Raw genomic sequence first — 57,671 nt, forward strand, 5'->3', positions numbered from 1 at the left:
ACGATGAATCCAAAGAGCACTGTGAAATAGCGCCAGGATGACTTCCAGATAAATTAAGTGGTTGTGAATGGCTGTTAGACATTGTCATCCTCCTCGTAAATCGCCTCCTTACGATTACCTCGAGACGTGATGTGATACAAGGCACCTGCAAATTCCAGTCTTAAAGGTCTAGCCATTTTTCTTGATCATGAAAATTAAAAAAGAGCGTTGGTTGGTAACCGTTCACAACACTTGCCAAACCACCCAAAAAATCAGAAAATTCGTGTATGAGCAAACTCCCACTGGATTTCACCCAACCGCCACCTTTGCCTGAGACATTAGAAGAGTCTCACCAGGTGATTTTGACGTTGTGGGAAGCGATTAGGCAACTCCAAATCTGGAAAGAGGAACTGGAGGAACAATTAAATAATGGTTCCGACAATTCCTCAGCACCGCCCTCACAAGACAGCCCTAAAAACGCGCGGAACGCCACCGCAAAACCCCGACGGGGCGTAAAAAGGGGCGCAGACGGGCCACAAAAAGCACGAACGGACGTTATTGCCCGAAGACCAGGTCGACCACATCAAGCGCTACTATCCGCATGCAGTCTGTGGTTGTGGTGGAACAGTCCAGATAGATCGTTACCAACGCCATCAAGTTTTTGATTTACCTGAAGTGCGCTATGAAGTCACCGAACATCAGTGCTACGCAGGTTGTTGTCAACGCTGTGGACAGCACCATAAAGCCCATCTGCCCGACGCCGTTCCTGCCGGCCAAATGGGGCCGGGTCTGATTGCCTGGATCAACCTGATAAATGGCCGTTACCACCTGACCTTAAGACAGATTGAAAGTCTGCTCCAGGAACAATGGGGCCTGACCTTCAGTTTAGGAGCTATCAGCCAAAGCCAGAAAAAGCTCAATGACTGGCTGGCCCCGTCTATCTATCAACAAATCGGTGAAGCGGTTCGTGCCGCGAATCTCGGCTATGCCGATGAAACCCGACACTACCGGAATCGCAGCACCTACTGGCTCTGGTCCTTATCCACCGACCAGGCCGCCTACTTTCTGACCCACTATTCGCGCGGTAAAGGCGCGGCCAACGCTTTACTCGGCAACTTCAATGGCGTCTTAGTCACCGACCGCCATGGTGCTTACAACGACTATGCAGCCAATAAACACCAATATTGCTGGGCGCATATCATCCGTAACTTGGAAAAAATAGCCCAACGCCGGGGACAAGCAGGCAAAGACGGTCAAAAATTGCTGAGGCTGGCTCGATTAGGGGTACGATGCGCCAAACGCTGGCAACAAAGCGACTATCAAAGCCAGCATTATCGACAGCGACTGGAAAAGCTCCGTCAACGCCTCAAAACCCAACTGGAACAGAGCGCACTCATCCATGGAAAAACCAAAACCGGCAACAGCTGCCGCAAACTGCTAAAGGATTTTCCAAGGCTCTGGACCTTTCTGGACCATCCCGGTGTGCCGCTGACCAACAATGCCGCGGAGAGGTCGTTGCGCCCTTATGTTATCTGGCGGAAAATCAGTTTTTTCAGTCAATCACACCGCGGCGATCAGTTTCGGCCGATGATCTTGTCCGTGATCGAGACCTGTAGACGGTTAGGGCTTAATCTGTATCAAACCCTCAGAACGATTTGCACTCAGGGTCTGACAGATGGCCAAGTCTCTTACCGCTTACCTATCCCTGAGCAGCAAGCGGTTATAAGGGTGTGAACGGTTACGCACCGTATAATAAGCTTTGAAATCAGCCCGAACATTGGCCAGAATTAGGTTTACTTCATCCAGCGAAAATGGATCGATATGTGACTTTGGTTTTTTTAGCGGTTTAATTCCTCGGTAAGGTGACGTAAAATCAAACCTGTCAGCCGCTTCATTAAGAACCATCCGGAGAATCTTCATATACTTGTTGATGTATTCTGCAGATAACTGTTTGCCATTTTTGCGCGTCACTTTGGCGAGGGAAGCGCGAAATTTCAAAATATCTGCTTTAGTGATGTGGCTGACCTCCATTTCCCCGAACCATTCCATAATCCGGTCATTCAGCATCCGCTTCACCGTCACTTGATGCGAATGTCGCCAACCCACCTGCATTTCATCAAACCATTCGGCGGCAAAGTCCTTAAACTTGGGTTTGGCATCGCCGCTTAGAATTCGCTTGCGGGTTTCCAGTTGATCAAACTTAGCAACCATCGAACTATTAGGAAAATAGGTACGATAGTTGAAGATTCCTAACGTGATTTCCGCATCAATTTTATCCATCACCTTCTGTAAACGGTTACGATTGATTTTGGTATCTTCCAATGTGGTTTGTTCGCGGCAACGGATGTTTTGATATTTGAAGTCAAAGAACAATTTACCGGTTTCTCGACGTACTCGGATACTACCCATGGCAGAAACCTCCTTTGCTTAATGGAATAGCAAAATCGGACTCGGATTGAGTCATATCTGTTTCGATATGTTCCCAGATAAAAAGGATTTTGCGCCCACCAAATGGACGAATATAGTGGCGACCTTCCAGCAATACACTGTCCTTCAATACATTGCGGATCGTACGTGGGTCATACTTGATTTTTTCTGATAATTCGGCAGTGGTTAAATAAGTTAAAGACATAATCTTTCTCCAAATTATAATGTTCTGTAGTAAAATTAATATTTAAATAGAAGAGTATTTTGCTCTCCTGTAGAGCATTATAGGGTCAAAAAAATCTTTTGCAAGTTATTTTGGTCTGCAGTAGATTATTTTTTGGAGTTTAAGATGATTAAATGCCATCTATCTCGTATTATGGGCGAGAGAAAGTTAAAAATTAGTGATGTAGCAAAAGACACAAATATCAATAGAGGAACTATTACGCGCCTTTATCATGAAACCTATACAAGGATAGAAAAAGACGTAGTGGATACATTATGTGAATACTTTAATTGCGAAGTCGGCGATCTATTCGAGTATTTGCCCGATGAACATGTTACAAATGAGTCTGAATAGTTTAGCCTTGAAATATGCAAAAGAGGATTAGTCGTGCAAGCTATCCTCTAATAACGTGTTTTTGTGAGGTAAAACTGAAGAAGCTGTGGGGGGGCGATAATTATCCGCACACATAGCGAAAGCGGAGTGGTACGGATAATATGACATTATCAGTCAAAGGTGGTGGTTTGCAGTTCGGTACAATCCATGATGCCGATTCTGATTTTTACCTTGTTAATAACAGGCTTCGGATTATTTTCTATTTTCTTGGGTTGATCATTGGTTTTTTCAACACTTGGTGTCAAAAGTTCAGGTTTTGTTAGCGATAAGTCTTGTAAGTTTTCAGTTTGACCGGGCGTACCGAAAATTGCCAGTCTCACCTGTATCAAGTTTTGGACGAACTTATCTAGAATTTTATCGAAATCTGATTTAGTCGAAGCTTGAATCACGCTGCAGATTCCGAAAGTACTGGCAAAGAACATTTTAGCTCTAATCAGACCGACTAGCTTTTAAATTAGCCGAAAACAGAAATGAGGGTAAAGGTCAAAATCCTTAATTGAGATCAATGGGTTTTAATGGGCATGGCACAGATAGGGCACACACAGGGCACAGAGCAAAAATGGCCATTTGGGGGTAGAGGTCAAAATGGCGCGCCCGAGAGGATTCGAACCTCTGGCCTCGGCCTCCGGAGGGCCGCGCTCTATCCAGCTGAGCTACGGGCGCAGTGTGAATTGCGATCAAATTATACAGTCTTTTGAGTCATTCAATGATGACTGTTACCCTAAAGCCCAAAAACCGGATGACTGTAACCTCCGGAGGGCCGCGCTCTATCCAGCTGAGCTACGGGCGCGTGGTGAGCGGGTAATTATACCCAATTTTTTTGAGACTGTCTTGAAATCATTGCAGCTGAAGTGGGTTATAATAATGCAATGTCAACACCCATTCCACTTGGTCTTTATATCCATATTCCTTGGTGTATCCAAAAATGCCCTTATTGTGATTTTAACTCGCATGCGGTAAAAGATGATTTCCCCGAGGCAGTTTATGTGGATGCGCTGTTGATGGATTTAAACCAAGACCTTGAACTGTTGGTAAAACCCAAGCCTGTCCAATCAATTTTTATCGGCGGCGGCACACCCAGCTTGTTTGCGCCAGAATCGTTGCATCGTTTGCTTGAGGGTGTTCGGCAGAAGATTCCATTTAGTGGTGATGTCGAGATTACTCTGGAGGCGAATCCCGGCACGTTTGAAAGCGGCAAGTTTGCTGATTTTAAGGCGCTGGGCATTAATCGTTTGTCGATAGGTATTCAGAGTTTCCAAGATAAGCATTTAAAGCGATTGGGCCGCGTGCATAACGCCCGTGAAGCAATGGCGGCGATTGAGATGGCGCAGCAGGCGGGTTTTGACAATATTAATCTGGATTTGATGTTTGGCCTGCCAGAGCAAACAGAAGCTGAAGCTCTAGCGGACATTGAAACGGCCTTATCATTCAAAACGACTCACCTCTCCTATTATCAGTTAACCCTGGAACCGAATACGCTGTTTTATCGCTATCCACCACCTTTACCCGAACATGATGCGCTGTACCTGATTCAGAAAAGTTGCCAACAACGACTCATGGCAGCCGGTTTTCAGCACTATGAAATTTCAGCTTACAGCCAGCCAGGTAAAGAGTGTCAGCATAATCTGAATTATTGGCGTTTTGGTGATTATTTAGGGATAGGTGCCGGTGCGCACGGTAAAATCAGCCGTCAGTTACCCGGTGATATTATTCGTACGCTAAAAGCGAAAAATCCCCGGCAATATCTGTCTCAAGACTCGCTGCGTTCAATACAAAACATTGTAGATGAAGAATTACCTTTAGAATTTATGATGAATCAGTTGCGGTTGAAACAGGGTTTTGAATGGGTTGATTTTCAACAACGCACAGGTTTACCGGCCAGCCGGTTGGAGCCGGCCTTATCGCACTGTGTTGAACAAGGTCTGTTGGCGATTGAACAACAACGGGTTTTTTGTACCGCAAAAGGCTGGGATTTTCTGGATGCGATTCTGGAACGGTTTGTATAACAGCTTCTCAGGAACTTTTATTTGATTTTTTCATCACATAGCGCAGTTTTACCTTAACAAACAGGGAACAGACATGACAGATTCTGTGCAAACACCGGCGCAGTTAGATTTTCAGCAACTTAATCAATTCATTGATGCGCATATTATCGGTCAGGAAACATTGATTGAACGGATGTTGATCGCTTTGTTGGCCGATGGCCATATGTTGGTCGAGGGTGCGCCAGGGCTAGCTAAGACCCGAGCTATCAATGTACTGAGTAAAGGCATTGAAGCCGATTTTCACCGGGTTCAATTTACCCCGGATCTGCTACCGGCGGATTTAACCGGTACCGAAATTTTCCGACCACAACAAGGCATATTTGAATTTCAAAAAGGGCCTTTGTTTCATAATCTGATTTTGGCCGATGAAATCAACCGTTCGCCAGCCAAAGTGCAGGCGGCGTTGCTGGAAGCGATGGCTGAAAGGCAAATCACGGTTGGCAGTACGACTTATCCATTAGCGCCATTATTTATGGTGATGGCGACACAAAACCCGTTAGAGCAGGAGGGTACCTACCCCATAAGCGCCAACTTAAGCCATTAAATCATTGATTACGTGTTGAAAAATAAAGGTGTGGCCACCACATAGAGTCTTTTGCCGACAAAAGTGAAAACCCTATGAAAAAGCAGCCACCTCACATAGATACTCGTTTTGAACAATTTGTGCAAGAACTTCCAGAAGATTATCAACAACAAGCCTATGAATTTAAAGCCTTCACGCGTGCGCGCAAGATCCGTTCGCCCTTACAACTGTTACAGTTGGTGATGCTCTACTGTGGTCTGGATTTCTCCTTGCGGAGTTGCGCCGGCGAGGTGGCTCACTTACAGGGCTCACTTAAGTGATACGGCGGTAAAAAAGACTGGCGGCCTGCGTTCCTTGGGTAAAATCCTTGCTATCGGGCGTATTTGGGTTGCATCAGGTGGTTGACAGTGGTTCATTAAGCTTCGTTATTATTGATGGCTCGACCGTGCAGGAACCCGGTGCGACAGAAACCACGTATCGGCTACATATCGCGATAGATTTGATTTCACTGACATTGCGCCAGGTTGAAGTCAGTACGGACAAGATTGGCGAAAGCCTTGACCATTATGTGCTGGAATCGGGCGATGTCGTGTTGATTGATCGTGGCTACAATCAACCGAAGTCGTTGGTGCCTTTTATTGACCGAGGTGGCGATATTGTGCTGCGCTATAACGCACACAGCATGAATTTATACGAGCTTGACGAGCACGGCAAAATGATAAAAATTGACTGGGAAACGAAATTACAACGTCTCGGGAAACAAGCGGGGGCTATTCCGGTTTATTTGTGCCATGATACTAAACGAATCGCCTGCACGGTACATGCGGTTCCGTTACCTGCCGAAAAAGCGGCGCAAGCCCGGCGTAAAGCGAAACTCAGAGCGCAGAACAAAGGACGTACAGCCCAGGAAAAAACGCTCTATCTCAGTGAATGGGTCTTAATTTTAACGTCCGTGCCGGTCGAGTTGCTCAGCACCGAAACGGCTGCCGCGCTCTATCGTGTACGCTGGCAGGTGGAATTGGTGATCAAACGGCTGAAAAGCCTGTTGGCGATCAATCAATTACGTGCCCGTAAAGACAGTCAATTGGCCGAATTGTATTTACAGGGCAAACTTCTGTATGCGGTGGTTACGGAAAAGATCGCGCAGCGGTGTTTTACCAAGGCCTTGACGAAAATGGATGGGCCGCGTGCATTGACACCCTGGCGTTTGTATAAAACGATTGCTGAGGACATTAAATCAGGATTGAACGCCTGTTTTCCGAAGCAAGAACGCTTTCCCGAGCGTGATTATTTGAAATGATTCGCGTTAGCGAACGCCTTATGGGGTACGAAGCGCAAACGTTCGTTGCAGAGTCTACCTGAACCGATTTTGGGAATGATTCGACAATGCAGAGAGCTGGGCGTAAGTCGTGTTTAATCAAGTGGTTGGGGGCTTAAGTTGGCGCTTATGGGGTACCTACCCCTTGCCTGAAGCGCAACTGGATCGTTTTTTATTGTTCGTTAAGATCGATTACCCCGAAGCCGAGCATGAACAGGCTATCTTGCAACTGGCTAGACGTGAAGCGAAAGGCGAAAAAAGCACGCAAAAAACGCCGTTTACGCCAATCAGCCAACAGACCATTTTTAGTGCTCGACAAGAAGTGTTGGATATTTATATGGCCGAGCCTCTAGAGCAGTATTTATTGCAACTGGTGTTGGCGACGCGCAATCCTTCAACTTATGGAGAAGATTTGGCGAATTGGCTGCAATATGGTGCCAGTCCGCGGGCCAGCATTGCATTGGATCGATGTGCCCGTGCCCGCGCTTGGTTGCATCAGCGCGACTTTGTCAGCCCTGAAGATATTCAGGAAATCGCGTTTGATGTATTACGGCATCGCTTGATTTTGAGCTATGAAGCAGAAGCCGATGACATCAGCAGCGACCGCTTTATTCAAGAATTAATTAACCGCGTACCGGTGCCGTGAAGCCGATTATTCCGCGGCTTCCACAGCAACGTATCCAGATCGACCTGCCCGGTTTAATCCGGCTTGGAGCCTATGCTCGGATGATAAAGGCCGATCGTTTTCGGGTGCGTGCCAGCCAGGGGACAGGTTATCTCTCGGCGTTCAAGGGGCGGGGCATGGAATATGATGAAAGCCGCTTGTATCAGCCTGGCGATGATATTCGCAGCATAGATTGGAAAGTCACAGCCCGAACGGATAAACCCTATACCAAGGTTTACCGGGAAGAGCGGGAATGTCCGGTATTTATTTCCGTCGATAATCGGCAAACCATGCAATTTGCCACCCGCGGTGTATTCAAAGTGGTGCAGGCCAAACAACTGGCGGCATTATTGGCCTGGGCTGCGTTGCAACGCAGTGATCGGGTCGGCGGGCAGATTTTTAGTGATAATACTTGTCGGGAAATAAAACCCGCGCATGGGCGCTCGGCGGTACTTAAATATCTTAAATTATTGAGTGATGGAAGTGCATCGGCGGTTACCGATTTGACGACGGTGTTGATGCGTTTGCAGCATCATGCTCGGCCTGGTAGCCGGATTTATTTAATCAGTGATTTTCGTGGCATTCAAAGTGCCGAAAAAGCCTTACTCAAATTGGCGCGACATTGTGATGTCGCGCTGATTCAGGTGTTTGATCCGTTGGAGAAAGCGTTGCCGCCATCAGGTCGGTATTATTTTACCGATGGTGAGCGAGAGTTGTTGGTTGACGCCAGAGACCGGCAGCGCTTGTTGTGCTATCAACAGAATTTTCAAGCCCGTAAGACCTACCTTGAGCACATCAGCCGCAAATACAATATGCGCTTTGTGTCGTGCAGTACTCAGGATGACCCAGTCAGGATATTGAGCTGATGGCGAATGCGTTACCGTTACAGGATATTGTGTTACCCCCGGCTATTAGTTGGTGGCCGCCGGCTATTGGCTGGTGGCTATTGGTGTTGTTAGTGCCTTTGCTGCTTTACGGGTTATGGCGCTTGATTAAACAACTCAGGCGCAAAACGGCGGTTAAAGTGGCACGGAAGTTATTGCGACAGATTCAGCAGAACAAAGCCTTGACGCCTCGGCAAAAACTGGCGGCGCTATCCGCCTTATTGCGGCGGGTGGCCATCAGTACCCGGCAGGGGTCTGCGGTTGCGGGATTGACCGGTGAGCGCTGGCTGCATTATCTGGATCAGTCGCTGCCGGGGCAGTCGTTCAGCCAAGGTCCGGGGCGCTATCTGGCAGAGGCGCAATATCGTCCGGATGAGCCGGATGACTTGGATATGGCGGCTTTGTTTCAGCTTTGTGATCAGTGGATAAAACGACAACGATGATACATTTTGCATGGCCCTGGTTTTTATTGGCGTTGCCACTGCCGCTGCTGGTTCGTTATGGATTGAGCGAGGTTAGCAGCGAATCCGGGGCGGCTTTAAAAGTGCCTTTTCTGCAAGATTTTAATGTTTTGCAGGCCGATGCGCGGATACAGGTTAGGGCAGGACTGTTTTGGCTGGCATTTTTAGCCTGGTGTTTGTTGGTTGCCGCCGCAACCCGGCCGCAATGGCTGGGGGAACCGATAGAGCAGGCCGTCAGTGGTCGAGATTTGATGCTGGCGGTGGATGTTTCCGGCAGTATGGATGTGCAGGATTTTGTGATTGATGATTATCGTGTTGATCGCTTGACAGCCGTCAAAAAGGTCGCTAGCGAATTTATTGCGCGGCGGGTCGGTGACCGCATCGGTTTGATTTTGTTTGGTACGACACCCTATTTGCAGGCGCCTTTAACGTTCGACCGACAAACGGTTATTCGCTTGTTGAATGAGGCCTTTATTGGTATTACCGATGATGATCCGGCAACCTCGATTGGTGATGCGATCGGTCTGGCCGTTAAAAAACTTAAAAATCACCCGGCCGACAGTCGGGTATTGATTTTACTGACCGACGGTGCCAATACTGCCGGTGCGGTTGACCCCTTGCAAGCGGCGGAGTTAGCCGCACAATTTAAGCTTAAAATCTACACCATCGGGATTGGCGCGGATGAAATGATCGTGCGTGATTTTTTTGGTGCACGGCGGGTGAATCCCTCTCGTGATCTGGATGAAAAAACCCTGAAAGCCATCGCGGCAAAAACCGGCGGACGTTATTTCAGGGCGCGAGACAGTCAGGAAATGGCGCAGATTTATCATATCCTCGACCAATTGGAACCGGTGGAAACCGATCAGGTGTATTTTAGGCCGCGCAGTGAATTGTTTTATTGGCCTTTGTCGCTGGCCTTACTGTTTGCCACGATTGTCGTGGTGGCGAGGGCGCGTACATGATTAACAGTGATTTTCATTTTCTCCGGCCGGAGTGGCTGCTGGCCTTGCTTCCATTAGCGGTTTTGGCGCTGTGGTTATTGCGTCAGCATAAACGACAGGGTAATTGGCTGAATGTGTGTGATGCCGAATTATTACCCTATCTGTTGCAAACACGCGCTGGTGGTCGGGCGAAGGCGCGCGTGTTCTGGCCGTTGAGCTTGGCTTTTGTGTTAGCGGTAATTGCCCTCGCTGGGCCGACCTGGCAGCGGTTACCTGCACCGGCATTTCGTAACGATACCGGTTTGGTGATTGCACTGAATTTGTCGGTTAGCATGGATGCCGACGATATCAAACCGAGCCGCTTGCTACGCAGCCGCTACAAAATCACCGATTTACTGCGTCAGCGCAAAGATGGGCAAAGTGCCTTGCTCGTATACACCCGACAGGCGTTTGTGGTGACACCATTAACCGATGATGTGGAAACTATTTTAAATCTAGTTAGCGGTGTCAATACCGATATTATGCCGATACAGGGGCGTAATACACTGGCGGCCATTCGGCAGAGTGTCGATTTGTTAAAGCAGGCTGGCATTCAACAGGGCGATATTTTATTGGTCACCGATGCGGTTGAAGCGATAGATCCTGCGGCGTTGGAAAAGACACGTGGTCCTTATCGTATATCGGTATTGGCGGTGGGTACTGAAACGGGCGCACCGATTAAACAAACAGGCGGTGGTTTTCTGAAGGATAAAAACGGCAACATCATCGTTGCGCGTCTACAGGTGAAGCCGATGAAAAAGCTGGCCAGTCTGAGTGGCGGTATATTTCAAAGTATGACTGCCGATGATCGTGATATTCAAACCTTGACGCATTTTTTCGATCGTGCTGCGAAAGCTCAGGGGGCTAAAGATGCTCAGTTAAAACTCAATGTATGGCGCGACTTTGGACCGTATCTGTTGTGGCTGGTTGTACCGCTAGCAGCTTTAGGTTTTCGCAAAGGTCTGTTGTGTTTAGCCTTGTTGGTGTTATTGCCGCTGCCGCAAAGCAGTTGGGCGACAGAACACTCGGAAGTGTGGCAAAAATTATGGAAAACCGATGATCAGCGTGGGCAACAGGCGTTTAAGCAGCAACAATTTGAGAGGGCCGCTGAATTGTTTAAACAGCCAGATTGGCGAGCAGCGGCATTGTACAAGGCTGGGAAATATGAACAGGCCGCAAAGATTTGGCAGCAACAAAACAGTGCCGAGGCGGATTATAATCGAGGCAATGCGCTGGCGCAGGCTGGAAAATTGAAGGCGGCGATTGAAGCCTATCAGCAGGCGTTGGCCAAAAAGCCAGGTTTTGAGGCTGCGAAGAAAAATAAAGAACTGATTGAAAAATTGTTGAAACAACAGCAACAGAAGCAACAACAGTCGTCGGATTCAAAAAAATCAGAGTCGCAAAAAAATCAGCAAAATCAGAATCAACAGGACTCGTCTGATACGTCACAGAATGCTGAACAAAACTCAGTGCAGGATCAATCTAAATCGGATAACGGCGAACAACTGAAAGATCAGCGGGGCGATAGTTCTAAACAAACGGAAAGTTCGCCTAAAGATAAAAAAGAATCGGTACGAGATGAAGAAAAGCAGGCTAAGGCTAAACAACCGGCGGATGAATCTAAAGCTGACGCCGAACAAAAAGCGGTGACAACATCGGAAGCGAAAAAACCCAATGAAGATCAGCAGGCCGTTGAGCAGTGGCTCAATCGCATTCCGGATGAGCCATCGGGCCTGTTAAGGCGGAAGTTTCGCTATCAATATCAACAGCGGCGGCAATAAATGTACAGAGTTATTATTTTAATGATCAGTTTTTTGATGCCGGTCGGTGCTGTTTTTTCAGCGACGATTACGGCGACGGTCGATCGCAATCCGGTGGCCTTGAATGAATCGTTTCAGCTTGTTTTTAGTGCGAATGAATCACCGGACGGCGAGCCTGATTTTTCGCCATTACGACAGGATTTTACCATTATCAATCAAGCACAAAATAATCAGATACAACGGATAAATGGTAAAACCAGCCGCTTGATACAATGGACGCTGGTATTGATGGCAAAGCGTATAGGGCGGCTCGAGATTCCGCCAATTGCATTTGGTGATGATAGTTCCAATCCACTTACGATTGACGTCATGTCACCACAAAATGTCAGCGAAGATCGTGATTTGTTTTTAACGGTGGATGTGAATACGCGTGCGCCTTATGTGCAGAGTCAATTGCTTTACACGCTGCGCTTTTATCGCAAAGTGGCTATCAGTCAGGCCAGTCTGGACGAGCCGGAACTGGATGATGCGGTGATCGAGCGCTTGGGTGAAGATAAAAACTTTGATACTGCCATCAAGGGTGTGCGGTATCGGGTCACCGAACGGCGTTATGCGATATTTCCACAAAAAAGTGGTCGGCAAGTGATAAAGCCTGTGATTTTAATAGCTGAAGTCATTAGCGGACGGCAGCGTCGTTTCGGTTTTTTTGGTTCGCAGCTCACCGTACCTAAGCGCATACTATCTGAGTCTGTCGAATTAAATGTCAAAGCTATTCCGAATGATTATCATGGTCATTGGTTGCCGGCCGAGCAAGTTGTGTTACAGGAACAATGGTCAGAAGGCAGCTTGACTGTCAATGTTGGTGAGCCTTTGACGCGCACCTTAACGCTGCTAGCTAAAGGCGCGACGGATAGCCAATTACCCACATTGTGGCCCGATATTGAGATTGAGGGCTTGAAAAGTTATCCCGATCAGCCGGTATTACGTGAACAAAAAAAAGCAGATGGTCTGATTGCCTTCCGGGAAGAAAAGATTGCCTTGATTCCATCGAAACCCGGGGAATATCGATTACCTGAAATTAAAATCCATTGGTTTAACAGTAAAACTGAGCAGGAAGAAGTCTTGAGTCTGCCAGCGGTGACGATACAGGCGTTGGCAGTTAAAATGGCACCGGCATCGTCGCCAGCTGCACAAGACAGCACAGGCACGTTGCCAACAGCACCGCAAAAAACAGCAGCTAACGTGTGTCCTGAGCTATCTGCTCAGTCATCTGGAAATGCTAGCCTGTGGCGCGGATTGGCGGTATTTTTCGGCAGTGCCTGGCTGTTGACACTGGGGGGTGTGTTCTGGCACAGAAAAAAACATACGGAAAAGCCTGAACAAAAAACAGCTGATACGCAGGATTTTTCTGTGTTGAACAAGACTTTAAAACAGGTATGTTATGACAATGATGCTCAGGCGGCGAAGAAGATTCTATTGGAATGGGGGAAGCAGGCCTTTGGTGTCAGCAGTTTAAGTGCGATCAAGGCACATTGCGAAGCACGGCTGCGCGATCAGATCGATGTGTTGATGGCTAGTCTGTACGCGCCGGAAACAAAGCCTTGGGACGGTAAAAAGCTGTATCAGGCATTTGCTGAAAACAATGCTCGACAAAAAACGCGAAAAACGCAGAATGAAGGTGAATTGAAAGATTTATATCAATAAGGTTATTGATTATTGGCCAATTGACCTTCGGTTTTGGATAAGATGCTGGGAACGAGTTTTTCAGAAAAACCAGCGATAAAGCTCCAGATTATCAAGGTAAAGTAACTTTTAGAATTGAGGTCAATTTCTTCAGGTTTAGTGAAGTCAGGGAAAACGCTGCCGGTTATGACGCGGGCGCGGAAAAAATAATAACAAATCAAGGCGGCACCGACTCCGGTAATAATTCGAGTTACAATAAAATGTAATTTATGCAGGTTTTCCAGTTCTTTAAGTGTGATGGTTTCGATTCTGCTTTTTAAAGAAATCAGCATGCTGAAGCATGCTCCCATATAGCCGGTCATCAGAGCGGTAATCGCAAAATGGAGTTGGATTTTGGCAGATTTGGTTTCGGCAAGATCTGGCGTATCGGCGGTAATGGAGTTTAACCAAGTAAATTCGGGGCAATAATTTGTGCAATATTGATAAATACCATCGGGATGTAAAATGCCAATGGCGAGTAAAAATACACTGAGGATGATCGATAAGCCAAATAGTAAGCCGATTTTAAAGCGTGCTTTATTAGCAAAAATACTGCGCAGTTGTCGGTCTTCGTAAAACTTCTGCAAACTAATTAATAATTTTGTCAATAAGGCTTGTTTGTGGCTTAAAGCATCTGATTCTGTATCGACTGAATTTTGTGATGATTCTAAAGGTTGAGCGTGACGCTCAAATTGGTTTTTAAAAAAGCTATATTCATATTCAGGCAAGTAAAGTTCGGCATAATGGAGTCGGTATTGTAATTCCAGATTCAAATCGTCTGGGTCGAGTAAAGGCACTATGAGTAACTCGATGGCCTTAACCTTATCCCAGTCACCCGTATGGTTTAGTTCGTCCAGCTGTTTTTGAATGCAGGGAATCAGTGGATGGTCTTTATGTTTAAATTTTACGCGTTCAAAGTAGGCCGATAAGCGAGTGGCATTTTGGCGTGTAATTTGGTCAAAAAATGAACGCCCAAACCATTGATTAACCCATTTTTTGGCACACAGTAGCCAATCTTCAAAGCGCATTAGTTTTACCTTTTTCTAGTGGGCAAGATGATTCTCTTGTGATTAAAGGAAGGAGCTTTTTCCAGTTGTCTTAATTTACTATGCCCGTTAAGACAATTGGAAAAGGCTCCTGGCCTTTATGTTTGTTGTGGCGTTGATAGCGCGTTTTGTCTTTAAAAATATGCGCTTTGTTAAATTTTCGGGCGTATTTTGCCACCGGGTTCTGTTGGCCGAAGCTCGGCAACGGATTCGATTTGTTTCGTTTTTTCATGATTTTTTCCTCATAAACCATTAAGATATACAGTTCTCTGACTGTGAAACCGGGCAGATAATTCCTTATATGAGTTGCTTTTCCTTGAGATAAAGTATCTTATTCCCATTTGAAGTGTATTGACCAGTGAATTTCCAAAAAAAATTTGACGTAATTGTAATCGGGGGCGGGCATGCCGGCACAGAGGCGGCTCTGGCGGCGGCGCGTAGTGGTGCAAAAACACTGTTGCTGACACAAAATCTCGATACATTGGGGCAAATGAGTTGTAACCCAGCCATTGGTGGTATTGGGAAAGGGCATTTGGTAAAAGAGGTTGATGCGCTGGGCGGCACTATGGCGAAAGCCATCGATAAGGCTGGTATTCAGTTTCGTATTCTGAATGCCAGTAAAGGCCCAGCCGTACGTGCTACCCGTGCTCAGGCTGATCGTGTGTTGTATAAACAAGCGATTCGGGGCATGTTGGAAAATCAGCCGAATCTGGCTTTGTTTCAGCAGACCGTAGCTGATTTGATTGTGCAGGGCGAGCGTGTCATCGGCGTTAAAACGCAAATGGGGCTGTCGTTTAGTGCACAGGCTGTGGTGCTGACGACCGGTACTTTTTTAGGTGGGCGGATTCATATTGGTCTAGAGCAATACAGCGGTGGACGGGCTGGCGATCCGGCCTCTGTGGCATTGGCCGAACGTTTGCGGGAATTGCCTTTGCGCGTCGATCGGCTGAAAACTGGAACACCGCCGCGGATTGATGGCCGTACTATTGATTACAGCAAACTACAAGTGCAGCAAGGTGATACACCATTGCCAGTTTTTTCCTTTATGGGGCGTGTAGAGGATCATCCCGAGCAGATTCCGTGTCATATTACCCGCACTAATCCTGAAACCCATGACATTATTCGCGGCGGTTTGGATCAGTCGCCGATGTACACCGGTGTGATTGAAGGGATAGGGCCGCGTTATTGTCCTTCGATTGAAGATAAGGTGATGCGTTTTGCCGATCGGGATTCACATCAAATCTTTGTCGAGCCGGAGGGCTTGAATACTCATGAGGTATATCCAAACGGTATTTCTACGAGTTTGCCGTTTGATGTGCAATATCGGTTTGTGCGCTCGATGACAGGTTTTGAGCAGGCTGAAATTATCCGGCCGGGTTATGCGATTGAGTATGATTTTTTTGATCCGCGCGATTTAAAATCATCATTGGAAACCAAATATTTAGCGGGTCTATTTTTTGCAGGTCAAATCAATGGCACAACAGGCTATGAAGAGGCAGCCGCGCAGGGTTTAATTGCTGGCCTGAATGCGGCGCGCTTGGTACAAGAAAAAGAAAGCTGGTGTCCGGCTCGGGATGAAGCTTATATTGGCGTGATGATTGATGATTTGATTACCCGAGGAACGCGTGAGCCCTACCGTATGTTTACCAGCCGGGCTGAGTATCGCTTGTTGTTGCGTGAAGATAATGCCGATTTACGCTTGACCGAAAAAGGCCGGGCATTGGGTTTAGTGGATGATGAGCGTTGGCGTTTTTTTGAGCAAAAGCGGGAGCAAATCGCTGTTCTGCAACAGGGGTTATCCAAAAAATGGATTCGCGCTGGCACCGAGCAGGCGCAACAGGCCGAGCAGTTTTGGGGTAAGAAGTTGAATAAGGAAGCCAGTCTGATGGAGTTGCTGCGGCGCCCGGAAGTGGATATCGAGCAATTACTGCAGTTTCTTGATGATGCGCCGGAATTGTTGCCGCAAGTCGCCGAACAAGTGGCTATTCAAGCCAAATATGCCGGCTATATCGATCGCCAGCAAACCGATATCAATCGAGCGCGGCGTTATGATCATCTGCGGTTGCCTGAAACACTGGATTTTACTCAGGTTTCCGGTTTATCTAATGAGGTGAGCGAAAAATTAAAGCAGCAGCGGCCTGAAACACTCGGGCAGGCGTCGAGAATTCCTGGCATAACGCCCGCCGCGATTTCATTATTATTGGTTCATCTGAAGAAGAAAAGCGCCTGATGATGCGGTGTCGAAAGCTATTGGAAGATGGATTGCAGGCGATGAATGTCGATTATTCGGCGTCCCAGGTGGATGCGTTGCTGGATTTTCTGGCGCTGTTGATAAAATGGAATCGGGCTTATAATCTGACTGCAATACGCGACCCGGAAGATATGGTACGTTTGCATTTACTCGATAGTCTGACTGTATTACCTTATCTTAAAGGGAACGCGGTAGCTGATGTGGGTACTGGTGCGGGATTGCCAGGTATTCCATTGGCTATTTTTGCACCGCAGTGTGCGTTTATGCTGCTGGATTCGAATGCCAAGAAAACCCGATTTATTCAGCAGGTTATTTTGGAATTGAAACTACCTAATGTCATCGTCAAGCATGTGCGGGTTGAGCAATTTTCGCCTACGGAAAAATTTTCTACTGTGATTATGCGGGCATTTGCGGATACACCCAAAATTATCGCCTTAACCCGACATTTACTAGCGAAAGGCGGGGTTTTGCTGGCGATGAAAGGGCACGCTCCTGAGCAGGAGTTACAGCATCTTGCTCAGTCGTGGCGATTAATCCCGTTAAAGGTGCCAGGGGTTGAAGCGGAAAGATGTTTAGTTTGCATAGAGGGGCAAAATAATGGGTAAGGTCGTTGCGGTAACCAATCAAAAAGGTGGCGTGGGTAAAACCACCACGAGTGTCAACCTGGCGGCCTCGCTTGCGGCGGCTAAGCGAAAAGTTTTACTCATCGATCTGGATCCGCAGGGCAATGCGGCTATGGGTTGCGGTGTGGTTAAGGATGATCTTGAATATTCCAGTTGTGATTTGTTATTGGAAGATATTCCAGCACAGGAAATGGTGATCAGTAATTCTGAAATAGGCTTTGATATTATTCCCGGGAATGAAGATTTAACTGTCGCCGAAGTAGAGTTGATGGGAGTGCCCAATAAAGAGCGCCGTTTGGCGGATGCTTTGCTAGGGATTAAAAAAACGTATGATTATATTCTGATTGATTGTCCGCCATCGCTCAACATGCTGACCTTGAATGCGATGGTTGCAGCCGATAGTGTTCTGATTCCAATGCAATGTGAATATTATGCGCTGGAAGGGTTGAGTGCATTGATGGCAACTTTGAAAAATATTCGTGAAACAGTGAACCCCAGGCTACAACTAGAAGGAATTTTACGGACAATGTTCGATAATCGTAGTCGCTTGACTAAGGATGTGTCGGATCAATTGCAAGAATTTTTTGGCGACAAGGTTTTTCGAACCTGTATTCCGCGTAATATTCGGTTGGCGGAAGCGCCGAGTCATGGCGTGCCTGTCTTAATGTATGATAAATCGTCACGCGGGGCAGTTGCCTATATTGCCTTAGCGGGAGAAATGATTCGGAAAGAGCAGACATAATGGCAGTAAAAAAAAGAGGCTTAGGGCGTGGCTTGAATGCTCTGCTCGGCGATGTTGAACCAGTTATTTCAGCAGATAAAAAGTCGCAGACGGGGCAGCTTTTGCCCATTGAATTTTTACAACGGGGGAAGTATCAGCCGCGCCAGGATATGGATCCTGATAAATTACGCGAATTAGCCGACTCCATCATCGCGCAAGGCATCATCCAACCCATTGTGGTCAGGCAGCTGGCTGATGAAAAATATGAAATTATCGCGGGAGAGCGGCGCTGGCGTGCTGCGCAACTGGCGCAATTAAAAGAAGTTCCGGTATTGATTCGGGAGCTGGATGATCAGGCCGTGATGGCAATTACCTTGATCGAGAACATCCAACGTGAAGATTTGAACCCATTGGAAGAGTCTGAGGCTCTGCGGCGTTTGCTGGATGAATTTGGCTTGACGCATCAACAGGTGGCGACAGCCATTGGTAAATCCCGAACGACGATTTCCAATCTTCTACGGCTTCTGGATTTGGATTCGGAGGTAAAAAATCTGTTGGCAAAAGGGCAGATTGAAATGGGGCACGCGCGCGCTATGCTCAGTCTGGAGCCAGCATTACAGCGCGATATGGCTGCGAAAGTCGTCAGCCAGGGCCTGACTGTCAGACAGGTAGAGAAGCTGGTTAAGGCATTGCAGTCGAACGAAACAGCCGAGAAGCCGGCGGCACCAAAGAAAGACCCTGATATTGTTCGGTTGGAACAAGAATTAATGGAAAAAACCGGCACCAAGGTGATTATCAAACATGCGCCCCGAGGTCATGGCGAATTGGTCTTTAAATACACCACGCTTGAGGAGCTCGATGGTATTATTGAAAAGATTCAATAGATTGAGCGCGTTAGATCGAGGTGTGGTCAGGTCTGCCGTATTGTTCCTCAGGACAGGCTAAGTTATTGTTTTCTTGCTTTAATGAGAGGGGCTGGATATAATTTGAAAGCTTGATGTGTGAGGGGATGTAAGATGGCAGTCGAAAACCATTTTTCAACTGTCTCAAGGATTTTGGCGATGCAGGTCCTGATGGCTATTGTAGTAGCATCGGGATTTTTTGTGTCAGGTGGATTTGAAGGTGCCAAGTCTCCGCTTTTGGGGTCATTGGTTGCCTTGATACCGAATGGTTATTTTGCCTGGAAGATTTATTTGAGCAGGAATAAAGGTGCGAAAAAGATAGTGCGTGCCTTTTATAGCGGGGAAACAGCAAAGCTGATTTTGACGGCGGCATTATTTGCCGTTATTTTTCAAATCCCCGGGGTGAATTTATTGGCGGTGCTGGCAGGATATGTGGCAGTGTCATCTGTGTTTTGGTTGGCGTTACTATTGTGGCGCGATTGATGAATGAGAGGAAACATGGCTAGCGAAGGCGGAGCAACAGGTTATATTGTGCATCACTTAACCCCCCTGACGGTAGGTGAGGGATTCTGGACATTGCACTTGGATACCTTGTTCTTTTCAGCATTTTTAGGTGGGCTGTTTATCTGGTTTTTTAAAGGCCAGGCAGACAAGGCAACGGCTGGGATTCCGAATTTAACCCAAAATATTGCCGAAATGCTGGTTGAATTTGTCGATGGACAAGTGAAAGATACTTTTCATGGCAAAAGCCAGTTGATAGCACCATTGGGGCTGACTATTTTTTGCTGGGTGTTCTTGTGGAATTTCATGGATCTGATTCCAGTGGATTTATTGCCTGGTATTGCTGGTTTGATGGGCATGGAATATATGCGAGTGGTGCCGAGTACCGATCTGAATGCGACATTCGCAATGTCAATTAGTGTTTTTGTGCTAATTATTTTCTACAGTATTAAAGTAAAGGGCGTTTTTGGCTTCGCCAAAGAATTGACGTGTACCCCGTTTGGGCCGTGGATGATGCCTTTTAATCTGCTATTGAAGGTGGTTGAAGAAATTGCCAAGCCAATATCGTTGGGACTGCGGCTATTTGGTAACTTGTATGCCGGTGAGTTGATCTTCATTCTGATTGCATTATTGCCGCCTTTGATACAACCTATGCTCAGTTTTCCATGGGCAATTTTTCATATTCTGATTATCGTGTTGCAAGCCTTTATATTCATGGTGTTGACCATCGTTTATTTAAGCATGGCGCATGAGGATCACTAATTTTTTATTTTACTGAAATTACTATTACGAGGAGATTTTATGGAAATCGCATCTTTAATTGCTGAAGTACAAGGCCTGACTGCAATCGCTGTGGGTATCATTTTAGGTATGGGCGCTGTTGGAACCGCAATCGGTTTTGGCCTGTTAGGTGGTAAGTTTCTAGAAGGCGCAGCCCGTCAGCCAGAACTGGTTCCTATGTTGCAGGTTAAAATGTTTATCGTAGCTGGTTTGCTTGATGCGGTAACCATGATTGGTGTCGGTATGGCGTTGTTTTTCACTTTTGCAAACCCGTTCCTTTCAGCTGTTCAGTCTGCGGCAGGCTAAGATCAATCCATTAACGACAGCACAATGAGGAAAGCATCATGAGTATCAATGCTACTCTGATCGGGCAGATGATAACGTTTACACTTCTGGTATGGTTTACCATGAAGTACGTTTGGCCGCCAATCATGGAGGCGCTGGAAGAACGGAAAGCAAAAATTGCTGAAGGGCTTGCTGCTGCTGAAAAAGGTCAGGAAGAAATTAAACTGGCGGAAAAGAAAGCGAAAAACTTGCTGAAAGAAGCTAAAGAGCAAGCCGCTGAAATCGTCAGTATGGCGCAGAAACGTGCAAACGAAGTCGTCGAAGAATCAAAGGAAACTGCCAAGAAAGAAGGTGAGCGGATATTGCAGGCCGCAGAAGCGCAGATTGAGCAGGAAATGCAGCAGGCAAAAGAGGCATTGCGTAAGCAGGTAGCTTCATTGGCATTGCGTGCGGCCGAACAGATTCTTAAAGAAGAAATTGATAAGGCCAAGCATAAAGAAATTCTTGAAAAAGCCACAGAACAGTTGGGTTAAGCGATGACTGAATTATCAACATTAGCAAGACCTTATGCGCAAGCGGCATTCAAAAGAGCGAAGGAAGTTGGCGCGGCAGGCGTCTGGTCGGATTCATTGGCTTTTTTGGCGCAGGTGATGCAAGATAAGGCGTTGCAGGCTGTCGTCGATAATCCACGGGTTGAAAAAGAGCGGCTGTTACAGCTAATGCTGGATATCAGCAAAGGCTATATTCATGACGAAGCAGAGAATTTTTTAAAGATTCTGATTGAAAATGATCGTCTTAAATTAATTCCGCAAATTTCTGAGTTGTATGAACAATACAAGGCAGAAGATGAGGGATATATCAATGTTGATCTTTACAGTGCTTATCCAATCACGAAGGACGAGCAGAAAAAGTTTGTAACCAGCCTTGAAAAACTGTTGAGTAAAAAAGTTAACGCAACCGTTAAAGTCGATAAGACACTGATTGGCGGTATTGTGGCAAAAGCAGGCGATAAGGTTATTGACAGTTCAATCAGCGGCCAGCTTCATCAATTAGAAAAAAGGCTCTAACAATAGAGTGGGAAAAACAAAATGCAATTAAATCCATCTGAAATTAGTGATCTGATCAAAAAGAAGATCGAAAGCTTTGACGTCTCGGTTGAAGCACATACAGAGGGTACTGTTGTCAGTGTGACTGATGGTATCGTCAGAGTACATGGTTTGTCAGAGGCCATGCAAGGTGAAATGCTGGAATTTCCCGGCGGCTCTTATGGCATGGCATTGAACTTGGAAAGAGATTCTGTGGGTGTGGTTATGTTGGGTGCGTACCAGCATATCACCGAAGGAGACACCGTAAAATGTACCGGGAGAATTTTGGAGGTACCCATAGGCGAGGCTCTGTTAGGTCGTGTCGTTGACGCTTTAGGGAACCCAATCGATGGTAAAGGTCCGATTGAAACGGAATTGTCTTCGCCGATTGAGAAAATTGCACCGGGTGTTATTGCCAGGCAGTCTGTAGATCAACCTGTCCAGATTGGTTTGAAATCGATCGATTCGATGATTCCGGTAGGACGCGGTCAACGGGAATTGATTATTGGTGATCGTCAAACGGGTAAAACAGCCATTGCAGTCGACGCTATCATTAACCAAAAAGGCACAGGTATTAAATGTATCTATGTCGCGATCGGCCAGAAGCGTTCGTCGATTGCAAACGTGGTACGTAAATTGGAAGAGCATGGCGCGATGGATCATACTATTGTCGTTTCAGCGTCAGCATCGGAATCGGCGGCATTGCAATTTATTGCACCTTACACCGGCTGTGCCATGGGTGAATATTTCAGGGATATCGGTGAAGATGCGCTGATTATCTATGATGATTTAACTAAGCAAGCCTGGGCTTATCGTCAGATTTCATTGTTGTTACGTCGCCCGCCGGGTCGTGAAGCGTATCCGGGTGATGTCTTCTATATTCACTCACGGCTGTTAGAGCGTGCCGCTCGAATCAATGCCGCGGAAGTTGAAAAACTGACTAACGGTAAAGTTAAAGGTAAAACCGGTTCTTTAACCGCTCTGCCAATTATTGAAACACAAGGTGGTGATGTTTCGGCGTTCGTTCCAACGAACGTTATTTCAATTACCGATGGACAGATATTCCTGGAAACCGATCTATTCAATGCCGGTATTCGCCCTGCTGTTAATGCGGGTTTATCCGTATCACGGGTAGGTGGCGCGGCACAGACTAAAATCATTAAAAAATTGGGCGGCGGTATTCGTCTGGATTTGGCGCAATATCGTGAATTGGCGGCATTTGCTCAATTCGCATCGGACTTAGATGAGAGTACGCGTAAACAGATTGAGCGTGGTCAACGGGTAACTGAATTGATGAAGCAAAATCAATACAGTCCAATGTCGGTTGCGGAAATGGCTGTATCATTGTATGCCGCTAACGAAGGTTTTCTTGACGACTTAGAGGTTGAAAAAGTACGCGATTTTGAAAGCGCATTACAGGCGTATATGAAATCAGAACACGCTGACTTATTGGCAACAATCAATGAAACCGGTGATTACAACGCTGATATCGAAAAAGGTATTCGTTCCGCGATTGAGGATTTCATTAAAAACAATACCTGGTAAAGGGGCAGTTTAATGGCTGTTGGTAAAGAAATACGCACTCAGATTACGAGTATTAAAAATACTCAGAAGATTACGCGCGCTATGGAAATGGTAGCGGCAAGTAAGATGCGTAAAACAAAAGAAAAGATGGATGCAACACGGCCGTATTCGAAAAAGATAAGCCAGATTATTAAACATCTGGCTCATGCGAATCCGGAATATAAACATCCATTCCTGCAGGAGCGAGATGTTAAACGTGTTGGCGTCATCGTCGTCAGTTCAGACCGGGGCTTGTGCGGTGGATTGAATTCCAATCTGTTTCGAGTGATCTTGAAGCATTTTCAAGAGTGGGAGCAGGCTAAAATCGAAATCGATGTCGCTGTCATTGGGAGCAAAGGAGTCAGTTTTTTTAGTGGTATCAATGCCAATATTGTTGGGCAGGTCACTAAGCTAGGTGATACACCGCACCTGGAAGATATTGCTGGGTTGATTAAGTTGATGCTGGATGCCTTTTATCAGAAAGAGATTGATGCACTGTATCTGGCAAGCAATGAATTTGTGAATACCATGACACAGAAACCCGGTGTTGAGAAATTGCTGCCGATTTCAGAAACAGATCTGGAAGAGGATTTATCCGGGCATTGGGATTATTTGTATGAGCCTGATGCACAAGAGGTTCTGGATATCTTGCTGAGCCGTTTTGTCGAGGCGATTGTTTATCAAGGTCTGGTAGAAAATAATGCCTGCGAGCAGTCTGCCCGAATGGTTGCAATGAAGAGTGCATCGGATAATGCAGGAAATATCATTGATGAATTGCAATTGGTGTATAACAAGGCCAGACAAGCCGCCATTACGCAGGAAATTTCAGAAATCGTCAGCGGTGCCGCAGCGGTATAACTGATTTATAAAGAGTATTAAGAGGACGAAATAATGAGTTTGGGTAAAATCGTTCAGATTATTGGTGCGGTGGTTGACGTGGAATTTCCACGCGAGAGCCTGCCAAAAGTCTATGATGCGTTAAATGTTGAAAGTGTCGGACTGGTTCTGGAAGTTCAGCAGCAATTAGGTGATGGTATTGTTCGTACAATCGCCATGGGAACTACCGATGGACTGAGTCGTGGTGTTGAAGTCAGTAATACCGGTGAAGCGATTAAAGTACCGGTAGGACAGGAAACATTGGGACGAATCATGAACGTGTTAGGTGACGCGATTGATGAAAAAGGCCCAATTGGCGAAAAAGAGAAATGGGTCATTCATCGTGAAGCACCAAGCTATGAAGACCAGGCTCCTGCCAATGAATTATTGGAAACCGGTATTAAGGTTATTGATCTGGTCTGCCCATTTGCTAAAGGCGGTAAAATCGGTTTGTTCGGTGGTGCTGGTGTGGGTAAAACCGTCAACATGATGGAGCTGATTCGTAACATTGCAATCGAGCATAGCGGTTTCTCGGTTTTTGCCGGTGTAGGTGAAAGAACGCGGGAAGGGAACGATTTTTACCATGAAATGACCGATTCTAACGTTATCGATAAGGTATCGCTGGTTTACGGTCAGATGAATGAGCCACCCGGAAACCGTTTACGTGTTGCATTGACCGGATTGACGATGGCGGAATATTTCCGTGATGAAGGCCGCGATGTATTGTTCTTTGTCGATAATATTTATCGTTATACCTTGGCTGGGACTGAGGTTTCTGCATTGTTAGGACGGATGCCTTCAGCGGTAGGTTATCAGCCTACGTTGGCGGAAGAAATGGGTGTGCTTCAAGAACGAATTACATCGACAAAAACAGGCTCGATTACGTCTATCCAAGCGGTCTATGTACCGGCGGATGACTTGACCGACCCTTCACCCGCAACTACCTTTGCGCATTTGGATGCGACTGTTGTATTGTCCAGACAAATTGCGGAATTGGGTATTTATCCGGCTATTGATCCATTGGACTCCAGTAGTCGCCAGCTTGATCCTTTGGTTATTGGTGAAGAACATTACAATGTAGCCCGTGCCGTACAAGGGACATTACAGCGTTATAAAGAATTGCGTGATATTATTGCCATTTTGGGGATGGATGAGTTGTCAGAAGAAGATAAACTGACTGTTGCCCGTGCGCGTAAGATTCAACGCTTTTTATCCCAGCCGTTCTTTGTCGCTGAAGTCTTCACCGGTGCACCTGGCAAATATGTCTCATTAAAAGACACTATTGCTGGTTTTAAGGGTATCATTGACGGGGAATACGATGATATTCCTGAGCAAGCGTTTTATATGGTCGGTACCATTGATGAGGCGCTTGAAAAAGCCAAAAACATGAAATAAGAGAGTCTGACATGACAATGACAGTACATGTAGACATCGTTAGTGCTGAAAAGGAAATTTATTCGGGATTAGCGGAAATGGTCTTCGCATCGGCTGAATTAGGCGAGGTTGGTATTGCGCCTCGTCACGCCCCGTTTATCACTAAATTAATGCCTGGAGAAGTTCGGGTCAAGGTAAATGAAACGGAACAACAGTCCTTTTATGTGTCAGGTGGGTTGTTGGAAGTTCAGCCACATGTCGTAACCGTTTTAGCGGATACGGCGATTCGTGCTAAAGATATTGATGAAGCGGCAGCCTTAGAAGCTAAAGCTAGAGCCGAAGAGTCTTTGAGCGATAAATCGGGCAAAATTGATTATGCCAAAGCACAAGCTGAATTGGCCGAAGCCATTATGCAGCTTAGAACACTGGAAAAACTCAGAAAGCGTGGTATGTAGCGTTTTTTGATAAAGCTTAATAAAAAACCCGATATCAGTCATGATAGCGGGTTTTTTTTTGCCGAATGGTTTAAATCACAATAAATTCATCTAAAATTCTAAAAGGTTATGTATTTTAACCGGGATAACCCAGGTTAACTGTTCACTACTGAGATAAACTAATCAATAGGAAATGCTATGGCAATAAAAACAATTATTCTGGCAGCGGGGCAAGGGACCAGGATGCGTTCAGCTTTGCCCAAAGTATTGCATGACATTGCCGGAACACCTCTGCTGGAACACGTTTATGAGACTAGTCGGAAACTTGATAAGAATTCGATTTATATTATCTATGGACATGGTGGTGATACCGTAAAACGTCAGTTGGAGAAACTTGATGCCACATGGATAGAACAAAAAGAGCAAAAAGGGACAGGTCATGCGGTACAACAAGCAGTCGATTATATCGCTGATGATGATACGGTTTTGATTCTATATGGTGATGTGCCATTGTTGCAGCATCACACAATCGAAAAATTACTCAATAAAGTGGATGATGACAGTTTAGCCTTGCTGACCGTAAATCTTGATGATCCGAATGGCTATGGACGTATTGTCAGAAATTCAGAAGGTCGCGTTATTCGTATTGTCGAACAAAAAGATGCGGATATGGAGACGCTAAAGATCAAAGAGGGCAATACCGGAATTTTAGCGGTTAATGGCGGTAAACTGAAAAAATGGTTATCGCGACTTGAAAGCAATAATGCACAAAATGAATTTTATCTGACCGATGTGATTGAAATGGCAGTTCAAGACGGGCTTGTGATTAAGACAACTCAGCCTGAAAGTCAGGATGAGGTTTTAGGCGTCAATAATCGGGAGCAATTAGCGTATCTTGAGCGTGTTTATCAAAGTCGTAGGGCTAAAGAGCTGATGCAACATGGTGTAACATTGCGCGACCCCAGTCGTGTCGACGTTCGCGGCAGTTTTGAATCTTTAGGCCGAGATATTATCGTTGATGTCAATGTCATTTTCGAGGGAAAAAACACGATTGCGGATAATGTCAACATTGGACCTAATTGCATTATTAAAAATGCGACAATACAGGCGGGAGCGCAAATTTTAGCTAACAGCATTATTGATGAGGCCGAAGTCGGGCCGGCGAGCCGGGTAGGTCCTTTTGCACGGTTACGTCCGCAGGCAAAACTGGCAGATCATGTTCATATCGGTAATTTCGTCGAAATCAAGAAATCGACTGTTGGTTCTGGCAGCAAAGTGAATCATCTGAGCTATATTGGTGATAGTGAAATCGGTCAACAGGTGAATATCGGTGCCGGAACGATTACTTGTAACTACGATGGTGTGAACAAATTCAAGACCATAATTGGTGATAATGCATTTATCGGTTCAGATTCGCAATTGGTTGCGCCGGTTACGATTGGTGCGGGCGCGACGATTGGTGCAGGGTCAACGATTACTCGGGATACCCCCGAAAATCAATTAACATTATCGCGTGTCAAACAAATATCAGTCAGTCATTGGCAACGACCTGTCAAAAAGGAACAATAAAATGTGTGGAATTGTAGGTGGAATTGCAGAACGTAATGTCGTCCCTATTTTGCTGGAAGGTTTAAGAAGGCTTGAGTATCGGGGATATGATTCAGCCGGCCTTGCGGTAGTCAACGAAGGCAAAGTCATCAGAAAGCGTGCCTTAGGTAAGGTCAGTGAATTACAAGCCCAAATTGACCAGGATCCTATCAGAGGCTCACTGGGTATTGCTCACACACGCTGGGCAACGCATGGAAAACCGAGTACAGAAAATGCGCATCCGCATATTTCCAATGACGCTATTGCCGTTGTGCATAATGGCATTATTGAAAATCATGTGACATTAAAAAGTAATCTGGAATCGGATGGCTACGTGTTTACGTCTGAAACGGATACGGAAGTTGTCGTTCATAAAATTCACCAAAATTTGGCTGAAGCACCAAGTCTATTGGATGCTGTAAAAAAGACTATAACATCATTGGAGGGTGCTTATGCCTTAGGTGTTATCAGTAAAGACTATCCAGATACGCTAGTGGCCTGCCGCAAAGGCAGTCCTTTGGTTATTGGCGTCGGTATTGGTGAATATTTTATCGCCTCGGATATTGCCGCCTTATTGCCAGTGACGCAGCGCTTTATTTTTCTGGAAGAGGGGGATGTCGCTGAAATCAAAACCGATGCACTGGTTATTTATGATAAAGACGACAAAATCGTTGAACGGCCGATTAAAACCAGTCAACTCACATCAGATGCTGTCGATAAAGGGCCTTATCGGCATTATATGATGAAAGAAATTTATGAGCAGCCCTGGGCATTATCGCAAACCATGGAGGGACGTTTCATTGAGGGGCATTTGCAGGAACAAGCCTTTGGGCATTTGGCCAGCGAAATATTTGATCAAGTCCAATCAATACAGATTCTGGCATGTGGAACGAGTTATCATGCCGGACTGGTTGCAAAATACTGGTTGGAAAAATTAGCACGAGTTCCGTGTAATATTGATGTGGCGAGTGAATTTCGATATCGAAAGCCCGTCATTTCAGAAAATACGCTGGTGGTAACTATTTCACAATCGGGGGAGACCGCCGATACTTTGGCCGCCTTGCAGGAAGCTAAAAAGCTAGGCGTGAAATATGCGCTGACGATTTGTAATGCGCCGGAAAGCTCGTTAGTCCGTGAATCTGATTTGGCTCTGATGACGCGGGCAGGCCCCGAAATTGGTGTGGCGTCTACAAAAGCCTTTACCACCCAGCTTGTCGCCTTATTACAATTAGTGATTGCGGTGGGTCGGCGCTTTGAATTGAGCGAAGAACTTGAACGCGAAATCGTTTCGGAATTGTATACGTTGCCTGGTGCTGTTGAGAAGGTATTGAAGCTGGATGGTGAAATTGAACGATTGTCTCAGCAATTTGCTGAAAAACACAATGCCTTATTTTTAGGTCGTGGAACACAATATCCCGTCGCTATGGAAGGGGCGCTTAAATTAAAAGAAATTTCCTATATTCATGCCGAAGCTTATCCGGCAGGTGAATTAAAACACGGTCCCTTGGCATTAATTGACGCTGAAATGCCGGTTATCACGGTTGCACCGAATAATTCCTTGTTAGAAAAATTGAAGTCAAATATGCAGGAAGTCAGTGCGCGGGGAGGGCAATTGATTGTTTTTATGGATGAGACGTTGGCCGGGGAGGAAAGCGAAAATGTACAGATTATTCCCGTTCCTAAAGTAGCCAATATCATTTCGCCGATTGTTTACACGATTCCTTTACAACTATTAGCCTATCATGTCGCGGTATTGAAGGGGACCGATGTGGATCAGCCCAGAAATCTGGCAAAATCGGTCACTGTAGAATAGCTAATAGAGTATTTTATGATCAATTTTCAGCCATTCCTCAAACGGACGACTCGCAGTGTCCAGAGGAATGTGCTGCATAGGGATACGGCGTTCTTCGGGAGGCTTGGCAATTTCCTCGTAAATAAAGGCATCGTCAAAGCCTGATTTGGCCGCGTCAAAGCGCGTACTGGCAAAAAATACGCGCTCCAAACGTGCCCAGTAAATGGCGCCTAAACACATCGGGCAAGGTTCGCAGCTGGTATATAGTGTGCAGCCTGTCAATTGAAAGTCCTGTAAATTTTGGCATGCGGATCGAATCACCATGATTTCGGCGTGTGCGGTTGGGTCGAGATTCGGTGTAACTCGATTACCACTCGATGCAATAATTTTATTATTTTTGACGATGAGTGCGCCATAAGGGCCGCCATTGGCTTCATTTACATTCTGTGTCGCCAAGTCTATCGCCTGATGTAGAAAGTGTTGGTGTGAACTCAGAGCTATAGTCATGATTCTATTTGAGGCCTAAGGGGTTATCAGGATCAATGCCATCCATGAAAGGCAGTCTGCGATCTCGGTTGGTCAGCTGGTAAACCTTACCTAACCAATTATTGAAAACCGCTTTCGCCGTATCGCGCCAAGTAATATCGAGGTGTTCACGAATTTCGGATTCTGGAAAGGCAGGGAAAGCCATTTTTTTGTTTTTAGCGGAAATGACATCCTGCTTGTAATCTGTCAGGAGCGCTTGAACGATGTCATTAAAATAGTTTTCAGGAAAAGGGGGATAGTCAGCACGCTCATGATTAAAAAAACGGATGACTTCACGTTTATATTCTTTCATTAAACTGATGTCATCATATTCAGGATGTCCCTGAAAGAACACGACACGAAAACCATCCGGGCTAACGGCTAAATGAACCCCCGCGTCATCACTGGCCACTAAAACTTTTAAGCCGTGTTGTTCCATGTCTTTCTGAAAAACCTCATTAAAGCGAGAATGAGGAACATCAAATCGAGTATTGATTTCAATCACCAGAGGATGGAGGCGATCAATCACCTTGTGTGAAAAAACGCCCCAGCGTTTAGCGGGTAAGGGGGTGCGTTCAATACCATAACAATATTGGATTAAAGCATGTGTGGCCAGGCAAGAACATAAAATCGATGTGACGTTTTGTTTGGCCCAGGCAAATACTTCAGTAAGGGGTTGCCAGAATGCTTCTTGTTGTAAATGGGGGTGGGTGACGTTGGCACCACTGATAATTAACGCATCCAATCCATCCTGTTTTATTTGTTCGAAAGTTTCATAATACTGTACGATATGCGCCTTCGCTTCAGGGCCGCGTTCTAATCCTTCGATGGTAAATGGGTGAACATGAAACTGCGCGATTTGATTACACGCACCTAATAACCTGAAAAATTGACGTTCAGTCGCTTCCAGCGCCGCATCAGGCATGATATTCAGTAGACCAATATGCAATTCACGAATATCTTGTTGTTGTGCGCGGTCAGGCGGCAAAATTTCTTCGCCTTCAGCCTGTAAGCGTTTAAAAGTCGGTAAATTGGTATGAGCAACTAGTGGCATGGCAGAGTCAGGATTGTTTGGCAATCGCATCGGCGATTAAATGGATGAAGTCATCTTCACTCGTAACATTTGCCGTGTCTTCGGCGCTGACTGTATAGCCAAATTGGTCGGCGATAGCCTGATAGCGTGGAAGACGAGACTTAAACAAATGAGGGAAAACCCAGCTCACAAAATCATCGGGTGGAATTTGATTGCTGTCACGGTAGCCTCGCTCCGCCATATAAAGTGTAAGCTGTTCGTCTAAAAATGCTTCGCGATAATATAAAGGCTTTGGGTCGGACTTTGCGCGAGCAATTATCGTTTTCTCCAGGGATGGTGGGATTTTTATATAGATAATGAGTGTGTGTTCGGCGAGTGTTTCCAGAACACCGGGGTCATCAAGTTCACAGACACTACCGCCGGCATCATTGATAAAATTGGTGTAGCCATAGATTTGTTCTGCCTTTTCAATAAACGCCGGTACATCATTCATTGCCGCGATTTCAGCCTGTCGATGGAGATTTTGACGTCGTTTGAATTCGTCTAAGGGCAGGCCACCTAAATCAGGGTTACCTAACTTACCTAAAAAGCAGGAAACCGGGTCAAGATTGTCAAACGTAATGTTATTGCGAATGTAAATCGAATCATTCAATAATAATTTGCGTAAAAAAGGGACATCCATTGCCTGGCGTTTAACATTGTCCAAAATTGGTTCATCCAGGTATTTTGTTCCAATTCGGTAGTCTCCAGAATAATGAAACCATCGGCTTCGCGGTAGCTTTTTGGCTAAGGTTGTTTTGCCTGCACCAGACATGGCAAGTAAAGTAATGCTTTTGGACTTCCAGTCCAAAAAGTCTTGCGGTGACATTTTCATAGGGCTTAAAAGTCGTTCAATTTATCCAAGTCTAAAGGATCAGCATCGGTGGCCGTATGCATATCCGGATCGGAATAACCCAAATCATCGGGTTCCAAATCATCAAAAGGAGCGCTCCAGTCTTCTGGTGCTTCAATATAATCAAAGGTAGAATTGTACCAGCTATCTGAATCGTACTCGCCAATATCCCCATTGATGTATTGCACTTCGATCGTGTTATCCGAGTCTTCGATAGCAACTACTTTGAAGCTCAAATCATTTTCAACATCTTTATACCAGCGTCCAATAACAGGATCGGTTACCGTAGTCATAACAGCTCTCCAAAAGAAAAAGTGTTACCACTAAAGATACCAGAAAAATAAAAAAATGTATGTGTAAAAACCGTTTGACAGTTTTAAAGAAGTGAGTATAATGGCCTGCTCTTTCGCGATGGAATTGCGAAGTGCCGGGACGGCGGGGTTGGCGATGTTTTTTTGTTCCAACTTTTTTAAAAAGGATTTGACAGACGGATTTGGGTCTGTATAATGGTCGGACTCAACGGGGCAGGTTGCTCCGGACCGGTTATCCGGCCGATGCTCTTTAACAAAACAATCGAAATAATTTGTGTGGGTACTTGTGGTGGATATTTTAGACTGTACTAAGATATTCGACACAGATATTCATGTCAATTCTAAAGCAGAATTTACGTTGATTCTGGGTCGAGCCAAGATTGGATACTCGTCTTACAGAGTATCAAACATTATTAAACTGAAGAGTTTGATCATGGCTCAGATTGAACGCTGGCGGTATGCTTAACACATGCAAGTCGAACGGTAACAGGCCCTTCACCTAAATTTATTTGCTAAAGAGCAGTTGAGAACACATGCGATAGATTTAGGTGAGGGGTGCTGACGAGTGGCGGACGGGTGAGTAACGCGTAGGAATCTGCCCAGTGGTGGGGGACAACTTGGGGAAACTCAAGCTAATACCGCATACGACCCTCACCTAGAATTGAGTGTTTTTTATTGAGGATATGTTAGGAAGTCATTGTTCTGACATATTCAGTAGAGAACATTGAATTCTAGGTGAGGGTGAAAGCGGGGGATCTTTTTAGACCTCGCGCCATTGGATGAGCCTGCGTTAGATTAGCTAGTTGGTGGGGTAAAGGCCTACCAAGGCGACGATCTATAGCTGGTCTGAGAGGACGATCAGCCACACTGGGACTGAGACACGGCCCAGACTCCTACGGGAGGCAGCAGTGGGGAATATTGGACAATGGGCGAAAGCCTGATCCAGCAATACCGCGTGTGTGAAGAAGGCCTGAGGGTTGTAAAGCACTTTCAGAAGGGAGGAAAACACACGGGCCAATACCCCGTGTCTTGACATTACCTTCAGAAGAAGCACCGGCTAACTCCGTGCCAGCAGCCGCGGTAATACGGAGGGTGCGAGCGTTAATCGGAATTACTGGGCGTAAAGCGTGCGTAGGCGGTTTGTTAAGTCAGAAGTGAAAGCCCTGGGCTCAACCTGGGAACGGCTTTTGAGACTGGCAGACTAGAGTTGAGTAGAGGGGAGTGGAATTTCCGGTGTAGCGGTGAAATGCGTAGAGATCGGAAGGAACACCAGTGGCGAAGGCGACTCCTGGACTCAAACTGACGCTGAGGTACGAAAGCGTGGGTAGCAAACAGGATTAGATACCCTGGTAGTCCACGCCGTAAACGATGTCAACTAACCGTTGGGCGCATTGAGCGCTTAGTGGTGGAGCTAACGTATTAAGTTGACCGCCTGGGGAGTACGGCCGCAAGGCTAAAACTCAAATGAATTGACGGGGGCCGCACAAGCGGTGGAGCATGTGGTTTAATTCGATGCAACGCGAAGAACCTTACCACCCCTTGACATCCCAGGAATCCTTTAGAGATAGAGGAGTGCCTTCGGGAACCTGGAGACAGGTGCTGCATGGCTGTCGTCAGCTCGTGTCGTGAGATGTTGGGTTAAGTCCCGTAACGAGCGCAACCCTTATCCTTAGTTGCTAGCAGGTTAAGCTGAGAACTCTAGGGAGACTGCCGGTGATAAACCGGAGGAAGGTGGGGACGACGTCAAGTCATCATGGCCCTTATGGGGTGGGCTACACACGTGCTACAATGGCCGGTACAGAGGGCAGCGAACTCGCGAGGGTAAGCAAATCTCACAAAGCCGGTCCCAGTCCGGATTGCAGTCTGCAACTCGACTGCATGAAGTCGGAATCGCTAGTAATCGCGAATCAGAATGTCGCGGTGAATACGTTCCCGGGCCTTGTACACACCGCCCGTCACACCATGGGAGTGGGTTGCTCCAGAAGTGGCTAGTCCAACCTTTTAGGAGGGCGGTCACCACGGAGTGATTCATGACTGGGGTGAAGTCGTAACAAGGTAGCCCTAGGGGAACCTGGGGCTGGATCACCTCCTTACAAAGACAGCTAAAAGCCGTCATGAGTGTCCACAACAAATTATTTCGATTGAGAGAGAAGATGAGCCTGGGCCTGTAGCTCAGTTGGTTAGAGCGCACCCCTGATAAGGGTGAGGTCGGAGGTTCAAATCCTCCCAGGCTCACCAATTTTGCGTTGTTCTGCGTTAAATGCTCGCTCACGTACTAACGTACGCTACGCGACCATTTGCCTTGATCAACACAAAATCCGAATAATCTAAAAGGCGAATCAAAAGGATTGGTCATGATAGATTAAACGGGAGATGGTCTGGGAAAGCGGGAATTGCTTAACAGCAAATACCAGTTTACTGGGGCCATAGCTCAGCTGGGAGAGCGCCTGCCTTGCACGCAGGAGGTCGGGAGTTCGATCCTCCCTGGCTCCACCATCATGAGGCAGGTGGGAAGAAACCAATGCTATCTGATTTCGATAAAAACTATTATCGAGAACCGATAGCATTAGTTTTTAAAAAGACTAATAGCTCTTTAACAATGTGGAAATCTGTAACCGATTCTTAAACAGAATCGAAACGAGTTACATCAAACAATAGGCGACTATTGACTTGATGCTAATGAGTTCTCAAGCAGAAAAATCGTAGTGTCAGCTGACGATATAACACAACAGATGTTCAGCCGCAGTTTCGAAAGAAAGTGCAGTCAAACAGACTGATTGGGGTTATATGGTCAAGTGAATAAGCGCATACGGTGGATGCCTAGGCAGTAAGAGGCGATGAAGGACGTTGTAGCATGCGATAAGCCACGGGGAGAATGCAAACATTCTTTGATCCGTGGATTTCCGAATGGGGAAACCCAATCGACACCAAGTCGATTATCCTTACCTGAATACATAGGGTAAGGAGGCGAACCGGGAGAACTGAAACATCTAAGTACCCCGAGGAAAAGAAATCAACCGAGATTCCCTAAGTAGCGGCGAGCGAACGGGGATTAGCCCTTAAGTCCAGCACCATTTAGTGGAATGCTCTGGAAAGTGCAGTCATAGATGGTGATAACCCAGTACACGAAAAATGGTGCTGAATGAAATCGAGTAGGTCGGCGCACGTGAAACGTTGACTGAATATGGGGGACCATCCTCCAAGGCTAAATACTCCTTACTGACCGATAGTGAACCAGTACCGTGAGGGAAAGGCGAAAAGAACCCCGGAGAGGGGAGTGAAATAGATCCTGAAACCGTATGCGTACAAGCAGTGGGAGCCCCTCACCTTCAGATGGTATTCTGGTGTTTAAAACACCACGCCTCTAAGGTATAAAAAGCACCACTGAAGTTGAGACCAACATGTATTATGTTTATGTACTTCAATCAAAGGCAGATGAAGAAAAATTTTACCTGGGTAGCACGACGGATTTAAAACGACGTGTCGAAGAACACAATCAAGGTAAAAATAAGTCAACGAAAACACAGCAATGGACATTGGTGTATTACGAAGCTTATACAACAGAATCAGCAGCCAGAGAACGGGAGCATAAACTAAAACAAGATGGTCGAAGAAACGATTTTTAATGCAACGCATAAAAAAAGAGTTTAAAACAAACTAGGGGCCCCGCACCTAAATTAGGTGATGCGCCGGCGAGTCAAACATTACAACGTTAATAAAACGTTGTAGATACCGTACCAGAATAATTTAGGTGCGGGGTGACTGCGTACCTTTTGTATAATGGGTCAGCGACTTACATTTTGTGGCAAGCTTAACTGAATAAGGGAGGCGTAGCGAAAGCGAGTCTTAATAGGGCGAAAAGTCGCAAGGTGTAGACCCGAAACCGGGCGATCTATCCATGGCCAGGTTGAAGGTTGGGTAATACCAACTGGAGGACCGAACCGACTTATGTTGAAAAATGAGCGGATGAGCTGTGGATCGGAGTGAAAGGCTAATCAAGCCCGGAGATAGCTGGTTCTCCTCGAAAGCTATTTAGGTAGCGCCTCGTGTATAACTGTTGGGGGTAGAGCACTGTTTCGGCTAGGGGTCATCCCGACTTACCAACCCGATGCAAACTCCGAATACCAACAAGTTGCAGCACGGGAGACACGGCGGGTGATAAGGTTCGTCGTGGAAAGGGAAACAGCCCAGACCGTCAGCTAAGGTCCCAAAATCATAGCTCAGTGGAAAACGATGTGGGAAGGCCCAGACAGCCAGGAGGTTGGCTTAGAAGCAGCCACCCTTTAAAGAAAGCGTAATAGCTCACTGGTCGAGTCGGCCTGCGCGGAAGATTTACCGGGGCTAAGCTATGTACCGAAGCTACGGATTCATCCTTTAGGATGAGTGGTAGAGGAGCGTTCTGTACGCCTGCGAAGGTGAACTGAGAAGTTTGCTGGAGGTATCAGAAGTGCGAATGCTGACATGAGTAACGATAATGGGGTGAAAAACCCCACGCCGAAAGCCCAAGGTTTCCTGCGCAACGCTAATCGACGCAGGGTTAGTCGGCACCTAAGGCGAGGCCGAGAGGCGTAGTCGATGGAAAACAGGTTAATATTCCTGTACTTGTTATAGCTGCGATGGGGTGACGGAGAAGGCTAGGTCAGCGACCTGTTGGATTAGGTCGTTTAAGCGTGTAGGGAGAGAGCTTAGGTAAATCCGGGCTCTTGTTAATCCTGAGGCGTGATGACGAAGCATGCTTTTTAAGCGTGCGAAGTGATTGATGCCCGGCTTCCAAGAAAAACCTCTAAGCTTCAGGCTATGACGAGCCGTACCCCAAACCGACACAGGTGGGTGGGATGAGAATTCTAAGGCGCTTGAGAGAACTCGGGTGAAGGAACTAGGCAAAATGGTACCGTAACTTCGGGAGAAGGTACGCCCTTGGTAAGTGAAGCCCCTTGCGGGTGGAGCTGAAGAGGGTAGCATTAAACTGGTGGCTGCGACTGTTTAGCAAAAACATAGCACTCTGCAAACACGAAAGTGGACGTATAGGGTGTGACGCCTGCCCGGTGCCGGAAGGTTAATTGATGGGGTTACCCCTCACCTAGATTATTTATAAAATGTATTACGTTTATGTACTTTATAGTCGAGAAAAAGACACGTTTTATTTAGGTTATACCGCTGACTTAAAACAGCGTTTTAATCAACATAAAAACGGAGCAAATAAATCGACTAAAAAACACAAGATTGGATACTTTCTTATTATGAAGCTTACTTAACAGAGCAGGCTGCAAGAAAAGAGAAAGTAACTTAAAGCGTAGTGGAAAAGCGTATCATAGTTTGAAACAACGAATACGTGACAGTTTAGATAATCTAGGTGAGGGGGGAAGCTCTTGATCGAAGCCCCGGTAAACGGCGGCCGTAACTATAACGGTCCTAAGGTAGCGAAATTCCTTGTCGGGTAAGTTCCGACCTGCACGAATGGCGTAACGATGGCCACACTGTCTCCACCCGAGACTCAGTGAAATTGAAATTGCGGTGAAGATGCCGTATACCCGCGGCTAGACGGAAAGACCCCGTGCACCTTTACTATAGCTTTACACTGGACTTTGAACCTACTTGTGTAGGATAGCTGGGAGACTGTGAAGCGAGGACGCCAGTTCTCGTGGAGTCGTCCTTGAAATACCAGCCTGGTATGTTTGAAGTTCTAACCTAGGCCCGTTATCCGGGTTGGGGACAGTGTATGGTGGGTAGTTTGACTGGGGCGGTCTCCTCCCAAAGCGTAACGGAGGAGCACGAAGGTACCCTAATCCTGGTCGGAAATCAGGAGGTTTGTGCAAAGGCATAAGGGTGCTTGACTGCGAGACGGACGTGTCGAGCAGGTACGAAAGTAGGTCTTAGTGATCCGGTGGTTCTGAATGGAAGGGCCATCGCTCAACGGATAAAAGGTACGCCGGGGATAACAGGCTGATACCGCCCAAGAGTTCATATCGACGGCGGTGTTTGGCACCTCGATGTCGGCTCATCACATCCTGGGGCTGAAGCAGGTCCCAAGGGTATGGCTGTTCGCCATTTAAAGTGGTACGCGAGCTGGGTTCAGAACGTCGTGAGACAGTTCGGTCCCTATCTGCCGTGGGCGTTTGAGATTTGAGGGAAGCTGCTCCTAGTACGAGAGGACCGGAGTGGACGTTCCTCTGGTGTTCCGGTTGTCACGCCAGTGGCATTGCCGGGTAGCTATGAACGGACAGGATAACCGCTGAAAGCATCTAAGCGGGAAGCCCCTCCCAAGATGAGATCTCACTGGGACTTAAAGTCCCCTGAAGGGCCGTTGAAGACCACAACGTTGATAGGCGGGATGTGGACGTGCAGTAATGTATGAAGCTAACCCGTACTAATTGCCCGTGAGGCTTGACCATATAACACCCAATGAGTTTGGTGTTATGTGAGCGATGACATAACGTTTTGACTGCATGAGATTACAGATTTCTGCATCGAGGGGAAACCCTCAAGGCAACGGCCTTTACAGGCCAAAACAGTTTGCCTGGTGAACATAGCGAGCGTGAACCACCCGATCCCATCCCGAACTCGGAAGTGAAACCGCTTAGCGCCGATGATAGTGTGGCAGGTTGCCATGTGAAAGTAGGGAATCGCCAGGCTCTTAAAATAAAGCCCAACCTTAATACTAAGGTTGGGCTTTTTTGGCCTGTCGTCAAGTTAATCATGATGAGTACCATAGCGCCACTACAGTCTGGTCATAGACACATTCAGCACTCACACCGCCAAAATAACGAAACGCTGCATCATGTATCTGAATAAAGCGCGCCGTATCAATCGGTTTGTCCGACACACTGACATGCATCAACCGCGGTAAATGTCAAAGTAACTGTCGCCAAAAGTTGAAAATTAATGAATGATATTGGGCTTGTTGACTGAGCGCGAATCATTCGGTTTATCAGGATTTAGGCAGACGTCAGATTGCCAATCCCAGTTTCGGGTATGTTGACTCCATCGTTTGGGGTTTTGAGCTTTAGCGGCCTCATAGACCGCTTTACGCTGGATTATCGCCTGATCTTTAGCCTCATGGCGTTGGGCCGGTGTGACAAATTGAATACCACTATGCCGATGCTGGTGATTGTACCAGTCCACAAAGCCTGCGACCCATTCCCTGGCAGCCGCTATTGTCTCAAAGGGCTGTGAAGGATATTTAGGCGTATATTTAAGCGTCCTGAATAGGGATTCAAATAAGGATTGTCATTACTCACCGCTGGCCGACCCCTAAGAAAAATCATACCTGTCGCCTAGGAAATTTTAAATCAGGAGACAAAAATGAGCGTATGTTAGCCAAAATTTAAAGTACAATCAGTAGAAAAGCATTATCCAGAAGACCAGAACAATCGCTAGTAGAAATTGCAGTTTTGAAGCCTAAGAAAAATCATCGAAAAAACAGAGTTCATTCAAGATTGGAATACAGTAGAACGTTTTGAAGCCATTGTCATCTCACCGATGATCAGGCTAGCGCCTATTGTCGTGAACAAGGCATCTACTTACATCATCTAAATACCTGGAAAGCGGAATTTTTGTCAGAATCTAAATCAACAGAATCCGTATATAAACAGGCGCAAACAAAACTCAAACAAGAAAACAAGCGTTTGCATAAGGAGCTAAACCGCAAAGAGAAAGCGTTATCAGAAACAGCGGCTTTACTGGTGTTATCAAAAAAGTGCCAAGCGATCTGGGGGAAAAGGCGGCCGATTAATCGCCTACTCAGATCGCCAACACTACAGCGCACTCATTGATGAAGCCGTTGACAATGGAGCGCGGCAGAAATTAGCCTGTGAACTGGTGGGTATATCAGCTCGAACCTATCAGCGTTGGAACCGGGGAGAAGGACTCTCAGAAGACCTACGACTGCACAATACAGCGCCTGTGCACAATCAATTATCCGAGGCCATCAAGCAAGAAATCATCACCGTGATTAATAAACCGGAATACAGCGCTTTAACGCCGCATCAAATCGTTCCGAGGTTATTGGATTTGGGCTGCTATCTCGCATCAGAATCAACCTTTATCGTGTCATGAAAGCCCACAACCAGCTTAAGCACAGAGCTAAAGGAGCCGCAGGTCAGCATAATAAACCGCAGTCACTCAAAGCCACACAGGCCAATCAAATCTACTCGTGGGATATTACGTATTTATTAAGCCCCGTCAAAGGGCAGTATTTTTACCTCTACATGGTGATGGACATCTATAGTCGGAAAATCGTAGGCTGGCAAGTTCATGATGCCGAATCAAGCGCACACGCTGCTGATTTGATCGAAGATATCGCTCGCCGGGAAAACATCGACAAAAAGCAATTGGTGATACATTCTGACAACGGCAGTCCGATGAAAGGCGCAACATTAAGGGCCAAATTGGTCGATTTAGACATTGCCACGTCGTTCAGCAGACCTCGTGTCAGTAATGATAATCCTTATTCAGAATCGTTATTTAAAACAGTCAAATATCATCATACCTTTCCAGAAAACCCTTTTAAAACATTAAGCGAAGCCAGGAACTGGGTTGAAGCTTTCGTTTGTTGGTTCAACAATGAACATCAACACAGTGCGCTCAAGTTTGTAACACCCAACCAACGCCATAACGGCTTAGACAGCGCCGTACTCGAAAAAGAAAACGAGTCATCGAGCAAGCAAAAAGAGACAATCCAGAGCGATGGAATGGACGACAAACACGAAATTTAACGCCCATTGGCCATGTTTATCTTAGGGGCTGTTGCCATTTCACATAGGTAACCATAAAAGGCGCAAGCCAGAGCGATAGAGCCTTCAAAATTTCGTTTGAGTTTGTCATATCGCGTGGCGATCGCTCTGAAATGCTTAAGTCTTGCAAACACATTTTCAACGAGATGGCGATATTTGTAGAGACACCAATCCATTTCATCATTTCCCCGAGTTGAATTCTTTTTCTTGGGATAACAGGAACAGCCCCTTTGTCTTAATTTGAAGACGTAATGCTTCACTGTCATAGCCTCTGTCAGCAACTATATAGTCACCTTTTGGGAGCTCTGCAACTAATTTCGGTGCTTCTTTACAGTCATGAACTTCGCCGCCTGTCACTGAGAAATGAATAGGAAGACCACAGGCATCAACGGCCATATGAATTTTACTGGTGTTCCCGGCGACAGATTTCCCTATCGCTGTTTCTTGTTCACAGGCCGCACCACTACTATGCTGATGTGCTTTCACAATACTCCCATCAATAAATTCCCATTCCAGGTCTGGATCAACAACCAAGGCGTTAAAAATACCCATCAGTTTTTCTTTACGAGACCAGTCATTGAATCGTTTATATACCGCATTCCAATTACCAAAAGCCGTGGGTAAATCTCTCCAGGGACAACCTACTCGCAAGCGATAAAAATACCTTCGACTGTTTTTCGAAGACAAGGTTTGTCATAAATTCCCATTTTCAACATAATTATCTTCAGTTTCTCCCAAAGTTCATCCGTAAGCATTTGTCGGGGCATAGTTTGCTTGTTTTTGAGTCAAAATAAACAATCTATGTGGCGGAGTTATTGAATTTCAAGGGGATTTTCAAAACGGCAACAGCCCCTAATCCGGATAAGGAAAATTTCAACACAACAGAATGTCAAGCAGCTTAATAAAATTCATTTCGTAAATTATTGCAAAAAATGCGACAGGTTGGTTGACATTTAGCGCCGGGAAAAGGACAATACAAACACCACAAAATAAACCGTGGTCTCCACGCCATTAATCAATACGCCCCGAAGCTCCCCAGGGTCTACCTGACATTGCTCTCCGGGCACCATGTCTAGCACGGGCTGGTAGTACCGTTTTGATGGACAAGCCACCGTTTCTGATGATGGCCTGGCTGAAGTTGAAAAGTTATTCAGGTCTGAAATACGCTAGCTGTATATCTTTAAGCCCTATTTGAACTTTAAGCCTATTTGAACGAAGCGTGTCGCGCAGCCCAGTCGGCGCTGGAATTTAGCGACAGCCTCGGGGTCTGTGCGTTTCTGCCGTTGGGCGTTCATTAGTTCCAATCGGATTTTTTTTGATTTTTTCATGAGTTTTTTGAGTTTTGTTGATTAAAAAATTCCAAAATACCCCTACCTATCCCCCAACAAAACCCACAAAACCTAAAAATTGGGGTTTTGTAGGTTTTGTTGCGTCCTTACATTACGTTTTTGGGGAAAAATCAGGGTGTATCTGATAGATTGTAGAAGGACGGCCGCCTGTTTTTCCGGCTGGTAATCTTTTCTCACGAACATACCCGCACTCATCCAGAACATTTAACGCTTGTTTCACAACGCCGGTGTCCGATAGCCCAGTCCACTTATGCATGACAATATCGCGGGCTTTAAAACCATCGGATAACTTGCCTTGCTTTATCTTTTTTCAGGATGGTTTCAGCATTGACTTCATCCATCGACACGGCCGTGTTGTAAACCCGGATAGCGTGCTGTTCCAGATAATCAACCCAAAGCAGTGCCTTTTTAAGGGGTGCAGTGTCAATTAAATCTGTGTGGCTGGGATTGTCTGTCAAGTGGATGATTACTGCCAGACTCGGCAGTAAAGAAGCGTACTTACCTAGATGCTGTTCCATAACGGGATGAATATCATCACCTCGCAAGCGTTCTTGTAGCCTTGTGTACCAGTCATCAAACATCACTTGTGCATCAGGCGTAAAACTAGCCGGTTTCTCCCATCCTGCCCAGTTATCAAGGCGGGTAAAACATCAAGCGCTTGTTGTTTTACTTCGCCATCCCTCCGCTTGCGGTGTGGTTTGTAAGGGTGTGAGTCCGGCCAAACCATCAACTGAAAACGACTGATTAACCCGTCATTACCAGCACCACCACAAGTCGCTTGATTCAGGTAAGGGCGCAGGACACCGGGTTGGATATTACCCAGCATAGCCAAGCAGGTGCTCTCAATATCCACCGTACCGCGCCCAATCCGGTCGAATTGATAACGCTTTTTACCTTCAAAGCATTCCAGATAAAAAGCCCTGTCATTACTCCTGTCTTCGCGCTCAATGGTTTTCAAAAAGCCATAGATTTCATCCCGGTACAACATAATGCCATTGGGGTTTTCGCCTAAAATCTCGCCAAGTTTTTCGATAGTGCAATCATTCACAATATACCGCTTGCGGGTAGGTTTTTCGGCCTCTACGTTGTTTTCGCGTAGCATCTGTTCAGCCTCAGCAAACTTTTTATTTTTTACCAAACCGCGTGCAGTTTTTTAGCTTCATCCCGCCCTAGTTCAAGCAATGTGCTTTGTACTTCATACTCTTGTAATTCAGCTTCAAAAGTTTCTTTGGCTTTGATTTCAAGTTTTTCCAGTGGGCTTTTTCCTTCTTCAGCCAGTGGCGACTTAAACGCGCTCGGCCGCCCGACATTCAACCCCCAAAGGTTTGGGCACACCACCCAGTCTGCGTGTTGGTTTGGCGAGATATAGCCTTTTTACCGATAACAGCAGACAAAGTGTCAACGGCCAAAATAATTGAGCCAGTTTCGGCCATTAATATTGAGCCACTTTTCCAGAGAAATAGTTATTTGTTAAGTTTAGATTTCAGTCGATAACTTTCGCCTCCCAGCATAAAAATGTGTGAATGATGGATGAGCCTATCTACAATCGGCACGGCCACATTGTTGTCGAAAAAGAACTCACCCCAATTCGTAAATTCTTTGTTGGTTGTCAGGATGATTGAGCGGTATTCATAGAGCGCATTGATCAATTGAAACAAGTTGTGCATACCTTGTTTATTCATCGGTAGATAACCGAGCTCATCAATGATCAACACATCAAATTTGAGTAGCTGATTGATTTTCTTTTTCAACTCGCCTTTGAGTTCAGCTAATTCCAATATTTCCATAAGAGCCAAAGCCGTGTTGAAGCTGACTTTATAGCCTGCATCAATCGCTTTAAGCCCCAGACCAATAGCCAGATGCGTTTTACCCACACCTGGCGGCCCGATAAAGACGACGTTATCTCGATTATCAATAAAGTTAAAGTCACACAGGCTATTCATTTCACGCTTGCTGATCGTGGTCTGAAAGCGATAGTCAAACTCTTCCAGGCTTTTATGCAAGGGAAAACCTGATCGCCGTCTGTTTTGTTCAATACGTTTACTGTTGCGTTGATTTTCTTCATACTCAACCAGACTTTGTGCAAACTGTAGATAAGAACTTTCATTTGCCTCAGCTTGGCTTAATAACGGCTCAAGATGTTCTGCAATGGCTGACATGCGTAGGCTTCGGAATTTCTGGGTGACCTGATCAATGGATGACATGGCTCTCTCCTTGACCGCCAGGGTGGCCATTTAGCGCAGCATAATGCGCTAATGCACTATTACCCTGATTAACTTGATCCTGTGTGACTTGCTGACTCTGTGAGTCGTTATTTTCTCTGGGTTTTGTTGGAAAGCCAGCAGACGTTCTCTTAACCCTGTTGCTGTTAAGCGCGGTGTATTGATCAATCGTGATAAATGTTCTGCTTCAATAGCACCATATTGTTTGCAATACGCGCTGACTATTTGTTTAGCGCCCAAAAGCTGGTCTTTATATATTTTGGGTGAGGTCGTTTTAAGTAAGGCGCATAAAGCCTGAGTCTGCTCTGTGTCACCTAAAATGTGTAAAAGCTCAGCTTCTAAGTCTTTTATCCTCTGGGCTTTATCACGGTAATGATCGGTGTTCTTGATGACTTGACCTTTCTCGATGCTGATCAGGTGTTCAGCAATTTTGTTACCTGTTTCTAAATCACTGATGATTAACTGACCTGTTTCGGTTTTGACACCGACACGGGCACTTTGATAGGCCATCGGCACGGAGTATTTATTGGATTGCCAAGCGATAAGTCCTGTTTTATCGGCTTTACGTGTAGCGACAGTACTTGCTGAATAAGACGCTATACAGGAAGGTGTCAAATAAGGCTGCATATGAGCCTGTTCTGACTGATCATAATATTCTCTGGGTTTTTTACCTGTGCTGCCATGAACACGTTGATTAGCGGTATTATCCAACCAGTCAGAAAAATACTGTTCTAATTCATGCCAGCTGGCAAAGCTTTCACCATAGAGCCCATTGTTTTTGGCATACTTTACACCTGCTTCAACCTTGCCCTTGCTTTCTGGGTCATAGCCTTCACAGGCATGAATACGAAATCCAGCGGCGGTTGCATACTGAAAAAAAGCTGATTAAGGTTTAATTCCCTGAAGGTTTCACTGATAACCACCAGTTTAGTTTGATCATAAACACATTCCTCAGGCATGCCGCCAAAATAACGGAAGGCGACATCATGCTGTTTGATCAACATCTCGGTATTAATCGGCTTATTTGATAAAGATACATGCATTAAACGAGAATAAGACAATACGAAGACCATTAAATAAACGGTGGTTTCAACACCATTAATCATCACGCCACGCAGTTCACCGCCATCAACCTGACATTGTTCGCCAGGCACCATATCTATGACAGGCTCATAGTAACGGGCTTGCTTAAAACTGATTTCTTGCTTCAGTGCTTGAATATAGCGTCTGACAGAACGATCTGACACGCTCAGTGTTTCAACCTTGGCCTTCAGTTTACGTAACACTTTAACCGCTGATAAATCGGGATAGGTTTGCAGCAGTTGAATAATGTAGTCCCGATATTCATCTAGTTTCTTAGTTCTATCGGTATCGGACAATATCTCAGTAATTTCTGTTTCTGGCATGTTGAGATATTTACTGACGGTATTGCGAGAAACACCCAATTGTTTGGCAATCTTACGCTTCGATAAACCATTGCCTTGATTGTGTAATGCTTTGATCTGATGAATCACGATCCACTCCTTCATAACGTTCCCTAGATAAATAGAGGGACTGTTACAGCTTTAATATAAAAAAGAAAGTCTGGAAAAGTGGCTCAATATTAATGGCCAGTTTTGGCTCAGTTTAAATGGCCATTAACAACAAAGCAACCATCACCGACACGGCCATATAATCGGGTGCACTCGATATTTGTTTTGAAAAGTCATCAACCCATCATCTCGGTGAGTGCGGCCTGTGCTGCAAGCCAGCGCTCACAAGGCAATGGCATCATTAACGGCACCAAAACCCGCCAGCGTCGATTATCGGGCTTTGATGAGGCAGTGCTGTAAATGATGCAGGCAAACTCACTCCATAAAGCGAGTGTAAGCTTTTGTTTTATATCACTTAAAGACAAGTTGCCATCGTCAATATCCTGCCAAAGCATCGTCATTGAATCGTGCGCCAGAACTGCGGTTTTGGTTTTTTCGTTCGCCGTGTGCGGTGCAATGGCGCGCGCATCGGTTTTGGGCAGGGTGACTGGATTCTGCGCCATTTCGATTAAATCATCGAACGACAATCGTTTGCTGGAACGTGGTTGTGTTACGTTTTCGAATACTGTACAAATTTCACTCATTTTCACACACCCCACTCGTCGCTCAGGGCGCGCAGGGCTTCGATAAAGCCCAAGCCATACCGTCGCATCATGAAGGCGATAATATCACCGCCAGCCGCGTCACAGGCGAAGCATTTAAACGCACCTGTTTGAACATTCACGAAAAAGCTGCCGGGCTTATTGTCTGCGTGAAATGGGCACAGCTCTCCATCATTCCACTCGCGACCATTAAGTTTTGCGCCGGGCAGTTCATATTTGAAAAAATCTAACGGATGGATTGCGTTTTTGATATAATTAACATTGAGTGATTTGGTTGTCGCTCTCATTTTGCGGCCTCCTCATTTTTTGAGGGGGCGCAGTCGCGCTCGGCGATACGGGCGTTAAGCCATTGATTGACTTCGGATTCAAGCCAACCGCTGGAACGCGCAGAGAGTTTGATTTGGCGGGGAAATAGACCTCGCGATGCCATTTTATAGAGTTGGCTGCGTGAAAGGCCGGTTTGGGCGATAACGTCTTTGATTTTTAAGATTTTCATTTACTTTTGTCCTGTAAAAAGTAAATGAACGCGAAGCATAAAAATAAATAAAACAAAAAAAGTTTACTAATTTATTTATTTGGTTTATCATTCAACTGTGGATGATATTCATTGTCCGCGTTCATTTTTTATTGATGAATAATCAAAAGCTTCGTGAATATGCCGCCAAGCCATCACGAGGCTTTTTTGCGCTTGTCTAAAAAAGACAAGCGCATTATATCGCAAAATGACCATCAGTGTCTTTTTGCTTTGAATAAATCAGACACAATATATTGTGCCTAGCTTCAGGCTTAAAACACAATATATTGTGTTTTCTTATTATTCAACAACTTACCAAACAAGATAAAATTTTGTAAGCTATATCAATTAGTTGAGTGTGTTTTGCATAACCGGCAAGCATTGCCGGTGTGTGGGGCAAAATCCGCGCTGCAATCACTTGCCCGCAGCTTGTTTAAACGGAATGACGGTCGCGCCTTGCTTTAATCCGTCCAGATAGTCTGACCAAGCTTGCATCATCTTTGCGCGTTCCTGTAAATGTTCGGCGTAATTGTAAGCCGCCCGGACTGAGTCACGCTCAGAGTGGGCAAGCTGCCGTTCAATCGCGTCACGGTTCCAGCCCTGTTCGTTTAACAGTGTGGATGCCATTGAGCGGAAGCCATGCCCGGTCATTTCCTCTTTGCTGTAACCTAAACGCCTTAATCCTGCCAGCACGGTATTTTCAGACATTGGCCGGGTATTGGTGCGGATACTTGGAAAAACATATTTACCAGCCCCCGTCAGGGGTTTGATTTCTTCCAATATCGCGATAGCCTGCCGGGATAACGGCACGATATGAACCTGTCGCATTTTCATTTTTTCAGCCGGTATTTTCCACTCTGCATTGTCCAGGTCGATTTCTGACCATTCCGCTTGTCTGAGTTCCCCAGGCCGAACAAATACCAATGGCGCTAACCGCATGGCACACTTGCTGATAAAGTGGCCTTTGTAACCGTCAATGGCGCGTAAAAGTTCGGCTATTTGCTTGGGTTCTGTGATGCTGGCAAGGTGCTTTTTCTTGACCGGTGGTAATGCGCCTTTCAGGTCTTGGGTGGGGTCGCGTTCGGCTTTGCCTGTCGCTACGGCATAACGAAACACTTGGCTACAATTCTGCATGGCTCTGTGGACTGTTTCCAATGCGCCTCGGGATTCGATGCGTCGCAAGACAGCCAGTAACTCTGGCGGGGTGATTGTGCTTATTTGTCTTTTACCTACCCACGGGAAAATATCTTTTTCCAGCCGTGTCAGTATTCTGCCTGCGTGGTTTTCTGTCCAGTTGGGTTTGTGTCGATTATGCCAGTCACGCGCCACCGCTTCAAAGCTGTCAGAATCACTCATGCGTTTAGTGGCCTTTTTATGTTCGCAGGGGTCGATACCGTCAGTTATTTGCTCTTTGACGGTATCTCTAATCTGTCGCGCTTTTTTTAGAGTGATGGATGGATAAACGCCTATCGCATAAGTTTTGCGTTTTCCGTGTATGCGGTAATCCAGTCGGAAGTATTTACTGCCATTGGGTTTGACCAGCAAATACATGCCTTTTTCATCGGCGATTTTATATTGCTTGGCTTTTGGCTTAGCGTTACGGATGGCGGTGTCTGTAAGAGGCATGACGGTATCAACTCCGGGTTAATTAAATGTACCGTCATTTATACCGCCACAATTGACGGTATGTCAATGGATTCTATTGGACGCTATAAGACATAAAAAAAGCCATGAATCGTTATAATTCAAGGCTTTATGGACTTTCTTGGACTTGTCTGGAAGTTGAATTGGTGGAGGCGGCGGGAATTGAACCCGCGTCCGCAAGTACTCCGCCTTAAGGTCTACATGCTTGTCCCATGCTTTTAATTTAACTGATGACTACCCGATGGGCCAGGAAAATCATCAGCGATTCCGATTGGTTTTAACGCTTTCGACTCCGGACGAAGTCTAGGCGCGATCTTATGTAAGATGACCCCTGAATGTCCCGAAGGACTCTGCACGCATAAGCACATGCAGTCAGAGGAGTGGTGCTGTTTTTAAGCAGCTAAAGCCACTGAGTAGTTTTCGTCGTTTGCGAATACTTTAAAGTCAGTATGTTTTACGAGATGTACTGTCCTCGGCATGCACTCAAGGTTTTGCTACCTGCGTCGAAGCCAAGTCGCCCCCTAAGTCTGTCCATTATATGACAAATTAATTCGAAATAGTTCATTATTTTTTTAAATTTTTTCCAACAAAAATTATTTTATCAATCTTCACCTTGTAAACGGGTGATCCAAGGGGTATCGGCTAAAGGGTCGACGTGAAAGATCAAGGCGTCAGATTTATGCAACAAACCTTCTTCACCAGATGCATTGGGATTGAGTTGTCTTTTCTGAAGAAAGTCTATCCAGCGTTGACTGTTGTAAATGACCAGGCCGCGTAAACCGAATGGATTGCTATAAATTTGATAAGCCACATTATTTTCGGTAAAGCCAGGGTTGCGTTGAATCAATGATAGCAATTTCTGTTGGTGATGTCCTGCTAACTTTTTAAGAAACGAATCGGGGTGTTCAAGGATTAATGTTTTTAAAAAAGGTTGGAGTGAATGTTGGGACTGATGCTGTTGTAACGCATTGATTTCTCGTTCAGACAAGGTAAAACTTTCAGCAACCAGGTAGTGCTGGTCAATATTGCCATCATTGGCAAATAAGGTGATTTTTTCAAGGTTTGGATCTTCGACGGCGGTTAGAAACGAACGCGGTGCGCGGATATGTTTATCGATGGTAATGACCCAGGGTAAGGCACGGCCGGTACGTTTAAAGCGTTCTTTGACGCTTTCGATAACGCCGCAGCGTGAGAGTTCTGTTTCGCGCCCGTGTGGTTTGACCAGAAAAGCATCGACTGCAGTAATTTGAGTATGGAAACCAGCGGCCTTGAAATCCTGAATAATAGTGGAGTAGCGCGGTTGATAGGGAATCCCTGTGCCATCGTAGAGAATATTGATGCCGGCTTCCTTGGCGTGTTGTGCCACCATATCCCGTAGTCGATTGGCAAAGGGTTCTACATAAACATAGTCGTCACTGTGGTGGTTGGCTGCGGTTAGTACATTGTATAGATCACTTAATTTACGGAATTCGTCCAACGAGGCAATGACATAGTTGTCTCCGCATTGAGCGGTAGCAATTTCTTCGACGGCTGTTTTTCCTGCGCCGGCCCCACCCATGCTCATGAATAATTTAGGTTTTAGGACGGGAATTTTCCCTTCAAATATTTTTTGTCGGGTATTGATTAAGATACGCTGTATGCTACAGAGTCTGTCATAGGCGATTTCAACGGTTCGTTCCAGGCGTTTATCACCATCGGCGGCGGCAAGCAGACGTTTTTTAAGTGGCTCGTTATTGGCAACTTTAAACAAATGCTTTTTATCGCCTTCACATTCTTTTAGAAGATCCAGAAACTCCATGTGGCTGGGGGTGCGTAGGCCGGTCAGCATATTGACATCCAAGCAAAATAGAGGGGCAACACCATCTTCTCGAATGGGGATACCATCAATCAGGCGTTTATCTGGATGTCGGAGGTATTCTGTACCAGGCAGATAGCCAATTATTTTTTCGGCAATACTCAAAGGACTGTCGGCTAGGTGTTTACCTTCGCTGAATGGATCTTCAGTAATGCTATTCACTGGAACTAGTCCGCCGGTCACGGTGACTAAACACAGCACACCATCTTCTGTGGTATGGGATAGAAACGGAATGCCGGATAGAAAATATTTGTTTTCCGGCCAGGTGCCGTAGCTGTTAGCTTTGTTTGCCAAGGTTTTATTGCAGACTGGATCTAAGGCATGTTGAAATGCGAGGCTGATTTGCTTAAGGTCGCTATCTGGGCTATGAAGAATAACTGCGTCGCCTTTGGCCAGTCGTCTAAAATCAATACCGGCTTCGTAAACAGCTTTAAAGGCCGGCAAGTGTCCTAGCGTGCTCATAAATAAATCAAGTGTAATGCGATTGCCATAGGAAAATGGCCGTACATGTCGCATTTCCTGATAAAAACGCGCCAGCCTGTCAGCAATATTTTCGGTATAAATGACAAAACCGTTATTGTCGAATATCGCGGTGTCTTTGTTTTTCTGGCCATCAAGCACCAACTGGCCAATGGTGTTACGAAAGCGTTTTCGAGTGGTGGCGGAAATAATGATTCCTGGTCGGTGATTGACACTGGCCTGGTCTTTCCAGTCATGAAAAATATCCCGATGAATACGGGTGAATAACATAGTCAGATAGGTGACACGCTTGGTTTGATCATGTGAAACGGTTGCTTCGGCTTCGCGCGACAAGGTGGATAAAAGGTGTGTGCCTTGTAAGATAGCCAGCGTCGTTCTGAGTTTTTTTAACTGGTTGGCGGCGGGAAATTTCTTATTATCATTATTATTCATACGCTTATCCTGTCAATCTGTAACCTGTTTGGCTTGAGTATTGTAACCTACTGGACAGGATGAAAGCGTTTAAATGCGAAGAAGCTAGAGCAGGGTGGTTTAGGCTATAATTATCGGTTAAACGTAATTAAAGACTTAAGTGTTTACTCAATAGTGTGCGGGCATGTTAGTCCGGTTGCGGTCAATGAGTTACCCAGCCTTGTCATTGTCGTGTCATGAAATTATTTATTTTTTATCAATAGCTTATGTTATTAACGATAAAGCTAGGTTAAGCTGATGCTGTCTTTTATTTTGTGAACTCTTTTTTGCATTTTGTAACTTAAAAATTCAAGGATAATTTATGAGCAAGTCCATCGTTCTTACAGGAATTACCACTACAGGAACGCCCCATTTGGGCAATTATGCCGGCGCGATTCGGCCCGCAATTGCCGCCAGTAAAAATGATGATGTCAGGCCATTTTATTTTCTGGCTGATTATCATGCCTTAATTAAATGTCATGAACCTGAACGAGTAAAACAATCGAGCCTAGAAATAGCGGCAACCTGGCTGGCTTTAGGGTTAGATACCTCCAATGCCGTGTTCTATCGTCAGTCGGATGTGCCTGAAATACTGGAATTGACGTGGATGTTGACTTGTGTAACAGCAAAAGGTTTGATGAATCGGGCGCATGCTTATAAAGCCGCTGTGGCCGAAAATGAAGAAGCCGGCGGTAAGGACCCGGATAAAGGCATTACCATGGGCCTGTTCAGTTATCCTATTTTAATGGCGGCCGATATTTTAATGTTTAATGCCAACAAGGTACCGGTTGGAAAAGATCAGATTCAGCATATTGAAATGGCACGCGATATTGCCAGTCGATTTAACCATATTTATGGTGAACATTTTACCTTGCCGGAAGCTGTGGTGGAGGAAAATGCAGCAACATTGTTGGGATTAGATGGGCGCAAAATGAGTAAAAGTTATAACAACACCATCCCATTGTTTGAAAATGAGAAAAAATTCCGTAAATTGATCAATAAAATCAAAACCAACTCCTTGGAGCCTGGCGAGCCTAAAGACCCAGAAGGCTGTACTTTGTTTGGGATCTATCAGGCATTTGCCCGTGACTCTGAAGTGGCTGAGATGCGTCATCGTTATGCCGAAGGCATTGGCTGGGGTGAAATGAAAAAGATTTTATTTGAAAAAATAAACGAAGAAATCGCACCGGCACGGGAGCGCTATCAGGCTTTATTAGATGCACCTGAGCATATTGAAGAACAATTGCAAGAGGGCGCACAAAAGGCACGAGCGATTGCAACACCATTTATTCAGGAACTTAGAGAAGCTGTAGGCATTTCAAAAATCACAGCCTAAAACGCTATTCATCCTTCGGTCATTACTTAATAACACGGGGTACACAAAACTTATGGATACAAGGAGACTTTCTTTTGGCCACTTTCCATGGCAAGGCTGGGTTAAATGACGACTATGGTTCCTGGGCAACGTTGGATGAGTAATACCGAAGCAGAATTAGGCTTGGGTCTTATTCTGGAGGTCGAATTCAACCGGGTTACCGTGTTATATCTGGCGACGGGTGAGCGACGAGTCTATGCTAAGGCCAATGCGCCGTTGACGCGTGTACAATTTTCGCCGGGCGATAGCATAGAATCGATCGATGGCGAAAAAATCAAGATTGATGCCGTTCAGGAGCAAGATGGTCTTCTGATCTATATCGGTAAAAACGAAAGCGGGGATTCTGTCACGCTGGAGGAAATGGATCTGAACCCCCATATTCAGTTTAACAAGCCGCAAGATCGTCTGTTTAGTGGTCAATTCGATTCACCCGCCTGGTTTCAATTGCGGTATGAAACCTGGCGGCGGCAGGAAGCGTTTCAGCAGTCATCGGTTAAAGGATTACAAGGCGCTCGAGCAGCGCTGATTCCACATCAGATTTATATTGCTCATGAGGCCGCTAATCGGATTCAACCACGGGTTATGCTGGCCGATGAAGTTGGTTTAGGTAAAACTATTGAAGCCGGGCTGATTATGCATCACCGGCTACTGAACGGGTTGAGTAAGCGTATTCTGGTTATTGTACCGGATGCCTTGTTGCATCAGTGGCTGGTTGAAATGATCCGGCGCTTTAATTTACGTTTCAGCCTATTTGATGAAGAACGTTGCCAAGTGGCCGCAGAAGTGGGTGAAAATCCATTTTTAACCGAGCAGCTCGTGTTATGTGGGCAGGGGTTTCTAGCGCAACATCCTAAGCGACAACAACAGGTTCTGGATGCGGGCTGGGATATGGTCGTGATCGATGAAGCCCATCATATCGAATGGGATGAGCAGAATCCTAGCGCTGAATATCGTTTTGTTGAAAACCTTGCCTTATCCACGCCTGGCCTGGTTTTACTGACAGCGACGCCAGAACAGATGGGGGCAAAGAGCCATTTTGCCCGCTTAAGATTATTGGATCCAGACCGGTTTTATGATTTTGAGCAGTTTCAGGCCGAACAGAAACAGTATGAGCCAGTTGCTGAAATTGCCCATCGACTGCTGTCCGATAGCGCTTTGACGATTGATGAAATTGACACGCTGCAACAACTTATTCGTCATGATCACGCCGAGAAATTGCTGGCGCAAGTGAATCAGGCCGATGATATCAGGGCAGTGCGGGATGAATTGATTCAGTTGTTGCTTGATCAGCACGGAACCGGCCGCATTTTGTTTCGTAATTCTAGACAGACCGTCAAAGGTTTTCCTGACCGGCAATGTCATGCTTATTCTTTGTCGGCAAACGGGGCAGCTGTGGAAGATGTTTATCAAGATTGGCTGCTGAAAAAAATAAAACAACTTGGGTCTGAAAAAGCCTTGCTGATCTGTCACAAGGCGGAGACAGTCGTCGCACTGGAAAAATGGTTGCGGGAAAAACACGGCATTGCCGCCGCCGTTTTCCATGAGGGCATGAGTATTGTCGAACGCGATCGGGCAGCCGCTTATTTTGCTGACCCGGAATCGTCGGCTACGATACTGCTCTGTTCGGAAATCGGTAGCGAAGGTCGAAATTTCCAATTTGTGCATCATCTGTTGTTATTTGACTTGCCGGATAACCCTGATTTATTACAGCAGCGCATAGGTCGCTTGGATCGTATTGGCCAGACCCATGTGATTCAAATTCATATTCCGTATATTGAAAACAGCCCGCAGCATGTCTTGTATCGCTGGTATCACGAGGGCTTGAATGCCTTTCAGCATAACTGCAATGGTGCCGCGCAAGTACTAGAACAGGTGCAGCCAGAGCTATAGCAGGCATTGATGCAAGCCGACAACAGTGACTGTGTTGAGACACTGATTGCAAAAACACAGCAGGTGTTAAAGCAGGTGGAAGAACAATTACACAAGGGTCGAGACCCTTTGCTGGAATTGAATTCATGTCGTCCCGAACAAGCCCGGCAGTTGATTGAAGCACTGAAAAAGCGAGAGCTCGATGGCTCTTTATGGCCCTATATGGAGCAAGTCTTTGATTGTTATGGCATCAATACCGAATTTCATTCCGCCGATTGTTATATCCTGACGCCGACTGAAAATATGCGGGAAGCACATTTTCCGGGATTGGAAGATGATGGTGTTACTGTCACTATCAACCGCGACATTGCGTTGGCGCGTGAAGATATGCAGTTTTTGACGGATGAGCATCCAATGGTGATGGCAGCAATGGATAGGGTATTGTCCAGCGAAACTGGAAATGCTTCGGTTGCCGTGATTCAACATCCAGCGTTAAAAGGCGGGCAATTTTTGTTGGAGATGTTGTTTATCGTTGAATGCAGTGCACCGCCCGTATTACAAATCAGCCGGTTTTTACCGCCCACCCCAATTCGGATTTTAATTGACCAGAACCAGAATGATCGTAGTGATGAAATCAGTCATCAAAGTATGATTGACACCGGTGACCGTTTTGACAAACAACAAATTGCTCAGTTTTTGAATCATCAGCGTGAAGTTATCAACGCCATGATACGTCTGGCAGAGCAGGAAGCAGAACGCAGAATGCAGGTACTGATTGATGCAAGCTGTCAACAATTATTGCTGACATATCGGACAGAAATCAAACGCCTGACACGCTTGAAGCAGGTGAACCCTGGCATTAAACAAGACGAAATCGAACAGCTCAAAGAACTCGCTTTGTTGGGGCATGATAATATTCAACAGACGCAGTTGAAACTCGATGCCGTTCGTTTTGTGATTACAAAATAAATCCGAACTATTGTTTTGGCGTTATTCCAATATAAACCGAATGAGGTTTTGCGGTGTAAAGCGCGTCAATTAAACCTATTGCCTAACCAATATAAAGCATGTTTGAACTTTACCTAGACAGCGCCGATGTGGCGCAAATCACCCATTTTCAACAATTTTTACCGCTAAAAGGGATAACGACCAATCCAACGATTCTGGCACGCTCAGGCTGTGGTGTGAATGCACTACTTGAGCAAGTCACACAGGTCATGGGGCCTGTGGCACGCTTTCATGTGCAAGTCGTCAGTCAAACGGTTGAAGATATTGTAGATGAGGCGAAACAATTAAACGCCTTGCCCTACGATATCGTGGTTAAAATCCCGGCGAATGAAAACGGCCTGGCGGCGATTCGGCACGTCAGCGCCAATAATATTCCGGTTTTAGCGACAGCAATTTATACCGTCCAACAAGGCTTTATGGCGACGTTAGCGGGAGCGGACTATCTGGCTCCGTATGTCAATCGCATCGAAGCCAGTGGCGCAGATGGTGTTGAAATGGTTGGGGATTTACAACAACTGTTACACATGCATCGGCCCGAGTGCAAAATTTTGGCTGCCAGTTTTAAAAGTATCCACCAGGCTATGGCTGTGATTCAGACGGGCATAGCCGCCATTACTTTACCTTTGGATGTGGCGACCCAGCTTCTAAGACACACGGGGACAGAAGCGGCCATCAAGCAATTTAATCAGGATTGGCAGCACACATTTGGCGATAAAAAATCATTTCAAAGTTAAGTGTTGTCAATTTAGTGTGCCAAATCTGCTCTATACTTAAGCCGGTACAGTCAATTTACTGAGCAGAATAAAAATAACCCACAATTGCCCTGAATTATGAAAGTTTCAGCATTACCGAATTTGTATCAATGGTTTATCCGAAATAGTGCTGTCGCTGTAGGGTATACCATACTGGGTTCTTTCAGTATCTATTTATCGGTGTTATCAGGCTATGTCAGTCCTTTTTGGCCGGCGGCTGGCTTGGCATTGGCGGCGGTATGGGTTTATCGCAGTAAAATTTTGCCCGGTTTAGCATTGGGCATTTTTTTTGCTGACTGGTTGGCTTTTAGCACTGATACGGGTAAATTTTTTAATGAAAATTTAGCCATCGCTTTGTTGAGTGCCGCTGGCAGTTTGTTACAGGCTGTTATCGGGGTGCGGGGTATTGAATATTTCAATGGCCGGAATAATCCATTGCTTGACGATAAAAGTATCTTGATTTTTTTGGTCGGGGGAATGTTAAGTTGCCTCATCGCGCCTGTTTTTGGCGGTGTCGGCTTGGTAATGTTTAAATCCATCCCCTGGCAAGATGTGATTGATTTGAGTTTTATACTCTCCGCACATGAAAATAGAGCAAACCATCATGCACCGATAATTTGAAAATTCTCAGTTAAAAGTGAGCGCAAATTGTCGACATGCTTTTCTGGCTCAGAAAAGAATGTCTCGCAGGCTATTTTGAATTCTTTGAATGTTTCATAATACTGGTCATATAAGATTTCTTGAAATATCGCCAGTACCGTTCAATCAAATTAAGATTCGGCGCATACGGCGGTAAAAACACTAATTCAATTCGCGACATTTCAAGAAATTGTCTGACAGCCTTTGATCGGTAGTAGCGTGCATTATCGCAAATGATGTAAATAGTCCCAGCCTTCGGGTAACGTTCTTCAATCGCCTTACAAAGATCAATCGTTGCCTCGCCATTGATGGTGTCATAGAAGCGGCAGACAGTATCCAGAGAATCGATATTGACTGCACCGTTGACATTGAGACGTTGACGCCCGGTATTACTCTGAATCGTGAATTCCACACCACGCTTAATCCAACCACAAGCCATTACAGGATTATGTTGTGGATGAACACCATCCATGAACAATATCAAGTCTTCGGGCTGCTTGTCTTCCTTTAGTTGTTGATATTTCTCAAGGAACTCAGTTGGGCTTTGCATTAGCTTTGCCGGGTATCAGCTTGGGCTTTTATAGACATAACCCAAGCGATGCAGCAGGCTGTCACACCGCGTTCACTATAGCGAACCTGCCAACGCTCTTTAATGTAAGCTGCAACCGATTTAGCGGTTAAGTGAAGA

Annotated in this window: 50 protein-coding genes, 3 tRNA genes, 3 rRNA genes, 1 other RNA gene and 10 pseudogenes (1 of these 67 cut by a window edge); 40 read left to right on the forward strand and 27 right to left on the reverse strand. The window is 45.8% G+C overall.

All coding sequences use genetic code 11. From position 1 onward, the window contains the following. Positions 1–80 precede the first annotated feature (80 nt). Positions 81–176: pseudogene (locus JEU20_RS15130) on the reverse strand (addiction module toxin RelE); the annotation flags it as partial. Between the two features lie 90 nt (positions 177–266). On the opposite strand from JEU20_RS15130, the pseudogene JEU20_RS15850 reads away from it, so the two are divergent. Next, positions 267–497 (forward strand): annotated as a pseudogene (locus JEU20_RS15850) (DUF6444 domain-containing protein); the annotation flags it as partial. Between the two features lie 19 nt (positions 498–516). Continuing rightward, a pseudogene (tnpC, locus tag JEU20_RS06820) lies at positions 517–1,713 on the forward strand (IS66 family transposase); the annotation flags it as partial. Here tnpC and JEU20_RS06825 read toward each other — a convergent pair. Together JEU20_RS06825 and JEU20_RS06830 are read right to left on the reverse strand one after the other, a co-directional pair. Further along, complete coding sequence (locus JEU20_RS06825; RefSeq protein ID WP_198244471.1) at positions 1,675–2,388, reverse strand: Arm DNA-binding domain-containing protein; 714 nt, start codon at positions 2,386–2,388, stop codon at positions 1,675–1,677. The pseudogene tnpC and the gene JEU20_RS06825 sit on opposite strands and share 39 nt — an antisense overlap. Then, positions 2,381–2,611: a hypothetical protein gene (locus tag JEU20_RS06830; RefSeq protein ID WP_198244473.1), complete on the reverse strand. Its 231-nt coding sequence runs from the start codon at positions 2,609–2,611 to the stop codon at positions 2,381–2,383. Before JEU20_RS06830 ends, JEU20_RS06825 begins: the two co-directional genes overlap by 8 nt. Positions 2,612–2,755: 144 nt before the next feature. Here JEU20_RS06830 and JEU20_RS06835 point away from each other — a divergent pair, with 144 nt between their 5' ends. Continuing rightward, positions 2,756–2,983: a helix-turn-helix domain-containing protein gene (locus JEU20_RS06835; protein WP_198244475.1), complete on the forward strand. Its 228-nt coding sequence runs from the start codon at positions 2,756–2,758 to the stop codon at positions 2,981–2,983. A gap of 149 nt (positions 2,984–3,132) precedes the next feature. Here the strand turns inward: JEU20_RS06835 and JEU20_RS06840 are convergent, their stop codons facing one another. Beyond that, positions 3,133–3,411, reverse strand: coding sequence for a hypothetical protein (locus JEU20_RS06840; RefSeq protein ID WP_198244476.1), 279 nt, complete (start codon positions 3,409–3,411; stop codon positions 3,133–3,135). Between the two features lie 197 nt (positions 3,412–3,608). Then, positions 3,609–3,685 (reverse strand) — tRNA-Arg (locus JEU20_RS06845). Positions 3,686–3,891: 206 nt separating this feature from the next. On the opposite strand from JEU20_RS06845, the gene hemW reads away from it, so the two are divergent. The 10 genes and pseudogenes from hemW (at position 3,892) to JEU20_RS06890 (ending at position 13,361) form a co-directional block, all read left to right on the forward strand. Further along, positions 3,892–5,028: a radical SAM family heme chaperone HemW gene (hemW, locus tag JEU20_RS06850; protein ID WP_198244477.1), complete on the forward strand. Its 1,137-nt coding sequence runs from the start codon at positions 3,892–3,894 to the stop codon at positions 5,026–5,028. A gap of 73 nt (positions 5,029–5,101) precedes the next feature. After that, positions 5,102–5,590 (forward strand): annotated as a pseudogene (locus tag JEU20_RS06855) (AAA family ATPase); the annotation flags it as partial. 95 nt (positions 5,591–5,685) lie between these two features. Further along, positions 5,686–5,910 carry a hypothetical protein gene (locus JEU20_RS15135; protein ID WP_198245627.1) on the forward strand — a complete coding sequence of 75 codons (225 nt, stop codon included), beginning with the start codon at positions 5,686–5,688 and terminating at the stop codon, positions 5,908–5,910. Positions 5,911–5,957: 47 nt separating this feature from the next. Further along, entirely contained in the window at positions 5,958–6,890 is a 933-nt protein-coding gene (locus tag JEU20_RS06860) for a transposase (protein ID WP_245395139.1), read from the forward strand. 151 nt (positions 6,891–7,041) lie between these two features. Continuing rightward, positions 7,042–7,554, forward strand: a pseudogene (locus tag JEU20_RS06865) (AAA family ATPase); the annotation flags it as partial. Next, on the forward strand, positions 7,551–8,438 hold the full coding sequence (locus JEU20_RS06870) for a DUF58 domain-containing protein (protein ID WP_245395140.1): 888 nt from the start codon (positions 7,551–7,553) through the stop codon (positions 8,436–8,438). The pseudogene JEU20_RS06865 and the gene JEU20_RS06870, both read left to right, overlap by 4 nt. Further along, positions 8,438–8,899: a DUF4381 domain-containing protein gene (locus JEU20_RS06875; protein ID WP_198244479.1), complete on the forward strand. Its 462-nt coding sequence runs from the start codon at positions 8,438–8,440 to the stop codon at positions 8,897–8,899. The genes JEU20_RS06870 and JEU20_RS06875 overlap by 1 nt, the downstream gene beginning before the upstream one ends. Continuing rightward, positions 8,896–9,879, forward strand: coding sequence for a vWA domain-containing protein (locus tag JEU20_RS06880; protein ID WP_198244480.1), 984 nt, complete (start codon positions 8,896–8,898; stop codon positions 9,877–9,879). Before JEU20_RS06875 ends, JEU20_RS06880 begins: the two co-directional genes overlap by 4 nt. Continuing rightward, positions 9,876–11,678 carry a VWA domain-containing protein gene (locus tag JEU20_RS06885; RefSeq protein ID WP_198244481.1) on the forward strand — a complete coding sequence of 601 codons (1,803 nt, stop codon included), beginning with the start codon at positions 9,876–9,878 and terminating at the stop codon, positions 11,676–11,678. Before JEU20_RS06880 ends, JEU20_RS06885 begins: the two co-directional genes overlap by 4 nt. Beyond that, entirely contained in the window at positions 11,679–13,361 is a 1,683-nt protein-coding gene (locus JEU20_RS06890) for a BatD family protein (protein ID WP_198244482.1), read from the forward strand. Positions 13,362–13,363: 2 nt separating this feature from the next. Here the strand turns inward: JEU20_RS06890 and JEU20_RS06895 are convergent, their stop codons facing one another. Both JEU20_RS06895 and JEU20_RS06900 read right to left on the reverse strand, forming a co-directional pair. Beyond that, positions 13,364–14,407: a hypothetical protein gene (locus tag JEU20_RS06895; RefSeq protein ID WP_198244483.1), complete on the reverse strand. Its 1,044-nt coding sequence runs from the start codon at positions 14,405–14,407 to the stop codon at positions 13,364–13,366. 70 nt (positions 14,408–14,477) lie between these two features. Continuing rightward, a complete protein-coding gene (locus JEU20_RS06900) occupies positions 14,478–14,657 on the reverse strand; it encodes a DUF7230 family protein (RefSeq protein WP_198244484.1) in 180 nt (59 codons plus the stop codon). A 126-nt stretch (positions 14,658–14,783) separates the two neighbouring features. On the opposite strand from JEU20_RS06900, the gene mnmG reads away from it, so the two are divergent. The 15 genes from mnmG to glmS all read left to right on the forward strand — a co-directional run bounded on the left by mnmG (position 14,784) and on the right by glmS (position 29,220). Continuing rightward, positions 14,784–16,655, forward strand: a complete 1,872-nt coding sequence (gene mnmG, locus JEU20_RS06905) for a tRNA uridine-5-carboxymethylaminomethyl(34) synthesis enzyme MnmG (RefSeq protein ID WP_198244485.1) — start codon at positions 14,784–14,786, stop codon at positions 16,653–16,655. Next, entirely contained in the window at positions 16,655–17,281 is a 627-nt protein-coding gene (gene rsmG, locus JEU20_RS06910) for a 16S rRNA (guanine(527)-N(7))-methyltransferase RsmG (protein WP_198244486.1), read from the forward strand. Before mnmG ends, rsmG begins: the two co-directional genes overlap by 1 nt. Then, positions 17,274–18,041 carry a ParA family protein gene (locus JEU20_RS06915; protein ID WP_198244487.1) on the forward strand — a complete coding sequence of 256 codons (768 nt, stop codon included), beginning with the start codon at positions 17,274–17,276 and terminating at the stop codon, positions 18,039–18,041. Before rsmG ends, JEU20_RS06915 begins: the two co-directional genes overlap by 8 nt. Continuing rightward, positions 18,041–18,904: a ParB/RepB/Spo0J family partition protein gene (locus JEU20_RS06920; RefSeq protein WP_198244488.1), complete on the forward strand. Its 864-nt coding sequence runs from the start codon at positions 18,041–18,043 to the stop codon at positions 18,902–18,904. Before JEU20_RS06915 ends, JEU20_RS06920 begins: the two co-directional genes overlap by 1 nt. 132 nt (positions 18,905–19,036) lie before the next feature. Next, positions 19,037–19,405, forward strand: coding sequence for an ATP synthase subunit I (locus JEU20_RS06925; protein WP_198244489.1), 369 nt, complete (start codon positions 19,037–19,039; stop codon positions 19,403–19,405). A gap of 15 nt (positions 19,406–19,420) precedes the next feature. After that, positions 19,421–20,185, forward strand: coding sequence for a F0F1 ATP synthase subunit A (gene atpB, locus JEU20_RS06930; RefSeq protein ID WP_198245934.1), 765 nt, complete (start codon positions 19,421–19,423; stop codon positions 20,183–20,185). 39 nt (positions 20,186–20,224) lie between these two features. Continuing rightward, on the forward strand, positions 20,225–20,509 hold the full coding sequence (atpE, locus tag JEU20_RS06935) for a F0F1 ATP synthase subunit C (protein WP_198244490.1): 285 nt from the start codon (positions 20,225–20,227) through the stop codon (positions 20,507–20,509). A 38-nt stretch (positions 20,510–20,547) separates the two neighbouring features. After that, complete coding sequence (locus JEU20_RS06940; protein WP_198244491.1) at positions 20,548–21,021, forward strand: F0F1 ATP synthase subunit B; 474 nt, start codon at positions 20,548–20,550, stop codon at positions 21,019–21,021. Between the two features lie 3 nt (positions 21,022–21,024). Continuing rightward, complete coding sequence (locus JEU20_RS06945) at positions 21,025–21,555, forward strand: F0F1 ATP synthase subunit delta (protein ID WP_198244493.1); 531 nt, start codon at positions 21,025–21,027, stop codon at positions 21,553–21,555. A gap of 21 nt (positions 21,556–21,576) precedes the next feature. After that, positions 21,577–23,118, forward strand: coding sequence for a F0F1 ATP synthase subunit alpha (atpA, locus tag JEU20_RS06950; protein WP_198244495.1), 1,542 nt, complete (start codon positions 21,577–21,579; stop codon positions 23,116–23,118). 12 nt (positions 23,119–23,130) lie between these two features. Continuing rightward, positions 23,131–23,994, forward strand: a complete 864-nt coding sequence (gene atpG, locus JEU20_RS06955; protein WP_198244497.1) for a F0F1 ATP synthase subunit gamma — start codon at positions 23,131–23,133, stop codon at positions 23,992–23,994. A 33-nt stretch (positions 23,995–24,027) separates the two neighbouring features. Then, positions 24,028–25,407 carry a F0F1 ATP synthase subunit beta gene (atpD, locus tag JEU20_RS06960; protein WP_198244499.1) on the forward strand — a complete coding sequence of 460 codons (1,380 nt, stop codon included), beginning with the start codon at positions 24,028–24,030 and terminating at the stop codon, positions 25,405–25,407. Positions 25,408–25,418: 11 nt separating this feature from the next. After that, complete coding sequence (locus JEU20_RS06965; RefSeq protein WP_198244501.1) at positions 25,419–25,841, forward strand: F0F1 ATP synthase subunit epsilon; 423 nt, start codon at positions 25,419–25,421, stop codon at positions 25,839–25,841. A gap of 177 nt (positions 25,842–26,018) precedes the next feature. Further along, positions 26,019–27,389 carry a bifunctional UDP-N-acetylglucosamine diphosphorylase/glucosamine-1-phosphate N-acetyltransferase GlmU gene (glmU, locus tag JEU20_RS06970; protein WP_198244503.1) on the forward strand — a complete coding sequence of 457 codons (1,371 nt, stop codon included), beginning with the start codon at positions 26,019–26,021 and terminating at the stop codon, positions 27,387–27,389. A 1-nt stretch (position 27,390) separates the two neighbouring features. Continuing rightward, on the forward strand, positions 27,391–29,220 hold the full coding sequence (glmS, locus tag JEU20_RS06975; protein WP_198244505.1) for a glutamine--fructose-6-phosphate transaminase (isomerizing): 1,830 nt from the start codon (positions 27,391–27,393) through the stop codon (positions 29,218–29,220). Here glmS and JEU20_RS06980 read toward each other — a convergent pair whose 3' ends face one another. The 4 genes from JEU20_RS06980 to JEU20_RS06995 are packed head-to-tail and all read right to left on the reverse strand — an operon-like array spanning position 29,221 to position 31,942. Next, positions 29,221–29,706 (reverse strand): nucleoside deaminase, encoded by a 486-nt coding sequence (locus JEU20_RS06980; protein ID WP_198244507.1) that lies wholly within the window; start codon positions 29,704–29,706, stop codon positions 29,221–29,223. It abuts the gene before it with no gap. A gap of 4 nt (positions 29,707–29,710) precedes the next feature. Next, positions 29,711–30,778: a homoserine O-succinyltransferase MetA gene (gene metA / locus JEU20_RS06985; RefSeq protein ID WP_198244509.1), complete on the reverse strand. Its 1,068-nt coding sequence runs from the start codon at positions 30,776–30,778 to the stop codon at positions 29,711–29,713. A 7-nt stretch (positions 30,779–30,785) separates the two neighbouring features. After that, the gene (locus JEU20_RS06990; protein WP_198244511.1) at positions 30,786–31,631 is read right to left on the reverse strand and encodes an ATPase; all 846 of its coding nucleotides are present in this window, start codon (positions 31,629–31,631) and stop codon (positions 30,786–30,788) included. A gap of 5 nt (positions 31,632–31,636) precedes the next feature. Then, on the reverse strand, positions 31,637–31,942 hold the full coding sequence (locus JEU20_RS06995; protein WP_198244513.1) for a DUF6763 family protein: 306 nt from the start codon (positions 31,940–31,942) through the stop codon (positions 31,637–31,639). 433 nt (positions 31,943–32,375) lie between these two features. On the opposite strand from JEU20_RS06995, the gene JEU20_RS07000 reads away from it, so the two are divergent. The 5 genes from JEU20_RS07000 to rrf all read left to right on the forward strand — a co-directional run bounded on the left by JEU20_RS07000 (position 32,376) and on the right by rrf (position 38,592). Continuing rightward, positions 32,376–34,053, forward strand: a 16S ribosomal RNA gene (locus JEU20_RS07000). Positions 34,054–34,121: 68 nt separating this feature from the next. After that, a tRNA-Ile gene (locus tag JEU20_RS07005) sits at positions 34,122–34,198 on the forward strand. A gap of 182 nt (positions 34,199–34,380) precedes the next feature. After that, positions 34,381–34,456, forward strand: a tRNA-Ala gene (locus JEU20_RS07010). 293 nt (positions 34,457–34,749) lie between these two features. After that, a 23S ribosomal RNA gene (locus JEU20_RS07015) occupies positions 34,750–38,352 on the forward strand. A gap of 124 nt (positions 38,353–38,476) precedes the next feature. Next, positions 38,477–38,592, forward strand: a 5S ribosomal RNA gene (gene rrf / locus JEU20_RS07020). Together the 16S, 23S and 5S rRNA genes with 2 tRNA genes alongside form the textbook arrangement of a ribosomal RNA operon. 247 nt (positions 38,593–38,839) lie before the next feature. On the opposite strand, the pseudogene JEU20_RS07025 reads toward rrf, so the two are convergent. Further along, positions 38,840–39,213: pseudogene (locus JEU20_RS07025) on the reverse strand (integrase core domain-containing protein); the annotation flags it as partial. Between the two features lie 249 nt (positions 39,214–39,462). On the opposite strand from JEU20_RS07025, the pseudogene JEU20_RS07030 reads away from it, so the two are divergent. The 3 genes and pseudogenes from JEU20_RS07030 to JEU20_RS07040 all read left to right on the forward strand — a co-directional run. Continuing rightward, positions 39,463–39,732: pseudogene (locus JEU20_RS07030) on the forward strand (hypothetical protein); the annotation flags it as partial. Between the two features lie 46 nt (positions 39,733–39,778). Continuing rightward, on the forward strand, positions 39,779–40,015 hold the full coding sequence (locus JEU20_RS07035) for a helix-turn-helix domain-containing protein (RefSeq protein WP_198244515.1): 237 nt from the start codon (positions 39,779–39,781) through the stop codon (positions 40,013–40,015). Further along, a complete protein-coding gene (locus JEU20_RS07040) occupies positions 40,012–40,674 on the forward strand; it encodes a DDE-type integrase/transposase/recombinase (protein WP_198244517.1) in 663 nt (220 codons plus the stop codon). Before JEU20_RS07035 ends, JEU20_RS07040 begins: the two co-directional genes overlap by 4 nt. 39 nt (positions 40,675–40,713) lie before the next feature. Here the strand turns inward: JEU20_RS07040 and JEU20_RS07045 are convergent. From JEU20_RS07045 to JEU20_RS07105, 13 genes and pseudogenes are all read right to left on the reverse strand, one after another. Next, positions 40,714–41,459: pseudogene (locus JEU20_RS07045) on the reverse strand (IS5 family transposase). A gap of 186 nt (positions 41,460–41,645) precedes the next feature. Continuing rightward, complete coding sequence (locus JEU20_RS07050; protein WP_198246016.1) at positions 41,646–41,804, reverse strand: hypothetical protein; 159 nt, start codon at positions 41,802–41,804, stop codon at positions 41,646–41,648. A gap of 509 nt (positions 41,805–42,313) precedes the next feature. After that, positions 42,314–42,622 (reverse strand): DUF3987 domain-containing protein, encoded by a 309-nt coding sequence (locus tag JEU20_RS15485; RefSeq protein ID WP_198244519.1) that lies wholly within the window; start codon positions 42,620–42,622, stop codon positions 42,314–42,316. Then, on the reverse strand, positions 42,622–43,179 hold the full coding sequence (locus tag JEU20_RS15490; RefSeq protein ID WP_281066800.1) for a DUF3987 domain-containing protein: 558 nt from the start codon (positions 43,177–43,179) through the stop codon (positions 42,622–42,624). Before JEU20_RS15490 ends, JEU20_RS15485 begins: the two co-directional genes overlap by 1 nt. Next, complete coding sequence (locus JEU20_RS15495; RefSeq protein WP_198244524.1) at positions 43,173–43,379, reverse strand: DUF3987 domain-containing protein; 207 nt, start codon at positions 43,377–43,379, stop codon at positions 43,173–43,175. Before JEU20_RS15495 ends, JEU20_RS15490 begins: the two co-directional genes overlap by 7 nt. Positions 43,380–43,504: 125 nt before the next feature. Then, entirely contained in the window at positions 43,505–44,245 is a 741-nt protein-coding gene (istB, locus tag JEU20_RS07070) for an IS21-like element helper ATPase IstB (protein WP_198244246.1), read from the reverse strand. After that, positions 44,232–45,777, reverse strand: a pseudogene (istA, locus tag JEU20_RS15600) (IS21 family transposase). Before istA ends, istB begins: the two are co-directional and overlap by 14 nt. Before the next feature lie 194 nt (positions 45,778–45,971). Further along, positions 45,972–46,379 (reverse strand): hypothetical protein, encoded by a 408-nt coding sequence (locus JEU20_RS07080; protein ID WP_198244526.1) that lies wholly within the window; start codon positions 46,377–46,379, stop codon positions 45,972–45,974. Between the two features lie 2 nt (positions 46,380–46,381). Continuing rightward, entirely contained in the window at positions 46,382–46,684 is a 303-nt protein-coding gene (locus tag JEU20_RS07085; protein WP_198244528.1) for a CHC2 zinc finger domain-containing protein, read from the reverse strand. Beyond that, the gene (locus JEU20_RS07090) at positions 46,681–46,893 is read right to left on the reverse strand and encodes a helix-turn-helix transcriptional regulator (RefSeq protein ID WP_198244530.1); all 213 of its coding nucleotides are present in this window, start codon (positions 46,891–46,893) and stop codon (positions 46,681–46,683) included. The genes JEU20_RS07085 and JEU20_RS07090 overlap by 4 nt, the downstream gene beginning before the upstream one ends. Before the next feature lie 432 nt (positions 46,894–47,325). Continuing rightward, positions 47,326–48,537, reverse strand: coding sequence for a tyrosine-type recombinase/integrase (locus tag JEU20_RS07095; protein WP_198244532.1), 1,212 nt, complete (start codon positions 48,535–48,537; stop codon positions 47,326–47,328). Positions 48,538–48,699: 162 nt separating this feature from the next. Continuing rightward, positions 48,700–49,077, reverse strand: a transfer-messenger RNA (tmRNA) gene (gene ssrA, locus JEU20_RS07100). A gap of 79 nt (positions 49,078–49,156) precedes the next feature. After that, a complete protein-coding gene (locus JEU20_RS07105) occupies positions 49,157–51,322 on the reverse strand; it encodes a zeta toxin family protein (protein ID WP_198244534.1) in 2,166 nt (721 codons plus the stop codon). Positions 51,323–51,662: 340 nt separating this feature from the next. Between JEU20_RS07105 and JEU20_RS07110 the strand changes: the two genes are divergently transcribed. The 4 genes and pseudogenes from JEU20_RS07110 (at position 51,663) to JEU20_RS07125 (ending at position 56,965) form a co-directional block, all read left to right on the forward strand. Next, positions 51,663–52,676, forward strand: a complete 1,014-nt coding sequence (locus JEU20_RS07110; protein WP_198244536.1) for a tryptophan--tRNA ligase — start codon at positions 51,663–51,665, stop codon at positions 52,674–52,676. Positions 52,677–52,790: 114 nt separating this feature from the next. Further along, positions 52,791–55,553: pseudogene (gene rapA, locus JEU20_RS07115) on the forward strand (RNA polymerase-associated protein RapA). Positions 55,554–55,651: 98 nt separating this feature from the next. Further along, positions 55,652–56,326, forward strand: a complete 675-nt coding sequence (locus tag JEU20_RS07120; RefSeq protein WP_198244538.1) for a transaldolase family protein — start codon at positions 55,652–55,654, stop codon at positions 56,324–56,326. A gap of 96 nt (positions 56,327–56,422) precedes the next feature. After that, entirely contained in the window at positions 56,423–56,965 is a 543-nt protein-coding gene (locus JEU20_RS07125; RefSeq protein WP_198244539.1) for an MASE1 domain-containing protein, read from the forward strand. A gap of 70 nt (positions 56,966–57,035) precedes the next feature. Here JEU20_RS07125 and JEU20_RS15155 read toward each other — a convergent pair whose 3' ends face one another. Next, positions 57,036–57,533 carry an IS630 family transposase gene (locus JEU20_RS15155; protein ID WP_245395143.1) on the reverse strand — a complete coding sequence of 166 codons (498 nt, stop codon included), beginning with the start codon at positions 57,531–57,533 and terminating at the stop codon, positions 57,036–57,038. Continuing rightward, a protein-coding gene (locus JEU20_RS15160; RefSeq protein ID WP_245395144.1) for a hypothetical protein crosses the window boundary here: on the reverse strand, positions 57,533–57,671 show its 3' portion. It continues 23 nt past the right edge of the window; only the last 139 of its 162 coding nucleotides appear in the window; its start codon lies beyond the right edge, outside the window; its stop codon occupies positions 57,533–57,535. The genes JEU20_RS15155 and JEU20_RS15160 overlap by 1 nt, the downstream gene beginning before the upstream one ends.

This window comes from methane-oxidizing endosymbiont of Gigantopelta aegis, assembly GCF_016097405.1.
GTDB lineage: Bacteria > Pseudomonadota > Gammaproteobacteria > Methylococcales > Methylomonadaceae > Methylomarinum.

What these genes read in the sequence shown, in the direction of transcription:
- JEU20_RS07110 (WP_198244536.1), top strand. Translation starts at nt 51,663, where the DNA reads ATGAGCAAGTCCATCGTTCTTACAGGAATTACCACTACAGGAACGCCC.
- JEU20_RS07125 (WP_198244539.1), top strand. Translation starts at nt 56,423, where the DNA reads ATGAAAGTTTCAGCATTACCGAATTTGTATCAATGGTTTATCCGAAAT.
- JEU20_RS06880 (WP_198244480.1), top strand. Translation starts at nt 8,896, where the DNA reads ATGATACATTTTGCATGGCCCTGGTTTTTATTGGCGTTGCCACTGCCG.
- JEU20_RS06920 (WP_198244488.1), top strand. Translation starts at nt 18,041, where the DNA reads ATGGCAGTAAAAAAAAGAGGCTTAGGGCGTGGCTTGAATGCTCTGCTC.
- JEU20_RS07085 (WP_198244528.1), bottom strand. Translation starts at nt 46,684, where the DNA reads ATGAGAGCGACAACCAAATCACTCAATGTTAATTATATCAAAAACGCA.
- atpA (WP_198244495.1), top strand. Translation starts at nt 21,577, where the DNA reads ATGCAATTAAATCCATCTGAAATTAGTGATCTGATCAAAAAGAAGATC.
- atpE (WP_198244490.1), top strand. Translation starts at nt 20,225, where the DNA reads ATGGAAATCGCATCTTTAATTGCTGAAGTACAAGGCCTGACTGCAATC.
- JEU20_RS06990 (WP_198244511.1), bottom strand. Translation starts at nt 31,631, where the DNA reads ATGAAAATGTCACCGCAAGACTTTTTGGACTGGAAGTCCAAAAGCATT.
- JEU20_RS06915 (WP_198244487.1), top strand. Translation starts at nt 17,274, where the DNA reads ATGGGTAAGGTCGTTGCGGTAACCAATCAAAAAGGTGGCGTGGGTAAA.
- glmU (WP_198244503.1), top strand. Translation starts at nt 26,019, where the DNA reads ATGGCAATAAAAACAATTATTCTGGCAGCGGGGCAAGGGACCAGGATG.
- JEU20_RS06825 (WP_198244471.1), bottom strand. Translation starts at nt 2,388, where the DNA reads ATGGGTAGTATCCGAGTACGTCGAGAAACCGGTAAATTGTTCTTTGAC.
- JEU20_RS06900 (WP_198244484.1), bottom strand. Translation starts at nt 14,657, where the DNA reads ATGAAAAAACGAAACAAATCGAATCCGTTGCCGAGCTTCGGCCAACAG.
- atpG (WP_198244497.1), top strand. Translation starts at nt 23,131, where the DNA reads ATGGCTGTTGGTAAAGAAATACGCACTCAGATTACGAGTATTAAAAAT.
- JEU20_RS15485 (WP_198244519.1), bottom strand. Translation starts at nt 42,622, where the DNA reads ATGTTTGATGACTGGTACACAAGGCTACAAGAACGCTTGCGAGGTGAT.
- JEU20_RS07090 (WP_198244530.1), bottom strand. Translation starts at nt 46,893, where the DNA reads ATGAAAATCTTAAAAATCAAAGACGTTATCGCCCAAACCGGCCTTTCA.
- hemW (WP_198244477.1), top strand. Translation starts at nt 3,892, where the DNA reads ATGTCAACACCCATTCCACTTGGTCTTTATATCCATATTCCTTGGTGT.
- JEU20_RS07120 (WP_198244538.1), top strand. Translation starts at nt 55,652, where the DNA reads ATGTTTGAACTTTACCTAGACAGCGCCGATGTGGCGCAAATCACCCAT.
- JEU20_RS07080 (WP_198244526.1), bottom strand. Translation starts at nt 46,379, where the DNA reads ATGAGTGAAATTTGTACAGTATTCGAAAACGTAACACAACCACGTTCC.
- JEU20_RS15155 (WP_245395143.1), bottom strand. Translation starts at nt 57,533, where the DNA reads ATGCAAAGCCCAACTGAGTTCCTTGAGAAATATCAACAACTAAAGGAA.
- JEU20_RS06890 (WP_198244482.1), top strand. Translation starts at nt 11,679, where the DNA reads ATGTACAGAGTTATTATTTTAATGATCAGTTTTTTGATGCCGGTCGGT.
- JEU20_RS07105 (WP_198244534.1), bottom strand. Translation starts at nt 51,322, where the DNA reads ATGAATAATAATGATAATAAGAAATTTCCCGCCGCCAACCAGTTAAAA.
- JEU20_RS07040 (WP_198244517.1), top strand. Translation starts at nt 40,012, where the DNA reads ATGAAAGCCCACAACCAGCTTAAGCACAGAGCTAAAGGAGCCGCAGGT.
- glmS (WP_198244505.1), top strand. Translation starts at nt 27,391, where the DNA reads ATGTGTGGAATTGTAGGTGGAATTGCAGAACGTAATGTCGTCCCTATT.
- atpB (WP_198245934.1), top strand. Translation starts at nt 19,421, where the DNA reads ATGGCTAGCGAAGGCGGAGCAACAGGTTATATTGTGCATCACTTAACC.
- JEU20_RS07095 (WP_198244532.1), bottom strand. Translation starts at nt 48,537, where the DNA reads ATGCCTCTTACAGACACCGCCATCCGTAACGCTAAGCCAAAAGCCAAG.
- JEU20_RS06895 (WP_198244483.1), bottom strand. Translation starts at nt 14,407, where the DNA reads ATGCGCTTTGAAGATTGGCTACTGTGTGCCAAAAAATGGGTTAATCAA.
- JEU20_RS06965 (WP_198244501.1), top strand. Translation starts at nt 25,419, where the DNA reads ATGACAATGACAGTACATGTAGACATCGTTAGTGCTGAAAAGGAAATT.
- JEU20_RS06925 (WP_198244489.1), top strand. Translation starts at nt 19,037, where the DNA reads ATGGCAGTCGAAAACCATTTTTCAACTGTCTCAAGGATTTTGGCGATG.
- JEU20_RS06830 (WP_198244473.1), bottom strand. Translation starts at nt 2,611, where the DNA reads ATGTCTTTAACTTATTTAACCACTGCCGAATTATCAGAAAAAATCAAG.
- JEU20_RS06940 (WP_198244491.1), top strand. Translation starts at nt 20,548, where the DNA reads ATGAGTATCAATGCTACTCTGATCGGGCAGATGATAACGTTTACACTT.
- istB (WP_198244246.1), bottom strand. Translation starts at nt 44,245, where the DNA reads ATGTCATCCATTGATCAGGTCACCCAGAAATTCCGAAGCCTACGCATG.
- JEU20_RS06835 (WP_198244475.1), top strand. Translation starts at nt 2,756, where the DNA reads ATGATTAAATGCCATCTATCTCGTATTATGGGCGAGAGAAAGTTAAAA.
- metA (WP_198244509.1), bottom strand. Translation starts at nt 30,778, where the DNA reads ATGCCACTAGTTGCTCATACCAATTTACCGACTTTTAAACGCTTACAG.
- JEU20_RS06980 (WP_198244507.1), bottom strand. Translation starts at nt 29,706, where the DNA reads ATGACTATAGCTCTGAGTTCACACCAACACTTTCTACATCAGGCGATA.
- JEU20_RS06995 (WP_198244513.1), bottom strand. Translation starts at nt 31,942, where the DNA reads ATGACTACGGTAACCGATCCTGTTATTGGACGCTGGTATAAAGATGTT.
- JEU20_RS15135 (WP_198245627.1), top strand. Translation starts at nt 5,686, where the DNA reads ATGAAAAAGCAGCCACCTCACATAGATACTCGTTTTGAACAATTTGTG.
- JEU20_RS06945 (WP_198244493.1), top strand. Translation starts at nt 21,025, where the DNA reads ATGACTGAATTATCAACATTAGCAAGACCTTATGCGCAAGCGGCATTC.
- atpD (WP_198244499.1), top strand. Translation starts at nt 24,028, where the DNA reads ATGAGTTTGGGTAAAATCGTTCAGATTATTGGTGCGGTGGTTGACGTG.
- JEU20_RS06885 (WP_198244481.1), top strand. Translation starts at nt 9,876, where the DNA reads ATGATTAACAGTGATTTTCATTTTCTCCGGCCGGAGTGGCTGCTGGCC.
- JEU20_RS06875 (WP_198244479.1), top strand. Translation starts at nt 8,438, where the DNA reads ATGGCGAATGCGTTACCGTTACAGGATATTGTGTTACCCCCGGCTATT.
- rsmG (WP_198244486.1), top strand. Translation starts at nt 16,655, where the DNA reads ATGATGCGGTGTCGAAAGCTATTGGAAGATGGATTGCAGGCGATGAAT.